Origin of the sequence: Janthinobacterium sp. UMAB-56 (genome assembly GCF_900095265.1) — a bacterium.
Taxonomy (GTDB): Bacteria; Pseudomonadota; Gammaproteobacteria; order Burkholderiales; family Burkholderiaceae_D; genus Janthinobacterium.
In genome coordinates this window covers 215,800-263,458 of the sequence record NZ_LT607654.1, presented here as the reverse complement: position 1 = coordinate 263,458, position 47,659 = coordinate 215,800, and the positions used below count along the sequence as shown (strand labels likewise).

Annotated in this window: 41 protein-coding genes; 30 read left to right on the top strand and 11 right to left on the bottom strand. The window is 64.1% G+C overall.

Annotation, left to right across the window (positions count from 1 at the left end; genetic code table 11):
* Positions 1–50 precede the first annotated feature (50 nt).
* From hpaR to K0F85_RS09785, 7 genes are all read left to right on the top strand, one after another.
* Positions 51–506, top strand: coding sequence for a homoprotocatechuate degradation operon regulator HpaR (hpaR, locus tag K0F85_RS09815; protein ID WP_257572659.1), 456 nt, complete (start codon positions 51–53; stop codon positions 504–506).
* A gap of 342 nt (positions 507–848) precedes the next feature.
* Positions 849–2,015, top strand: a complete 1,167-nt coding sequence (locus K0F85_RS09810) for a porin (protein ID WP_219115853.1) — start codon at positions 849–851, stop codon at positions 2,013–2,015.
* 28 nt (positions 2,016–2,043) lie between these two features.
* Positions 2,044–2,568 carry a sorbitol dehydrogenase family protein gene (locus tag K0F85_RS09805; RefSeq protein WP_257572658.1) on the top strand — a complete coding sequence of 175 codons (525 nt, stop codon included), beginning with the start codon at positions 2,044–2,046 and terminating at the stop codon, positions 2,566–2,568.
* Positions 2,569–2,577: 9 nt separating this feature from the next.
* On the top strand, positions 2,578–4,185 hold the full coding sequence (locus K0F85_RS09800) for a GMC family oxidoreductase (RefSeq protein ID WP_219115852.1): 1,608 nt from the start codon (positions 2,578–2,580) through the stop codon (positions 4,183–4,185).
* Positions 4,182–5,573, top strand: a complete 1,392-nt coding sequence (locus tag K0F85_RS09795) for a cytochrome c (RefSeq protein WP_219115851.1) — start codon at positions 4,182–4,184, stop codon at positions 5,571–5,573. The genes K0F85_RS09800 and K0F85_RS09795 overlap by 4 nt, the downstream gene beginning before the upstream one ends.
* 112 nt (positions 5,574–5,685) lie before the next feature.
* Positions 5,686–6,138, top strand: coding sequence for an Rrf2 family transcriptional regulator (locus K0F85_RS09790; protein WP_219115850.1), 453 nt, complete (start codon positions 5,686–5,688; stop codon positions 6,136–6,138).
* The gene (locus K0F85_RS09785; protein ID WP_219115849.1) at positions 6,125–7,114 is read left to right on the top strand and encodes an NAD(P)/FAD-dependent oxidoreductase; all 990 of its coding nucleotides are present in this window, start codon (positions 6,125–6,127) and stop codon (positions 7,112–7,114) included. Before K0F85_RS09790 ends, K0F85_RS09785 begins: the two co-directional genes overlap by 14 nt.
* Here the strand turns inward: K0F85_RS09785 and K0F85_RS09780 are convergent.
* Positions 7,042–7,803, bottom strand: a complete 762-nt coding sequence (locus tag K0F85_RS09780; RefSeq protein ID WP_219115848.1) for an SDR family oxidoreductase — start codon at positions 7,801–7,803, stop codon at positions 7,042–7,044. The genes K0F85_RS09785 and K0F85_RS09780 overlap by 73 nt on opposite strands.
* Before the next feature lie 123 nt (positions 7,804–7,926).
* On the opposite strand from K0F85_RS09780, the gene K0F85_RS09775 reads away from it, so the two are divergent.
* Positions 7,927–8,850: a LysR family transcriptional regulator gene (locus K0F85_RS09775; protein WP_219115847.1), complete on the top strand. Its 924-nt coding sequence runs from the start codon at positions 7,927–7,929 to the stop codon at positions 8,848–8,850.
* A 16-nt stretch (positions 8,851–8,866) separates the two neighbouring features.
* Positions 8,867–9,619, top strand: a complete 753-nt coding sequence (locus K0F85_RS09770) for a DUF4303 domain-containing protein (protein ID WP_219115846.1) — start codon at positions 8,867–8,869, stop codon at positions 9,617–9,619.
* Positions 9,620–9,622: 3 nt separating this feature from the next.
* On the opposite strand, the gene K0F85_RS09765 is transcribed toward K0F85_RS09770, so the two are convergent.
* The 7 genes from K0F85_RS09765 to K0F85_RS09735 all read right to left on the bottom strand — a co-directional run bounded on the left by K0F85_RS09765 (position 9,623) and on the right by K0F85_RS09735 (position 16,947).
* Positions 9,623–10,744, bottom strand: coding sequence for a metallophosphoesterase (locus tag K0F85_RS09765; RefSeq protein WP_219115845.1), 1,122 nt, complete (start codon positions 10,742–10,744; stop codon positions 9,623–9,625).
* Between the two features lie 94 nt (positions 10,745–10,838).
* Complete coding sequence (locus tag K0F85_RS09760) at positions 10,839–12,353, bottom strand: response regulator (RefSeq protein ID WP_219115844.1); 1,515 nt, start codon at positions 12,351–12,353, stop codon at positions 10,839–10,841.
* A complete protein-coding gene (locus tag K0F85_RS09755; RefSeq protein ID WP_219115843.1) occupies positions 12,340–14,163 on the bottom strand; it encodes an ATP-binding protein in 1,824 nt (607 codons plus the stop codon). Before K0F85_RS09755 ends, K0F85_RS09760 begins: the two co-directional genes overlap by 14 nt.
* Positions 14,160–15,245, bottom strand: a complete 1,086-nt coding sequence (locus K0F85_RS09750; protein WP_257572657.1) for an ATP-binding SpoIIE family protein phosphatase — start codon at positions 15,243–15,245, stop codon at positions 14,160–14,162. The genes K0F85_RS09755 and K0F85_RS09750 overlap by 4 nt, the downstream gene beginning before the upstream one ends.
* Positions 15,242–15,640: an ATP-binding protein gene (locus K0F85_RS09745; protein ID WP_219115841.1), complete on the bottom strand. Its 399-nt coding sequence runs from the start codon at positions 15,638–15,640 to the stop codon at positions 15,242–15,244. The genes K0F85_RS09750 and K0F85_RS09745 overlap by 4 nt, the downstream gene beginning before the upstream one ends.
* Before the next feature lie 58 nt (positions 15,641–15,698).
* Positions 15,699–16,061, bottom strand: coding sequence for an STAS domain-containing protein (locus tag K0F85_RS09740; protein WP_219115840.1), 363 nt, complete (start codon positions 16,059–16,061; stop codon positions 15,699–15,701).
* 7 nt (positions 16,062–16,068) lie between these two features.
* Positions 16,069–16,947 (bottom strand): STAS domain-containing protein, encoded by an 879-nt coding sequence (locus K0F85_RS09735; RefSeq protein WP_219115839.1) that lies wholly within the window; start codon positions 16,945–16,947, stop codon positions 16,069–16,071.
* Positions 16,948–17,309: 362 nt separating this feature from the next.
* On the opposite strand from K0F85_RS09735, the gene hmpA reads away from it, so the two are divergent.
* From hmpA to K0F85_RS09720, 3 genes are all read left to right on the top strand, one after another.
* Entirely contained in the window at positions 17,310–18,491 is a 1,182-nt protein-coding gene (gene hmpA, locus K0F85_RS09730) for an NO-inducible flavohemoprotein (protein ID WP_219115838.1), read from the top strand.
* Positions 18,492–18,618: 127 nt separating this feature from the next.
* Positions 18,619–18,927, top strand: a complete 309-nt coding sequence (locus tag K0F85_RS09725; RefSeq protein ID WP_219115837.1) for a DUF485 domain-containing protein — start codon at positions 18,619–18,621, stop codon at positions 18,925–18,927.
* Between the two features lie 14 nt (positions 18,928–18,941).
* Positions 18,942–20,609, top strand: a complete 1,668-nt coding sequence (locus tag K0F85_RS09720; RefSeq protein ID WP_219115836.1) for a cation acetate symporter — start codon at positions 18,942–18,944, stop codon at positions 20,607–20,609.
* Positions 20,610–20,685: 76 nt separating this feature from the next.
* On the opposite strand, the gene K0F85_RS09715 is transcribed toward K0F85_RS09720, so the two are convergent.
* Positions 20,686–21,141, bottom strand: coding sequence for an Rrf2 family transcriptional regulator (locus K0F85_RS09715; RefSeq protein ID WP_219115835.1), 456 nt, complete (start codon positions 21,139–21,141; stop codon positions 20,686–20,688).
* 342 nt (positions 21,142–21,483) lie between these two features.
* Between K0F85_RS09715 and ppc the strand changes: the two genes are divergently transcribed.
* The 11 genes from ppc to K0F85_RS09660 all read left to right on the top strand — a co-directional run bounded on the left by ppc (position 21,484) and on the right by K0F85_RS09660 (position 37,626).
* Complete coding sequence (gene ppc / locus K0F85_RS09710) at positions 21,484–24,237, top strand: phosphoenolpyruvate carboxylase (protein WP_219115834.1); 2,754 nt, start codon at positions 21,484–21,486, stop codon at positions 24,235–24,237.
* Between the two features lie 32 nt (positions 24,238–24,269).
* Entirely contained in the window at positions 24,270–25,280 is a 1,011-nt protein-coding gene (gap, locus tag K0F85_RS09705) for a type I glyceraldehyde-3-phosphate dehydrogenase (RefSeq protein ID WP_219115833.1), read from the top strand.
* A gap of 88 nt (positions 25,281–25,368) precedes the next feature.
* A complete protein-coding gene (pyk, locus tag K0F85_RS09700) occupies positions 25,369–26,829 on the top strand; it encodes a pyruvate kinase (protein ID WP_219115832.1) in 1,461 nt (486 codons plus the stop codon).
* A 157-nt stretch (positions 26,830–26,986) separates the two neighbouring features.
* Positions 26,987–27,166 carry a hypothetical protein gene (locus K0F85_RS09695; RefSeq protein WP_219115831.1) on the top strand — a complete coding sequence of 60 codons (180 nt, stop codon included), beginning with the start codon at positions 26,987–26,989 and terminating at the stop codon, positions 27,164–27,166.
* A 135-nt stretch (positions 27,167–27,301) separates the two neighbouring features.
* A complete protein-coding gene (locus K0F85_RS09690) occupies positions 27,302–27,892 on the top strand; it encodes a sigma-70 family RNA polymerase sigma factor (RefSeq protein WP_219115830.1) in 591 nt (196 codons plus the stop codon).
* Positions 27,889–28,866 carry a FecR domain-containing protein gene (locus K0F85_RS09685; protein WP_219115829.1) on the top strand — a complete coding sequence of 326 codons (978 nt, stop codon included), beginning with the start codon at positions 27,889–27,891 and terminating at the stop codon, positions 28,864–28,866. The genes K0F85_RS09690 and K0F85_RS09685 overlap by 4 nt, the downstream gene beginning before the upstream one ends.
* A 127-nt stretch (positions 28,867–28,993) precedes the next feature.
* Positions 28,994–31,453 (top strand): TonB-dependent siderophore receptor, encoded by a 2,460-nt coding sequence (locus K0F85_RS09680; protein ID WP_257572656.1) that lies wholly within the window; start codon positions 28,994–28,996, stop codon positions 31,451–31,453.
* A 74-nt stretch (positions 31,454–31,527) separates the two neighbouring features.
* Positions 31,528–31,896, top strand: a complete 369-nt coding sequence (locus K0F85_RS09675; protein ID WP_219115827.1) for a hypothetical protein — start codon at positions 31,528–31,530, stop codon at positions 31,894–31,896.
* A gap of 44 nt (positions 31,897–31,940) precedes the next feature.
* The gene (locus tag K0F85_RS09670; RefSeq protein ID WP_219115826.1) at positions 31,941–32,549 is read left to right on the top strand and encodes a hypothetical protein; all 609 of its coding nucleotides are present in this window, start codon (positions 31,941–31,943) and stop codon (positions 32,547–32,549) included.
* A 357-nt stretch (positions 32,550–32,906) separates the two neighbouring features.
* Positions 32,907–36,617 carry a PAS domain S-box protein gene (locus K0F85_RS09665; RefSeq protein ID WP_219115825.1) on the top strand — a complete coding sequence of 1,237 codons (3,711 nt, stop codon included), beginning with the start codon at positions 32,907–32,909 and terminating at the stop codon, positions 36,615–36,617.
* Positions 36,618–36,630: 13 nt separating this feature from the next.
* Positions 36,631–37,626, top strand: a complete 996-nt coding sequence (locus tag K0F85_RS09660; RefSeq protein ID WP_219115824.1) for an HD domain-containing phosphohydrolase — start codon at positions 36,631–36,633, stop codon at positions 37,624–37,626.
* Between the two features lie 15 nt (positions 37,627–37,641).
* Here K0F85_RS09660 and K0F85_RS09655 read toward each other — a convergent pair whose 3' ends face one another.
* Together K0F85_RS09655 and K0F85_RS09650 are read right to left on the bottom strand one after the other, a co-directional pair.
* Positions 37,642–39,507: a triacylglycerol lipase gene (locus tag K0F85_RS09655; RefSeq protein WP_219115823.1), complete on the bottom strand. Its 1,866-nt coding sequence runs from the start codon at positions 39,505–39,507 to the stop codon at positions 37,642–37,644.
* A gap of 10 nt (positions 39,508–39,517) precedes the next feature.
* Positions 39,518–40,294: a YdiY family protein gene (locus K0F85_RS09650; protein WP_219115822.1), complete on the bottom strand. Its 777-nt coding sequence runs from the start codon at positions 40,292–40,294 to the stop codon at positions 39,518–39,520.
* Positions 40,295–40,562: 268 nt separating this feature from the next.
* On the opposite strand from K0F85_RS09650, the gene K0F85_RS09645 reads away from it, so the two are divergent.
* The 7 genes from K0F85_RS09645 to K0F85_RS09615 all read left to right on the top strand — a co-directional run bounded on the left by K0F85_RS09645 (position 40,563) and on the right by K0F85_RS09615 (position 47,534).
* Positions 40,563–41,249, top strand: a complete 687-nt coding sequence (locus K0F85_RS09645) for a winged helix-turn-helix domain-containing protein (RefSeq protein WP_219115821.1) — start codon at positions 40,563–40,565, stop codon at positions 41,247–41,249.
* Entirely contained in the window at positions 41,242–42,594 is a 1,353-nt protein-coding gene (locus K0F85_RS09640) for a cell wall metabolism sensor histidine kinase WalK (protein ID WP_219115820.1), read from the top strand. The genes K0F85_RS09645 and K0F85_RS09640 overlap by 8 nt, the downstream gene beginning before the upstream one ends.
* 167 nt (positions 42,595–42,761) lie before the next feature.
* Entirely contained in the window at positions 42,762–43,664 is a 903-nt protein-coding gene (locus K0F85_RS09635) for a DUF535 family protein (protein WP_219115819.1), read from the top strand.
* Positions 43,665–43,776: 112 nt separating this feature from the next.
* On the top strand, positions 43,777–44,751 hold the full coding sequence (gene hemB, locus K0F85_RS09630) for a porphobilinogen synthase (protein WP_219115818.1): 975 nt from the start codon (positions 43,777–43,779) through the stop codon (positions 44,749–44,751).
* 106 nt (positions 44,752–44,857) lie between these two features.
* Positions 44,858–46,201 carry an MBL fold metallo-hydrolase gene (locus K0F85_RS09625; RefSeq protein ID WP_219116052.1) on the top strand — a complete coding sequence of 448 codons (1,344 nt, stop codon included), beginning with the start codon at positions 44,858–44,860 and terminating at the stop codon, positions 46,199–46,201.
* A gap of 56 nt (positions 46,202–46,257) precedes the next feature.
* Positions 46,258–46,767, top strand: a complete 510-nt coding sequence (gene msrA / locus K0F85_RS09620; protein WP_219115817.1) for a peptide-methionine (S)-S-oxide reductase MsrA — start codon at positions 46,258–46,260, stop codon at positions 46,765–46,767.
* A 368-nt stretch (positions 46,768–47,135) separates the two neighbouring features.
* The gene (locus tag K0F85_RS09615) at positions 47,136–47,534 is read left to right on the top strand and encodes a DUF1842 domain-containing protein (protein WP_219115816.1); all 399 of its coding nucleotides are present in this window, start codon (positions 47,136–47,138) and stop codon (positions 47,532–47,534) included.
* Positions 47,535–47,659: the final 125 nt, after the last annotated feature.

The window sequence follows — 47,659 nt, the reverse complement described above, 5'->3', positions numbered from 1 at the left end:
GGGCGAGCCGTATAATGACGCTCATTTTCTGGCCATTCAGGGAGTTCCGCTTGCAGCTACCGATCCGTTATCCGAACATGCCGCAACTGCTGCTGAAGGCCCGCGACAGCCTGCTGCAGCATTTTCGTCCCATCCTCAATCACTTCGGCGTGACGGAGCAGCAGTGGCGCATCATGCGCGCACTGAATGAAAGCCCGACCCTGGAACCGCGCGAGCTGTGCGCGATATGCCAGATTTCCAGCCCCAGCATGAGCGGCATCCTGGCGCGCATGGAAGAAATCGGCTTGATCGGACGCAGCAAGTTTGAAGGCGACCAGCGCCGCCGCAAGGTGCATTTGTCGGAAGCGGGCGCCAGCCTGTTGCTGCAGATGGGCAAGTTAATCGATTTGCAATATGAGCACCTGGAAGCGGCTTACGGCAAGCAAGTGTTCGAAGACATGCGCCGCGCCCTGGAAGCCTTCATTGCGCTGGAAGCTCTGCCGGTGGCGCCCGCCATCCTGCGCTGACGCCCAGTCCCGTCCTCCCGGCTTTCCCTGCCTGAGCATCGACCAGGCACGTGTTTTTCAACACGTGCCGCCGCTGCTTTTCCCATGCCTGTTCCGCACATTTCCCCATCCTGCCGGGCTAGCGCCTGCGCGCCTCTCGGTTTTGCTATAAGACTACAGCTTACAGCTAATCGCTTACATGTTAGTGAATAAGCGTATAATTTGCCCTACTTGATCCAAATCAAGAAGAACAGCGGACCCCCATTCGTCGGATGGGGCGGCAACGCGGCGCTACAGCCTGTATTGCGCCATCGCGGCGGCGATACTTGCCGGACGTGCAATAAAACAGGAAAGTCAGGAAAAATGAACACACCATGCATGCGCGCAGCGGCGCTAGCCATCTCCACGCTCATCGGCGCAAACGTTTGCGCCCAAGGCAATGTCACCATTTACGGCGTGCTCGATGCGGCTAGCGCCTACGCGAGCAACCAGGGCGGCAAGTCGAACACGTATATGCGCAGCGGCAATTTGTCCGCCAGCAAGATCGGTTTCCAGGGCGTGGAAGACCTGGGCGGCGACTTGCAGGCGCTGTTTTTGCTGGAAAACGGCTTTGAAAGCGATACGGGCGCGCAAAGTTCCGCCAGCAGCCTGTTCAACCGCCAGGCTTACGTGGGCTTGCAATCGAACGCCTACGGCAGCCTGACGGCCGGCCGCCAGTACACGCCTTACTACCTGCTGGTGGGCTCGCTGGCGTCGAGCAATGTCTTGACGGGTGCTACCGGTGCCCACCCGGGCGATATCGACGGCCTCGATACCACCGTGCGCATCAGCAATTCCCTGACTTACAGCATGCCCGCATGGCGCGGCCTGCAGGCGAGCGCGCAATATGGCTTCGGTGAAGCGGCCGACGGCGATGCCGTGGGCAGCAGCTTCAGCGCCGCCGTCAAGTACAGCGCAGCGCCAGCCGAATTCGCGCTCGGCTATCTGAAACTGAAAAATGGCGGAAATGGCGCCGGCTGGAGCGACAACGCCTCGGCCAGCTTCGGCATTTCCGCCATCAACCAGGGCTACGCCTCGGCCGAAAGCATCGAATTCATCGCCGCCAGCGCGCGCTACACCATGGGCAAGTGGATGGTGGGCGCCAATGCCAGCAATGTGCAATACCAGGCGGGGAGGCGCTCGACCTTCCGCGACACGGCCATCTTCAACACGGCCGGCGTGATTGCCCGTTACCAGTTGACGCCGCAGTGGTTTCTGGCCGGCGGCTACAGCGATACTTTCGCCAGCCACGCCAACGGCGTGTCGGACCGCGCGCGCTACCGCCAGCTGTCGTTCGAGCAGAATTACGCGCTGTCGAAGCGCACCGCGCTCTACCTGATCGAAGCGCGCCAGCTGGCGCGCGGCCAAACCTTGGGCCAGGACGGCGCCATCGTCGACGCCGTCGCCTCGGTCGGCGATGCGCAAAATGGCACGCCATCGTCGAACGGCGGCCAGACGGTGGTGATGGTCGGTCTCAAACATTCTTTCTGAACGGTTGCTGAACTCACGGGAGCTTCAATTGGATACTACACATCACAAAGAGGGAAGCAGCCCTCTGAATCCCGGCCGCCGCATGGTACTGGCCGGCTTGCTGTCCGCTTCGGTCGCGGCGCTGATACCCTGGGCGCTGGCCGAGCCGGTCGCCAATGCGGAGCAGGGCGCCTTTCTGGGCGTGTCGGCCATGCTGGTGGGGCGTCCGGTGCTCGACCCCGTGCTGGCCACTCGCCTGTATGACGCGCTGGTGGCGCAGGACGCCGCCTTTCCCGCCAAGGTGCGCGCGCTGCTGGCCTTGATCAATGCGCAGGGTTTGCAGGCGGCCGGCTTGCAGGAAGCGCTCGACGCGCTCGACCCTGCCCGTTCGCCGCTGGCGGCTTTGCCGCGTCAGATCGCCAGCGCCTGGTACCTGGGCATCGTCGGCACGGGCGAGGCGGCCGTCTGCGTCGCCTACGAGCAGGCGTTGAACGCGGCCGTCGTGGCCGACGTGCTGAAACCTCCCACGTATTCCTACGGCGCCTACGGCAGCTGGGCCAGAAAACCAATTTAAGGAGCCATCATGGCTGAAGAACTCTCCGCCGATTACCTCGTGATCGGCTCCGGCATCATCGGCTCGCTGGCCGCGCGCAAGCTGGCGCTGGCGGGCGCCTCGGTGCTGATCCTGGAAGCGGGCCCGCGCGTCTCGCGCGGCGAAATCGTCGCCCGTTTCCGCAACACGACGCGCCGCAGCGACTGGATGTCGCCGTATCCCTCGGTGGCCACGGCGCCGCACCCGATCTACCAGCCGAAGGACAACGGCTACCTGGTGCAGGCCGGCCCGTACCCATACCCGGCCGAATACATCCGCCAGTTCGGCGGCACTTCCTGGCACTGGGCCGCGCAAGCCTGGCGCAATGTGCCGAACGATTTCCGCATCCATACGCTATACGGCGTGGGCGTCGACTGGCCCATCAGCTATGCGGACCTGGAGCCGTACTACCAGGAAGCGGAAGACATCATGGGCGTCTCCGGTGCCGACAACACGGGTTCGCCGCGCAAGCAGCCCTTGCCGATGGAGCCGGTGACGGAGCCGTATGCCATGCGCCGCATCCGCGAGCGCCTCGACCCGGCGTTCAAGGTGGTCGGCAACACGGTGGCGCGCAACAGCGTCAGTTACGATGGTCGTCCTGCCTGCTGTGGCAATAACAGCTGCCAGCCGATCTGCCCCATCGACGCGCAATACCATGGCGGCATCGCCGCGCTGCAAGCGGAAGAAGCTGGCGTGAAAATCGTCGTCAATGCCAATGTCTACAAGCTGGAACACGACGCGCAGGGCCGCATCACGGCGGCCCTGTACTACGACGTGGACAAGAACAGCCACCGCGTTACGGCCAAGACCTTCATCCTGGCGGCCAACGGCATTGAAAGCCCCCGCTTGCTGCTCGTTTCCGCCTCGGAAAAATATCCGAACGGCCTGGCCAACAGCAGCGACATGGTGGGTCGCAACCTGATGGACCACCCGAGCACCTCGATCACTTTCGACGCCGATGAAGACCTGTGGCTGGGTCGGGGCCCGCAAAGTCCGAATTCCATCAATACCATGCGCGATGGCGACTTCCGCAGCCAGCATTCACCGTACCGCCTGGATTTCACGAACATCTCGCGCGTGGATGGTGCCACCAAAGAGTTGATAGGCAAGGGTGTCTTTGGCGCGCAATTCGAACAGCAGCTGCGTTTCCGTTCGGCGCGCGAAATGAGCCTGAAAAATGTGCTGGAAGTGCTGCCGAACCCGGAAAACCGCATTGCCCTCAGCAGCGAGAAGGATGCCATGGGCATCCCCAAGCCGCAGGCGCACTACGCGATCGACGACTACACCAAACGTGGCCACGAGCGTTCCAAGCAGGATTTCGAACAAATCGCCAGGCTGATGGGCGGCACCAATCTGCGCCACAGCAAGGAAGGCGTGTTCGCCAACAACCAGCACATCTGCGGCACCCTGTCGATGGGTTCCGATCCGGCCAAGGCCGTATGCGACCAGTGGGGCCGCACGTTTGATCATGCCAACCTGTTCCTGTGCAGCACCGGCGTGCTGCCTACGTCCGGCACCTGTAACTCGACGGAAAACGGCCTGGCCGTGGCTCTGCGCACCGTCAAGCACATTCTCGACGAACAGGGAGCGAAAGCATGATGGCGGCCTTCAGACTGGCGGCGGGCGCCGCCTTGCTGTCACTTTTCAGCCTGCCGGTGCTGGCGGCGGCCCCCCCGGGCGCCGACGTGCAATCCATCGAGCGTGGCCGCTACCTGGCCACGGCAGGTGACTGCATCGCTTGCCACAGCGTGCCTGGCGGTAAACCGATGGCAGGCGGCCTGGCCCTGGCCACGCCGCTCGGGCCCATCGTCGCCACCAACATCACACCGTCGAAAACGCATGGCATCGGCAACTACACCTTGCAGCAGTTTTCCGACGCGCTGCGACGCGGCGTGCGGGCCGATGGCGCGCACCTGTACCCTGCCATGCCCTATACGGCCTATGCCAAGGTGACGGATGACGACACGGCTGCCTTGTACGCCTACTTCATGCATGACGTGGCGGCGGTGGACGCGGCGCCGGCAACACGGACCGACTTGCCATTCCCCTTCAATATCCGCCTGTCGATGGCGGGCTGGAATGTGCTCTTCCTCGACACAAAGCCGTTCGTTGCCGATGCGTCGAAAAGCATGGAGTGGAATCGCGGCGCTTACCTGGCGCAAGGACTGGCCCACTGCGGCACCTGCCATACGCCGCGTAATGCGCTGATGGCCGAGCAGTTGTCGAAAGCGCTGGGCGGCGCGGACCTGGGCACCTGGCATGCGCCGAACATCAGCTCGGACAGTAACAGCGGCATCGGCAGCTGGAGCCAGCAGGCGCTGGCAGTCTACCTGCGCACGGGCCGGGCAGCGCACCGGGGCCAGGCCGCCGGTCCCATGGCCGAAGTCATCGACCATAGCTTGAAGCACTTGAGCGATGCGGACTTGAACGCCATCGCGCATTACCTGAAAAGCGTGCCGGCCGTGCGCGATGCGGCTGACACGAAACCGGTGACGCAATGGGGCCAGGCGGGCGACGACTTGCGTGCCATACGCGGCGTGCCACTGCCGCAAAACCTGAACACGATGTCGGGCGCGCAGCTGTACGATGCGCAATGCGCCAGCTGCCACCAGGCCAGGGGCGAGGGCAGTTTCGATGGCAGCTTGCCGCCGCTGTTCCATAACTCGGCGACGGGCCGCAGCAACAGCAACAACCTGGTGATGGCCATGCTCGATGGCGTGGCGCGGCAGGACGGTGGCAGTGGCCAGCTGATGCCCGCCTTCCGCCACACGCTGACGGACGAGCAGATCGTCACCCTCGGTAATTACGTGCAGACGATGTACGGCAATCCCGCAATCAAGGTGACGGCGCAACAGGTGGCGACCCTGCGCAACGGCGGCGCGCCGTCAAACCTGATCGGCCTGGCCCGCGCCGGCATCATCGTCGGCGTGCTGTTGCTGCTGGCCTTGCTGGTGTGGTGGCGGGGACGCCGGCGCAAGGCGATGTAAGCATAATCCCATGGCAAAGACTGGGGCAGACTCGAAAGGGTCTGCCCCTTTTTTATGCCTGATGATTGCAACTCGTTTGCATATGCGACAAATATGTACTATCATTAGTTACATGAGACGCGACAGCAAACTATCATCGATCCTCCATGTGCTGCTGCACATGGCCCACGCGGGACGCCCGATGACGTCCGAGGAACTTTCCGGCTACCTTGACACCAACCCCGTGCTGGTGCGGCGCGTGATGGCCGGCTTGCGCGAACGCGGTTATGTGGCCTCGATCAAGGGCCATGGCGGCGGCTGGCGCATCGTCTGTGACCTGCACCGCGTGACCCTGCAAGACATTTACGTGGCCGTGGGTTCGCCCACCATCTTCGCCATGGGCAACCGCGTCGACCAGCCGGGCTGCCTGGTCGAGCAAGTGGTGAACCAGTCGCTGGCCGGCGCCTTCGACGAAGCCGAGGCACTGCTGATCCAGCGCTTTGGCGCTGTCACCCTGGCCGACCTGGCCGACCGTTTCAGCCAGCAATACGACCTACACCGAGGAGCACACCATGCACATTCCTGAATTGCCTTTCGCCCCGTTCGACGTCATCATCGTCGGCGGCAGCTACGCCGGCCTGTCCGCCGCCACGCAACTGGCGCGCGCCCGCCGCCGCGTGCTAGTGATCGATGGCGGCCAGCGTCGCAACCGTTATGCCAGCCATTCCCACGGTTTCCTGACCCAAGACGGCAGCGGGACGGCCGCCATCGCGGCCGAGGGCAAGGCGCAGTTGATGGCGTATGCCACCGTCACCTGGCTGGACGGGACGGCCGTGCAGGCAGCCGCCAGCAGCGATGGCGATGGCTTTGCCGTGACCCTGGCGGACGGCAGCGTCATGCACGCTCGTCGCCTGGTGCTGGCCACCGGCGTAATTGATGCATTGCCTCCCGTCGTAGGCCTGGCCGAACGCTGGGGCAGCAGCGTCTTTCATTGCCCGTATTGCCACGGCTATGAATTGCAGCAGGGCGCCATCGGCGTGCTGGCCACCGGACCCCTGTCCATGCACCATGCCCTGATGCTGCCCGACTGGGGCACGGTCACTTTTTTCCTGAATGGCGCATTCGAGCCCGATGCGGCGCAGCTGGCGCAACTGGCCGCGCGCGGCGTGACGGTGGTGCGCACACCCGTGGCGCAGATCGACGGCGTGGCCGACGTGGTCATGGCGGATGGCAGCCGTCATGCGATGGCCGGCCTGTTCGTGGCGACCAGCACCCGCCAGGCCAGTGGCCTGGCCGGCGAATTGGGTTGCGTGCTGGAAGAGGGCGCCATGGGCCCGTTTGTGCGCACCGACGAGCAAAAGGCCAGCAGCGTGCCAGGCGTCTTTTGCTGCGGGGATGCGGGGCGCATGGCCGGCAGCGTGGCGTTCGCGGTGGCCGATGGCGCCATGGCCGGCGTGGCAGCGCACCGCTCGCTGATGTTCGGACTGGATCAGGCGGCAAAACCGCCATCGATCTTCAGCCCCGCGCCCGTGACGAACGCCGCTTCTGCACTGGCCAGGTAGGCTACCATGCCGGCGATTTCATCTGCCGTGCCGTGGCGGGGCAGGGCCATCAGGCCGTGCATCAGGTCGGCGAAGTCGCCCGTCGGCGGGTTCATGTCGGTGGCGACGGGGCCCGGCTCCACATTGTTGATGGTAATGCCGCGCGGGCCCAGGTCGCGCGACAGGCCTTGTGTCAGGCCGCTCAGCGCCGATTTGCTCATGGCGTAGGCGGCCGCGCCGCCGAAGGGCATGCGGTGTGCATTCGTGCTGCCGATATTGATGATGCGCCCGCCCGTTTGCATGTGCGCCACGGCCGCCTTGATGGCGACGAACACGGCGCGCACGTTGACGGCCACGGTCTTGTCGAAATCTTCCAGCGAAAAATCATCGATGGCGCCGGGCAGGAACACGCCCGCATTGTTGACGAGGATATCGACGCGGCCAAACTGCGCCGCCACCTTGTCGATGGCCGCCGTCAGGGCGCTGGCGTCGGCCGCATCGGCCTGCACGCCCAGCGCCTTGCCGCCGCCAGCCTCCACCGTGGCGGCCAGCGCTTGCGCTTCGGCGGCGGAACTTTGATAGGTGAAGATGACGTTGGCGCCTTGCTGCGCCAGGCGGCGCACGATAGCGGCGCCGATGCCGCGCGAGCCGCCGGTAACGAAGGCGATCTTGTTTTGCAGAGGCTGGGAGGAGGTGGTATGGGTTTGCATGATGGGCTTTCTAAGTGGGGAATCGAGAAGCTCAGTATCTGCCTTTCATTACGGTCGCGCTAGCCATGAATCGCTACAATCACTTTCAACCATAAGTATCGAATGAACGGGTAGAATAGGCGCATGGATGCCCTCAATCACTTGCAATCCTTCGTGCTGTCTGCCGAATTGGGCAGCTTTTCCGCGGCTGCGCGCCGCCTGGGGCTGACGCCTGCGGCCGTCAGCAAGAACGTGGCGCGCCTGGAAGCGAGCCTGGGATTGCGCTTGTTCCAGCGCAGCACGCGCCGCCTGACGCTGACGGAAGGGGGCGAGCGCTTCCTGCAGCAGATAGCCGGCGCCCTGTCGACCTTGCAGGAAGCGATCGCCGGCGTGGCGGAAGAGGGCGGTCAGCCGGCCGGCATATTAAAAATCAGCATGGCACCGTCGTTCGGGCGCAGCTACGTGGTGCCGCTGCTGGGCGAGTTCATCGCGCGCTATCCTGGCGTCATCCCCGACTGCCATTTCGACAACCGGCAAGTGGACTTGATCGGCGAGGGCTTCGACGTGGCCATCGGCGGCGTCATCGAACTGACGCCGGGCGTGGTGGCGCGCGAACTGGGCCACGCCCACGTCGTCGCCACGGCGTCGCCCGCCTTCATGCGTGGCAAGAGCATGCCCGTGCACCCTTCGGACCTGGCGCACTTTGACGGCGTGGCGCGCCGCTCGGCCGGCAGCGGGAGATTGCGCAGCTGGATACTGCGCGACGGGCAGGGCGGAGAAGGCGTGGCCGAATCCCGCCCGCGCGCCATCTTCGACGACCCGGACGCGATGGCGCAGGCGGCCGTCATGGGAGTCGGCGTAGCGCTGCTGCCCATGCCGCACGCGCTGGCCCACTTGCGCAGCGGCGCCTTGATCCGCTTGCTGCCCGGCTGGCGTGCCGATTCCGGTCCCCTGTCAGTGTATTATCCCAGCAAAAAGATGCTGCCCGCGAAGACGCGCGTCTTCGTCGATTTTTTGCTGGAGCAGTTCCGCCAGCGCGATTTCGCCGGACAGATACGGCCCGATTAACCAATGAAAATTTTCCATGCATAGCAATTACAGCCTGTTTTACACCTTGGATGGCGATCTGCCCGTACGTTTCCGGGAAGCGCGCGTATTCGGCACCACCGTCTGGACGGCCAGCGGCGCGGTCGAGACATGGGGCGAGGAGACGCGCACGCAGTATGCGAGCGAAGCCGAAGCGCACGCCGCATATCTGGCCCATTGCCGCGCCGCCCTGGCCGATGGCCATACCTTGGCGCGCCAGAGCGTCATCGACCCGGCCGTCTTCGATTTCGCGCTGCTGCAAACCCTGGTGGCGCACGCCGCGCGCCTGGCATTTGGGGCCGTGCGCCGTGCCCATCCTCTCCAGCACATCGACGCGTTTGCGCTGGTGAGCGACGACAGCGCGATGACCATCGGGCCCATGGCGAACAGCCGCGAAGCGCTGGCCGCCTCGGAATATGGCGAAGAGATGCTGTGGAACCCGGCCGAATGGGCGTTTGACGAGGGTGGCGCGTATTTCGACAGCGCCTACCGTTTGCTGCTGCAGGCGCACCGCGACTTGCCGTTCGAGGTCGCTTTCGCCACCTTCCGTAGCGGCGTGTTCGACGCCTGCATCGAGGCGCTGGCGCAGCTCGACGCCGAAGGCTGTTTTGGCACGGGCGTGCAGCGCGACGAGAGCGTATTGCTGTTCGAGGTCAGCGACAGCGAGCCAGTGGAAGGCGCCATGGCGCGCCTGAATCCACCGGCGGTGGTGGCGCGTTTCGAGGCATGGATGGCCAGCTGGGCGGAGTGAATCTTACGCCGCCACCAACCTGAGTCGCGTAATCTCGGCCGGGGCGCCGATGCGCTTCGGCGGGCCCCAGTAACCGGTGCCGCGGCTGACGTAAATCCACAGGCGGCCGCGCCGGTGGAGTCCCGCCACATACGGCTGCTGCAGCGGCACGAACAGATTCCATGGCCAGAACTGCCCCCCGTGCGTATGGCCCGACAATTGCAGGTCGTAGCCGGCCGCTTCTGCCTCGGGCGCGCTGCGCGGCTGGTGCGCCAGCAGGATGCGGGCGATATCGGCAGGTGCGCCGGCGATGGCCGCCTGCGGGTCGCTTTTCTGGGCCGGATCGAAGGCTTGCGCGTTGAAGTCGGTGACGCCGGCCAGGGCGAGGTGCGCGCCATCGTGCTCGAGCACCGTGTGCTCGTTCATCAGCACGCGCAAGCCCAGGCGGCGAAATTCCGCCACCCACGGTGCAGCGCCCGAATAGTATTCGTGGTTGCCCGTGACGAGGAAGATGCCGTGGCGCGCGCGCAGCTCGCCCAGTGGCGCCGTGTGGCTGCCCAGTTGCGCCACCGTGCCATCGACCACGTCACCCGTGATGGCGATGATATCGGCCTGTAGGCCATTGGCGCGCGCGACGATGGCTTCCACGTAGGCGCGCTTGATGGTGGCACCCACGTGGATGTCGCTCAATTGCACGATGGTTAATCCTTGTAAGGCGGCGGGCAGGCCGGCAATCGGCACCTTCACCTCGCGCACGCGCGCCACGCGGCGGGCGTTGATGAAGCCGACGACGGTGGCCAGCAGCGCCAGGAGCAGAACGGCCACGGCGGACGCCTGCGCGTGCGGGCGGGCGGCGGGGATCAGCATCAGCAGCTCACGCAGCACGGTCAGAACGAACAGCGAGGAAAAAAAGCCCATGCACAGCGAACCGGCCCAGCTCAAGCGGTCGGCCAGGCGCGCGTCGTTGGTGACGGCGCGGGCGAAGATGGTCATCGGCATCAGCATGGTCGACGCCAGCAAGACCAGGCCGCCCAGCAGCCAGCCGGCCAGGCCGACGGGCAGCGATGGCAGCAGCAGCCAGCCCAGCAGGGCGTGCAGGGCGCCCAGTATCATGGTGATGCGCAGCAGCGGCGCGCGGCTTGTCATGTCATGGTTCCAGTGTTGAGGTGCCCGCTACTGTGAAGCCGGGCTTCGGCCGATTATAGCCGAGGCCTTTATCCGCAGTGAGCTGCGGCTCCGCTCATAGCGCGATATGCAGTCCCAGCATGGCCAGCTTGCCGAAATCGACGGGCTTGGCGAAATGCTCGTTGAAACCGGCCTGCAGGGCCGCCTGGCGGTCGTGTTCCTGGCCATAGCCGGTCAGCGCGACGAGCAGGAATTGCTGCGGTATCGGCAACTGGCGCATTTTGACGGCCACGTCGTAGCCGCTGATGTCAGGCAGGCCGATGTCGAGGAAGACGATGTCGGGCTTGAATTCCAGCGTGCGCTCGATCGCTTGCATCCCCGTGTACGCCGTGCGCACCGTGTGGCCGTACATTTCCAGCAGCTCGGCCAGGGTATCGGCCGCATCGCAGTTGTCGTCGACGACGAGGATGCGCTGGCTGCCGCCACTGGCCGCCTGCGGCGCCGGCGCGACCGGCAGCGGTACGTTGGCGTCGAGCGGCAGGATGACCTCGAAGGTACTGCCCAGGCCTACGCCGGGGCTGCTCACGCTGACCTTGCCGCCGTGCAAGCTTACCAGCTTGCGCACCAGCGACAGGCCGATGCCCAGGCCGTCCTGCACCCGGTCGGGCGAATGGCCGCTCTGCTCGAACAGGTCGAAGATGCTGTCGATGCTGGCGGCGGCGATGCCGATGCCATTGTCGCTCAGGCGGATGCGCACATTGTCTCCCTCGCGCGCGGCGGCAATGACGATGCGCCCGCCCGGCGCCGTGAACTTGGCCGCGTTGAGCAGCAGGTTGGCGACGATCTGCGACAGGCGCACGGCATCGCCGCAGACCCATAGTTCTTCCTTGGGCAGATGCACGTCCAGCGCATGGCCGCGCGCTTCGACGCTGTGCGAGCTCGTTTCCAGCGCGCTGCGGACGACGCTGGCCAGGCTCACGCTTTCCCATTGCAGCGAGATCTTGCCCTGCGAAATGCGCGATACGTCGAGCAGATCGTCCACCAGGCGCACCAGGTGGTCCGTATGGCGGGCGATGGTGCGGCGCGCATTGTCCTGCACGGCCGGCACGACGGGATCGAGTTTGCACAGCAGGGCCAGCGCCGTGCGGATGGGGCCCAGCGGATTACGCAGTTCATGCGCCAGGGTGGCCAGGAACTCATCCTTGCGGCGGTCCACGTCGCGCAGCGCGCGCTCGACCCGCCCCAGGCGCAGCAGCGCTTTGACGTTGGCGATCAATTCGTCGGCCTCGATCGGCTCGACCAGATAGTTGTCGGCGCCGCCGTCCAGGGCGCGGATCTTGTCGGCCGTGCCGATGCAGGAAGCCGACGTTTGCAGCACCAGGATGGTGTTCGTTTCGGCGCCGCCCTTCAATTGACGGCACACTTCCAGGCCGTTGATGTCAGGCAGCTTGACGTCGAGGAGGATCAGGTTGGGGCGCTCCTGGCGGGCGCGCAGCAGCGCGTCGCCCCCGTTCGAGGCTTCGATGACCTTGAATCCGGCGCGTTTCAGGATGCGCGACTTGGCATAGCGTGCGCCATCGCTGTCATCGACGTTGAGGATCAGGGCATCGCTGTTGTTATCCGGTAGCATGCACATTGTCCCAGGTGGTGGTGCCTTGCGGCGGAACCGGCTCTTGCCGGTGGTGTTGGTTGCCGATCAGCGCGCGCAGGGTCGCCAGCAATTGCTGGCGCGGCAGCGGCTTGACGTAGTAGGCGTCGGCGCCCAGGGCCAGGCCTTTGCGCACATCGTCGATCTCGGTGGCGACGATGACGGGCACCTGGCGCCGCAGCGGGTCGTTTTTCAGCTCGGCCAGCCAGTGCCAGGCCGTTTCGCCGTGCAGCAGGATGTCGAGGATGACGGCGGCGGGGCGCTGCTGTTCCCAGCGCTCCTGCGCCTCGCGTACGCTGCGCGCGGGGATGACGCGAAATTCGCTGCCGGCCAAAAATTTTTCATATAGCAGGCGGATGGGTGGATTGTCTTCCACCACCAGCACGGGTATGCGCTGGTCGTTGCCATTGTCGTTGGCCGGCGCACATGGCGGCAGGCTGCCTTCGGGCGCATGGTAGCTGGTGGGCAGGACCACGGAAAACAGTGAACCTTGGCCCGGCGTGCTTTCCACGGACACCGTGCCATTGAGCAGGGTGGCCAGGTTGCGGCACAGCGGCAGGCCCAGGCCAGTGCCCTTGACCTTGCGCTGCATGTGGTTTTCCACCTGGCTGAATTCCTCGAAGATCAGCTGCACGTCTTCGGCGGCGATGCCCAGGCCCGTGTCGGAGACGGAAAAACGAATGGCCTCCTGCTCAGGCAAGGGCGTGGCGCTGACGATGATGGCGCCCGCTTCCGTGAACTTCAGGGCGTTGGCGATGAAGTTGCGCAGGATTTGCGACAGCTTGCCTTCATCCGTGTGTATCTGCAGCGCCGGTGCGGGGTCGATGAAGGTGAGCGTGAGCTTGTCGGACACCAGCAGCGGGCGCAGCATGCCGCGCAGTGCGCTGAACAGGTCGGCCACCTGGAAGCTGTTGGCATGCACGTCGACCTTGCCCGCCTCGATCTTGGCCAGGTCCAGCAAGTCGTTCACCAGGTCGCTCAGGCTGACGGCGCTTTGCAGGATGAACAGCACCTGCTTTTCCTGCTCTTCGGACAGCTCGCCGTCGATGCGGTCGAGCAGCAGCTTGGACAGGGCGCGGATGGAGCTGAGCGGTGTGCGGAATTCGTGGCTCATGTTCGACAGGAAACGCGATTTCATCTGGTCGGCGCGGCGCAGGTGGTCGGCTTTTTCATCCAGTTCCGCGAACAGCGCCACCACGCCCCGGTTGGTGTCTTCCAGTTCGCGCGTCAGCTGCAGCAGGTCGTCCTGGCGCGTTTTCAGCTCGGCCAGGGTGCTCAGGAGTTCGCGGTTCTGCTGCTGCACTTCGGACAGCGTGATATCCGATGGCAGCGCCTGCAGGCTGCCGGACAGCGCGCCAATCATGCTCCCGTCGAGCAGGGGCGCGTCGCGCGGAAACAGCTTGTGCAAGGTGATGAGCGTGCCTTCGCCCGGCACACTGTGGATATGGCAGCGGTCCATCAGGCGCCGTGCGCCCAGGATGCCCAGTCCCATTCCCGTAGGCGAGCGGTAGGTGCCTGCCAGTATCTGTTCGAGCTGCGCGATACCGGGGCCCTGGTCCTCGATGCGGATGCTGAGGACCTGCGGCGCCGTCAGGCCATCGATGGCGAAATGCACCTTGCCGCTGCCGGCGTAGTTGTAGACGTTGCGCGCCAGTTCCGACACGGCCGTGGCGATGCGCACCTGGTCTTGCACGCCGAAGCCGCACAAGGCAGCGATTTGCCGCGCGCGCTGGCGTGCGCCCACCACATCGAGTTCGCTGCCGATATGGGCCGTCAATATGCGTTGTGTCATGCCGCACCTGTCCCTTCGGCTGTCACCGCTTGATGTTCCTCATGTTCGCGCAGCACCACCACCGTGACGTCGTCGCGCCCGCGCGCAAAGTCGCGGTACAGCACGGCGGCGACCAGGCTGGGATGGCAATGCGCCAGGCCCGGATACCGTTCCAGGTCCCAGCGCGTGTGCAGCCCGTCGCTATGCATGATCAAGGTCGTGCCAGGCTGCCATGGATAGCAAAATTCCTGCACTTTGCGCAGATTGCTGCCGACGATGCCGTTATGCGACAGCAAATGCCGGCGCTGTTGTACGTCGAAGGCGCAGCCGGCGATATTGCCCACGCCGGCATAGCGCAATTCGCGGCGCGCGCTGTCGATATGCGCCACCGCCATGGCCGCGCCGCGCGTGGCGCGCAGCGCGCCGTGGGCCAGTTCGATGAAGGGGCCGGGCAGGGGCGCCAAGCCGGGCGTGTCGTGTTCCAGCAGCGCGCTGGCGGTTTCCGAGGCGCGCGCCGCCAGCGGGCCGTGGCCCAGCCCATCGGCCACCAACAGGCTCAGTTCATGGCCTTCGCACACGACGTTCCAGGCGTCGCCGGATACCTGTTCCGAGGCCAGCGGTAGGCATACGGCGCCGATCTGCCAGTTCGGACTGGCCGGAATGGCACTGCTGGCGTCGGGGCCCCACACCACCATCATCAGTACCGTGCCGTTGCCGGGTGCCGTGTACAGGTCGAATTCCTGGCTCAAACGGCGTATCGCGCCCAGTCCCACGCCATAGGTGCCGGTGGTGGAATGGCCATCCTGCATGTGCTGGCGCACATTGGCCATGCCGGGACCGCTGTCGATGGCCAGCACTTCGATGCCGCTGGTGCCGCCGCGCAGCACCTTGCGCAGCAGGATTTCGCCGCGCTGCGCATGCTTGACGATGTTGGTGGCTGCTTCGCTGATGATGATGGCCAGCTGGCCCGTGCGTACGTCGTCGAAGCCGATGCGGCGCGCCAGTTCGTTGCCGGCGCGGCGGGCCGCAGCGATCTCGCTCGGTTCGCCGATGGGAAAACTTCTTTGCCTGAGGATGTCAGGCTGCGGTTCCTGGTGGTTCAAAACAGCTTCCATTTCGCGATGGTGACGGTGGTGCCCGTGCCGGGCGCCGTGTCGATGTGAAAGGTGTCGGCCAGGCGCCTGGCGCCACCCAGCCCCAATCCCAGCCCGCCGCCGCTGGTATAGCCATCGGTCAAGGCCAGGGCAATATCCTCGATGCCCGGTCCCGCATCGATAAAGCGCAGTTCCAGTCCCTGGCGCTCACCGTCGCAGACGCGCGCGATGCGCGCTTCGCCGCCGCCGCCGTAGCGCAGCGTGTTGCGCGCCAGTTCGCTCGCCGCCGTGATGATCTTGGTCTGCTCGATCAGGCCAAAACCCATGGCGACCATGCTGTCGCGCACCTGCTTGCGCAGCCGCACGACGTCTTCATCGCTGTGCAGGGGCAGGGTCTGCTGCATGTGCTGCGCTGCGGCCTGCTCCCGCAGCGGTGTCTGCGCGCCTAGCACGGCGCCCCCGTCATGCGCATGCGCCGTCCCGTTCCAGCAGCTTGATGCCCCGCTCCACGTTCAGCGCCGTGCTCACGCCTTCCAGTGTCAGGCCCAGTTCCACCAGGGTGATGGCGACGGCTGGCTGCATGCCTACCACCACGGTGCGCGCGTCGAGGATTTTCGCCATCGCTGCCGTGTTGCTGATCATGCGGCCGATGAAGGAGTCGACGATGTCGAGCGCGGAAATATCGATCAGCACGCCCGTCGCGCGGTCCGTCACGATGCGCGAGGTCAGGTCGTCCTGCAAGGTCATCGCCAGGCGGTCATGCATGTCCACCTGGATCGTCACCAGCAGCAGCCGGCCCATGCGTAAAATGGGGATTCTCTCCATGCGCGCCTCAGTGTTGCTGTTGCTGGTAAGTGATGCTGGAACCCGTGCGTTTCAGGGCCACGACGAAGGCGTCGGCCAGGGTGGCCTTGGTCATCACGTCTTCCAGGTTGACGCCCAGGTGCACGATGGTTTGCGCGATCTGCGGGCGGATGCCGCTGATGATGCAGTCGGCGCCCATCAGGCGCGCGGCGGCGATGGTTTTCAGCAGGTGCTGCGCCACCAGGGTGTCGACTGTCGGCACGCCCGTGATGTCGATGATGGCGATCAGGGCGCCCGTGTCGACGATCTTTTGCAGCAGGCTTTCCATCACCACCTGCGTGCGGGCACTGTCGAGCGTGCCGATCAGGGGCAGGGCCAGCACGTTTTGCCACAGCTGCACCACGGGCGTGGACAGCTCCAGCAATTCTTGCTGCTGGCGCAAGATCACCTGTTCGCGCGCCTTCTGGTAGATGGCGATGGTCAGCAGGCCCAGCTCGTCGAACAATTTGCTGGTACTGACGATGGCGTCGCCCAGCTCCTGCTGCTGCGCCGTGATTTCCTTGCGCAGGTAGGCGAACAGCGGTTCCTTGAGGGAAAACATGAAGCTGGCAGTGTCGATCGGCGAATAGCCCTGGCGCACGCGTGATTGCGATATTTCCGCCAGCAACTGGCGCGCGTCGTCCCAGGCGCCGCCTTCGATGTCAAACGCGTCGCCGCTTTCCAGTGCGCCCGCCAGCAGGGGCAAAAATTGCGATGCCTGCTGGCGCAGCTCATTTTCCGCGATCTTGTCGCGCCGCACCAGGCGGGCAATCAGGCCGGTCATCCAGCCGTCCAGCAGTGCCGTGTGGTGTTCGTTGATGATGCCGGCCAGTTGCTGCGCCTGGCCCGTGCCCGTCTTGTTTTTCATGCTCATCCTTGGCTGAGTGGAGGGTGCGGCGCGCCCGCAAACGGGTCCGCGCTGTGATGAATAAATTATAGGCAGGCACGGCCGTACCTTGTGTTCTGTGCCGCACATAGTGGCGCATGTCGATCCAGATTCCCGAGGAAAGCACGGATGTTTTAAAGATGCATTTAATTTGCATGTTTAGGCGAGTCCCGCTACACTGGCAACACGCAACAAGAGAAACACGCCGTGCCTGTCGATAAATTCGATAGCAAGCCTGCGGCGTGGCATAGCTGGGGCGCCAGCAAGAAAACGAGATGCACGGCATCGCCGGCGCCTGCCTGGATTTTTCTGGCCGCTGGAATACATAGACACAGGAGTTTTACATGCTGACCCAAGAACAACGCACCATCATCACGGCCACCGTCCCCATCCTTGAGCGGGGCGGTGAAGCGCTGACGCGCCACTTCTATCTGAATCTGTTCCGCGACCATCCCGAAGTGCTGCCGTACTTTAACCAGGCGCACCAGCACAGCGGCGACCAGCAGCGCGCGCTGGCGAATGGCGTGCTGATGTATGCCAAGAACATCGACAAGCTTGCCGCGCTGGGCGACCTGGTGGCCACCATCGTCAACAAGCACGTGGCCCTGCAGATCCGCGCCGAGCACTATCGGCTGGTGGGCGCCAGCCTGCTGCAAGCCATCCGCGAAGTGCTGGGGGCCGAGGTGGCAAGCGACGCCGTCATCGACGCCTGGGGCGCGGCCTATGGCCAGCTGGCCGACATCCTGGCAGGCGAAGAAGGGCGCATCTATAAGGCGCAGGCCGCCGCACCTGGCGGCTGGAGCGGTGCGCGCGATTTTCTCGTGCGCAGCAAGACGCTGGAAAGCGAGGAGATCACGTCCTTTCTGCTGGCGCCCGCCGATGAACAGCCTGTGCTCGACTTCGCACCAGGTCAATATATCGGCGTGCTGGCCAGCGTCGATGGCGTGCCCATGCGCCGCCAGTATTCCTTGTCCGCCGCCAGCAATGGCCAGACTTACCGCATCAGCATCAAGCGTGAGCAGGGCGGCAAGGTGTCCAATTTCTTCCACGACCATGTGCAGGCGGGCGACACGGTGCAGCTGACGCCGCCTTCGGGCGACTTCGTGCTGACGGATAGCGACAAGCCGCTGGTACTGATCAGCGGCGGCGTGGGCATCACGCCCACCCTGGCCATGCTGACGGCGGCCCTGCGCGGCAAGCGTCCCGTGCATTTCATCCACGCGGCGCGCAAGCAGGGCGTGCATGCGTTTCGCGCGCAGATCGACGCATTGGCCGCGCAGCACCCGCAGTTGCAGCGCTATTACTGCTACGCCGAACATGCTGGCGAACAAGACGCGCCCGATGCTGTCGGCTTGCTCGATAAAGAAAGGCTGGGGCAGTGGCTGCCGGCCTCGCGCGACGTCGATGCCTACTTCCTGGGGCCGCAGCCGTTCATGCGGGCCGTCAAGCGATACTTGCGCGAGCTGGGCGTGCCGGAACAGCAGACGCACCATGAATTCTTCGGCCCGGCAGCCGCGTTGAACTGACCTTGCCTGCCTTGTGTTGCTGCTGCGAGAAAAAACCGCTGCCGTAAGGGGCGGGTAAGTCTCGCGCTGTACTGTGAATCCAAGCTCGCACAAAAGAGCACGCGTTTACATAACAGGAGGCAACATCATGCATGACGATCTGGTTCAAAAAATCAAGAGTGACCCCAACTACCACAAGCTCGTCAGGGTGCGCTCGCGCTTTGGCTGGGCGCTGACGGGCCTGATGATGCTGGTGTATTACGGCTACATCCTGCTCATCGCCTTCGACAAGGAATTCCTTGCCACTAAAACGGGCACCGGCGTGATGACCTGGGGCATGCCGATCGGCCTGTTCGTCATCGTGTTTACCGTGGTGATCACCGGCATCTATGTGCGCCGCGCCAACAAGCAATTCGACGACTTGACGCAAGCCATTCAAGCGCGGGTGCAGGCATGAGTCGCAGCGCATCGATGCAACGCAAATTTTCCTGCCTGGCAGCCTTGGCCATGCTGGCGGGCGCCAGCAACAGCGTGCTGGCGGCCGGCGCCGACCTTGGCCAGGCAGTCAAGCAGCCCACCAACTGGACGGCGATCACCATGTTCGCCGTCTTCGTCATCTTCACCCTGTTTGTCACCAAGTGGGCGGCCAAGAAGACCAAGTCGGCCTCCGATTTCTACACGGCCGGCGGCGGCATCACGGGCTTCCAGAATGGCCTGGCCATTGCGGGCGACTATATGTCGGCCGCTTCCTTCCTCGGCATTTCCGCCGCCGTCTTCCTGAACGGCTACGATGGCCTGATCTACGCCATCGGCTTTCTCGTCGGCTGGCCCGTCATCACCTTCCTGATGGCAGAGCGCTTGCGCAACCTGGGGCGCTACACCTTTGCCGACGTGGCCGCCTACCGCTTCAAGCAGGCGCCGATCCGCATCTTCTCGGCTTCCGGCACCCTGGTCGTGGTGGCTTTTTACCTGATCGCGCAGATGGTGGGCGCGGGCCAGCTGATCAAGCTGCTGTTCGGCCTGGAATACTGGATCGCCGTCGTCCTGGTCGGTACCTTGATGATGATCTACGTGCTGTTTGGCGGCATGACGGCCACCACCTGGGTGCAAATCATCAAGGCAGTGATGCTGCTGGGCGGCGCTACCTTCATGGCGCTCGCCGTGCTGGCGCAATTCAACTTCAGCCCGGAAGCACTGTTCGCCAAGGCGGTGGACGTGCATGCCACCAAGGAAGCCATCATGGGCCCCGGTTCCTTCATCAAGGACCCGATCTCGGCCATCTCCTTCGGCATGGCGCTGATGTTCGGCACGGCCGGCCTGCCGCACATCCTGATGCGTTTCTTCACGGTACCAAGCGCCAAGGAAGCGCGTAAATCCGTGTTCTGGGCCACCACCTGGATCGCCTACTTCTACATCCTGACCTTCATCATCGGCTTTGGCGCCATCGTGCTGGTGAGCACCAATCCCGAGTTCAAGGATGCGGCAGGCAAGTTGCTTGGCGGTAACAACATGGCAGCCGTGCACCTGGCCAAGGCCGTCGGCGGCAATGTCTTCCTCGGCTTCATGTCGGCTGTCGCGTTTGCCACCATCCTGGCCGTCGTGGCCGGTTTGACCCTGTCGGGCGCCTCGGCCGTGTCGCACGATCTGTATGCCACCGTCATCAAGAAGGGCAAGGCGACGGGCGCCAATGAATTGAAAGTGTCGCGCGTGACGACGATCATTCTGGGCATGATCGCCGTGGTGCTGGGCATCGCTTTCGAGAAGCAGAACATCGCCTTCATGGTCTCACTGGCCTTCGCCATCGCCGCCTCGGCCAACTTCCCCGTGCTGTTCATGTCGGTGCTGTGGAAAGACTGCACCACGCGGGGCGCCACCATCGGCGGCTTCCTGGGCTTGACGACGGCCGTCGCGCTGACGGTGGTGTCGAAGTCCGTGTGGGTCGACGTGCTCGGTCATCCGGCAGCGCTATTCCCTTACGCCTCGCCGGCGCTGTTCTCGATGACGGCAGGCTTTGTCGGCATCTGGCTGTTCTCGGTGCTCGACAAGAGCCCGCGCGCGCGCATCGACCGCGCCGGTTACGAAGCGCAGGAAATGCGTTCGGAGACGGGCATCGGCGCCTCCGGTGCCAGCGCGCATTGATGGTGTAGTGGGTTACTGAAGAAAACAATGCCCGGCTTGCCGGGCATTGTTGTTTTTAGCGCACAGTGGGAGGCGCCTACTTGGCCAGATGCAGGGGAATCACGCCTGCCGCCAGCGCAGGCGCGTGGCCTGCGGGTTCAAGGATGGCTGCCAGGGTCACCGTGTCGAGCACGGCAAGGAAGGCAGCCGTGGCCTGGCCCAGCTTGGCCTTCAACAGGCAATCCGGCGTCAGCGGACAGGTATTGTTTTCCTGGCTAAAGCACTCGGCCATGAAGAAATCATTCTCCGTCTCGCGCACCACGGCGCCGATATTGATCTCGGCCGGCTCGCGCGCCAGGCGCAGGCCGCCATTCCTCCCGCGCACCGTTTCCACGATGCCAGACAGGCCCAGTTGGTGTACCACCTTCATCAAATGATTCTTTGAAATTGAATGCAGGTCGGCGATGTCCTGTATGGTCACGAGGCGGTCGCGGTGCACGCCCAGATACATCAGGGTGCGCAGGGTATAGTCGGTATAGGCAGTCAGTCGCATGGGGTTCGCTTATAAAGATGTGGATTACATCCTTGTTTCATCCGCCAGCATACAGGAGCGCGTCTGGCCCTGTGGGTTGCGGCGTCACTTTTCAGCCTTGAAAGACAAAAGTTGATTGCCTTTCGCTTAAATGCGTAGTAAATTTTCATATTGTTGCCCTGGCAAACAGCTTGCAAGCCCTTGTTGCCCTTTGGATAGGTTTTTTATGGATGCAAATCAAGAAAATGGTGAGACAATAAGGTAAATTTACTACAAATTGGACGATGGGCGTTTCCCGGGCCGGGGAGCGCGTACTACGCAATCTGTGCGGTGCCGGCGTGGCCGCCCCAGGAAATGAATACCATGCAAATGAATGAAGTGAAAGACGAGCTGCTGAGCAGCGATATCCGCCAGTTGGGCCGTCTGCTGGGCGACGCCATCCGCAACCATCTGGGCGACCCCGCCTTCGAGCGCATCGAACATGTGCGCCAGCTGGCCATCCGTTTCCGCCGCGACAATGATGTTGCGGCGCGCGCGCAGCTGTCGGACGCGCTGCAAGCGCTGTCCCAGGAAGAAACCACGCAATTGACGCGCGCCTTCAGCTATTTCTCGCTGCTGGCCAATATTGCGGAAGACCAACACCACATCCGCCGCACGCGCGCCCATTTGATCGCCGGTTCGCCGCCGCGCCAGGGTAGCCTCAGCCATGCTGTCGGCAATGTGTTCGACGCGGGCAAGGCCGATGCGCTGGCATCGTTCTTTGAAGATGCCTTCGTCAGCCCCGTCTTCACGGCGCATCCGACGGAAGTGCAGCGCAAGAGTATCCAGAATTGCCAGATGGCCATCGCCCGCCTGTTGAGCGAGCGCGACCGCGTGCAAATGACGCCGGAAGAAGCCGAGCAAAACGAAGAGGCGCTGGGTCGCGGCATCGTCACCCTGTGGCAGACGCGTTTGCTGCGCACCAGCAAGCTGTCTGTCATGGATGAAGTGGCCAATGGCCTGTCATTCTACGACCACACGATCTTGCGCGAATTGCCGAAACTGTATTCCTCGCTGGAAACGATGTTGGCCCAGCGCGACGCCCGCTGGGAAGATGCCGAATTGCCCAATTTCATGAAGGTCGGCAGCTGGATAGGCGGCGACCGCGACGGCAACCCGTTTGTGACGGCCGACATCTTGCGCAGCACCCTGCAAACGCAGGCCGACAAGGTACTCGACTTTTACCTCGGCGAATTGCGCAAGCTCGCTTCGCAACTGTCGCTGGCGCAAATACTGAACGCCTGCAGCGAACCCTTGCGCGCACTGGCGGAACGTTCGGCCGATGCGTCGCCGCACCGCGTCGACGAACCGTACCGCCGCGCCCTGCATGGCATCCATGCGCGCCTGGAGGCCACGCGCGTCGCCTTGTGCGGCAAGGGCAAGCAAGCCGATGGCGTGCAACCCTACGCTGCGGCCTTTGAATTGCTGGCCGACCTGGACGTGGTCCAGCATTCGCTGGTCAGCAATGGCTTGCGCGCGCTGGCACGTGGCCGGCTGCGCCAGTTGCGCCGCGCCGTCAAGGTCTTCGGTTTCTCGCTGGCGCCGCTCGATTTGCGCCAGAATTCCGACGTGCACGAGCGCGTCGTGGGCGAACTGTTTGCGGGCGCGCAGCCGGGCCTGGTCTACCTGGACCTCGATGAAGAGCAGCGCATCGCCGTGCTGCTGGCCGAGCTGGAGTCGCCACGCCTGCTGACGTCGCCGTATGCGCAGTATTCCGAGGAAACGACGTCCGAACTCGACATTTTCCGCGCCGTGCGCGAAGCCCACGTCAAATATGGCCGCGAATCGGTGCCCAACTGCATCATTTCGAAGGCGGCCAGCGTCTCGGACTTGCTGGAAGTGGCCTTGCTGCTGAAAGAAGTGGGCTTGCTGCGCCAGGACAGCCGCGAAGTGGATGTCAACATCATTCCCCTGTTCGAAACGATCGACGACTTGCGCGCCGGGCCCGCCATCATGGCGCGCGCCTTCGGCTTGCCGTTCTACCGGGGCTTGCTGGCGTCGCGCGCGGACCAGCAGGAAGTCATGCTCGGCTATTCGGACAGCAACAAGGATGGCGGCTTCCTCACGTCCGGCTGGGAACTCTACAAAGCCGAGATCGAGCTGGTGACGGTCTTCAAGGAATACCAGATCAAGCTGCGCTTGTTCCACGGGCGTGGCGGTTCGGTCGGCCGCGGCGGCGGCCCCAGCTACGAAGCCATCCTGGCCCAGCCAGCGGGCGCCGTGCAGGGACAGATCCGTTTGACGGAGCAGGGCGAAGTCATCACGGCCAAGTATGCGAATCCGGAAGTGGGGCGCCGCAACCTGGAAGTGCTGGTGGCCGCCACCATCCAGTCGACCTTGCTGCCGCAGGCTCAGCTGCAACCGAAGGCCTCGGCCGGCGCGGGCCATCTTGCCGCCATGGAAGAGCTGTCGGGCACGGCACTGAACGCTTACCGCGACCTCGTGTATGGCACGGACGGCTTTGAACAGTATTTCTGGGAATCGACGGTGATCGCGGAAATTGCCGCGCTCAATATCGGCAGCCGTCCCGCCTCGCGCAAGAAATCCACGTCCATCGAGGACTTGCGCGCCATTCCCTGGGTCTTGAGCTGGGCCCAATGCCGCTTGATGCTGCCGGGCTGGTTCGGCTTCGGTTCCGCCGTGCAAGCTTACCTGGCCGCCCATCCGGCGGACGGCGCGGACGTGCTGCGCGGCATGTACACGGACTGGCCCTTCTTCACGTCCCTGCTGTCGAACATGGATATGGTGCTGGCCAAGAGCGACATCGCCATCGCCGGCAAGTATGCGGAACTGGTCAAGGACAAGGCCTTGCGCGACGCCATTTTTACGCGCATCCGCACCGAGTACGCGGCCACGCTCGATGCCTTGAAACTGATCACGGGCCAGCAAGAGTTGCAGCAAGCCAACCCGTTGATGCAGCGTTCGATACGTAACCGTTTCCCGTATATCGATCCGCTCAATCACGTGCAGGTGGAGTTGTTGAAACGCTTCCGCGAAGGCAAACAAGATGCAGCGGCCCGCACGGGCATCCATTTATCGATCAACGGTATCGCTGCGGGCTTGCGTAACAGTGGTTAAATGAGTTGCTTAAACAATATCAAGGAGACAGCATGACCATCAAAGTTGCCATCAATGGCTATGGCCGCATCGGCCGCAATGTCTTGCGTGCGTTTTACGAAGGCGGCAAGCAGCAGGATATCGACATCGTCGCCATCAACGACCTCGGCGATGCCAATTCGAACGCGCATTTGACGCGCTACGACACGGTGCACGGCAAGTTTCCCGGCGTCGTCACCATCGATGGCGATAATATGATAGTCAATGGCGACCGCATCCGCGTCTTCGCGCAGCGCGATCCGGCTTTGATACCCTGGGGCGAACTCGGTGTCGACGTGGTGCTCGAATGCACGGGTTTCTTCACCACCAAGGAAAAAGCCTCGGCCCACCTGAAGGGCGGGGCAAAAAAAGTCATCATCTCCGCACCTGGCGGCAAGGACGTGGACGCCACCATCGTGTTTGGCGTGAACCAGCATGTGCTGAAAGCGTCGGATATCGTGATTTCCAATGCCTCATGCACGACGAATTGCCTCGCGCCATTAGTGAAACCGCTCAACGACGCCATCGGCATCGAATCGGGCCTGATGACGACGGTGCATTCCTACACGAATGATCAGGTATTGAGCGACGTGATGCATGAAGACTTGCGTCGCGCCCGTTCGGCCACCATGAGCATGATCCCGACCAAGACGGGCGCGGCTGCGGCCGTTGGCCTGGTGCTGCCTGAACTCAATGGCAAGCTGGACGGCTTCGCCATCCGCGTGCCGACCATCAACGTTTCGCTGGTCGACCTGTCCTTCATCGCCAAGCGCGACACTACTGTGGAAGAAGTCAATGCCCTGATGAAGGCCGCGTCGGAAGGCGCCCTGAAAGGCATACTGACTTACCAGACCGAACTGCTGGTCTCGGTCGACTTCAACCACAACCCCGCTTCGTCGAATTTTGACTCGACCCTGACCAAGGTGTCGGGCCGATTGGTGAAAGTATCGTCGTGGTATGACAACGAATGGGGTTTCTCGAACCGCATGCTCGACACCACGGTTGCCTTGATGGCGGCCAAGTAAGAAAGAACCGCCGCTGATCCAGCGCACCAGGACGGCCGGCCCACAAGGCTGGCCCTTGTAGTAACTTATTCATAGAAAGCAGCACAACATGACCATGCAAGTACAGCAACGCGCCACCAAGATCGTTTCCACCATCGGCCCCGCCTCGAACGATGTCGAGACCCTGGTCCGCATGTTCAAGGCCGGCGTCGATGTCGTGCGCCTGAACTTTTCGCATGGCAAGGCGCAAGACCATATCGACCGCGCCCGCATGGTGCGTGAAGCGGCGGCCCTGTGTGGCCGCGAAGTGGCCATCATGGCTGACTTGCAAGGTCCGAAGATCCGCGTCGGCAAGTTTGAAGAAGGCAAGATTTTCCTGGAAAACGGTGCTTCCTTCATTCTCGACGCGAAGTGGGGCGAGAACGGCGAGCTGGGTAACATCGAGCGATGCGGCCTCGACTACAAGGAATTGCCGCGCGACTTGCGCACGGCAGACGTGCTGCTGCTCAACGATGGCCTCATCGTCCTGACGGTGGATAAAGTCGTCGGCAGCGAAATTCACACGACCGTGAAAATCGGCGGCGAATTGTCGAACAACAAGGGCATCAACCGCCAGGGCGGCGGCTTGTCGGCGCCGGCCCTGACGGCGAAAGACATGGAAGACGTCAAGACGGCGATGAGCTTCCAGGCCGATTACGTGGCCGTGTCCTTCCCGAAAAACGCCACCGATATGGTCATGGCGCGCCAGCTGGCCAATATTGCCGGCGAAGCGTGGGACCACAAGCCGATGATGATCGCCAAGATCGAACGGGCGGAAGCCATTCCTGCGCTGCAAGAAATCCTCGATGCCTCCGACGGCATCATGGTGGCGCGTGGCGACCTGGCCGTGGAAGTGGGCAATGCGGCCGTGCCGGCCTTGCAAAAGCGCATGATCAAGATGGCGCGCGCGTCAAACAAACTGGCGATCACGGCCACGCAGATGATGGAATCGATGATCGTCAACGCCGTGCCGACGCGCGCCGAAGTGTCCGACGTGGCCAATGCCGTGCTCGATGGAACGGACGCCGTCATGACGTCGGCGGAAACGGCCTCGGGCCGCTATCCGATCGAAACGGTGGAAGCCATGGCCGCCATCTGCCTGGACGCGGAAAAATGGGATACCTGCAAGCTGGACGCCGATTTCCTCAATGCCACGTTCTCGCGCATCGACCAGTCGATCGCCTACGGCGCCCTGTTTACGGCCCACCACCTGCGGGTGAAGGCGATTGCCACCCTGACGGAATCGGGTTCCACGGCACTGTGGATGAGCCGCTGCAACATCGACATCCCCATCGTCGCGCTGACCCCCAGCGTGGGCACGCGCCGCAAGCTGGCCCTGTACCGCAACGTCAGCACCCTGGAACTGACCTCCGGCACGGACCGCGACAAGGTCTTGCAGCAGGCGGAAGACTTGCTGGTGGAGCATAAGGTCGTCACCAAGGGCGATACCGTCGTGCTGACCTGGGGCGAGCCCATGGGCAAGGTGGGCGGTACGAATGCACTGAAAATCATGAAGATCGGCCAGCACTGACCGTATCACTGGCCGACAGCCGCTCACAGTCTTAAGAATGGCTGAAAAAGTGGCGCTTGGTCGGCCACCGCAATGGCAGATGCCCAATCTGCCGTTGCGGTGGCCACGTTTCCGTGTCAGCATGGTTTCCCTGCCTTGCTAGGCGCACCCGGAGCGCATGATGACTACCTACCTGCCGGCCCTGATCTGGTCTCTGTCGGCCTTCGTTTGCCTCTACCTTGCCAAGCGCCGTTCCTTGAAAACGACTGCAGTCAGGGCCATCCTCGTGGTTTTTTTGGGTCCGCTTGCCATTCCCTTCGTGCTGGCCGCAAAGCCTGCGAAACGCACGCTGGCCTGAACCGTCGCCTTCATTGGACTGCCGGCGTGCCGTATTCATGATGGGCGCGCGACAGGCTTGCCACGCAGGCTGAAGCAACAATTTCCGGGTGCGGGCAGGTGCCGGCATTGACGCGGGCGCGCAGAGTTTGCGATAATGAGAATTATTCTCAGTTGGGTGGTGCTGTCGCCCCGCTATCGCCAACCCTCCACCTTGTCGCTTGCTGCGCAGGAGTCCATCGTGAACATTGCGCAGTCCAGCGAATCGATCGCAGTCATTTACAGTAATCACCATGGCTGGCTGATGCGCTGGCTGCGCGCCAAGCTGCAGTGCGCCGACCATGCGGCCGACCTGGCGCACGATACTTTCGTGCGTCTGCTGACGGCGCCGCCAGAGGGCCGGCACACCGTACGCGAACCGCGCGCCTACCTGACCACCGTGGCGCAGCGCTTGCTGATCGACCATTACCGGCGCGTATCGCTGGAGCAGGCGTGGTTGGAAACCCTGGCGCAGCAGCCCGATCTGCTGATGCAGTCGCCGGAAGAACGTTTGCTGGTCTTGGAGGCCTTGCAGCGCATCGATGCCATGCTCGACGGCTTGCCGCCGCTGGTGCGCAGCGCCTTCCTGCTGGCCCATGTCGATGGCCTGGCTTACGGGGACATCGCCCGGCGCCTGGCCGTAAGCGAGCGCAGCATCAAGCGCTACATGGTGCAGGCGTTTGAACGCTGCATCTTGCTGGTCCTGTGAACGCCGCTATCGACCCGCGCGCCGCGCGCGCGGCGGCGCAATGGCTGGTGCGTCTTCATGCAGGCCCCTTGAACCCCGACGAGCAGCGTGCGTTCCAGGCCTGGCGCGCCAGCGATCCCGCGCACGACACGGCGTGGAAGCGGGCCGAGCTGGTGTGCAGCACCCTGGCCAGCGTGCCGCCCGCGCTGCGCCAGGCGGCGGACGGGGCGCCGCAGTCGCCACAGCGGCGTGCCGTGCTCTACGGCCTGGCCGGGTTGATCGCGGCCGGGCCCGCCCTGTGGCTGGCCAGCCAGTCGCGACCTTGGCAAGGCTGGCAAGCATGGCGCGCGGCCATCCGCACGGCCAGGGGTGAAATCCGCCACATGACATTGCCCGACGGCACGCAACTGGTGCTCAATACGGATACGGCCATCGATGTGCATTACGGTGCGGCATTGCGGCTGCTTGAGTTGCATGCCGGCGAGATCCATGTCGCCACGGGGCGCGACGCAGCTGTGCCGGCGCGTCCCTTCCTCGTGCGCAGTTGCAATGGTGCCGTGCGCGCGCTGGGCACGCACTTTAGCGTGCGCCAGGGCGGCAGCGTACTGGCGCCGCGCACGCAGGTGGGCGTGAGCGAGGGCGCCGTCGAAATTCGGCCAGCGCAGGCGCCCGGCGCCTTGTGCAGGGTCAATGCGGGTCGGCAGGGCAGTTTCGATGATCGTGTCGTTTCCCCCTTGACGCCGCTGGGGCCGCACGCTGCCGGCTGGTTGCAGGGTGTGCTGGTCGCCGAGCGCATGCCGCTGGCCGAAGTGCTCGAACAGGTGGCGCGCTACCGCTACGGCATCATCCGCTGCGATCCGGCCTTGGCCGCCATGCCCGTGGACGGCATTTTCCAGCTGAAGGACCCGGACAATATCCTGCTCTTGCTGCAGCGCACCTTGCCGATCCGGCTGGCGCGCCGCACGCGCTACTGGATCAGTGTCGAGGCGGCCTGACGCCATTATTTTCCACTGGCCTGTCCCTTTTTCCGGATTGCTTCGTCATATCAAGTAGAGAACGAACAATCCGACGATCGAAAGGGTCCACATGGCTACGCAGCACCGCAACTTTACGACAGTACGCATGACGCTCCATCCCACCACCGGCGCCGTGCGCGCCGCGCTGGTATTGCTGCTCGCCATGGGCACCGCCAGCACCGGCTTGGCGCAGGTGGCGTTGGCGGCCGAGGCCAGCCCGGCTGCCACGGCGCACGACTACAACATTCCTGCCGGCAGCCTGCGCCATGCGCTATCCACGTTTGCCATCGCCGCCGGGATCAACCTGTCCACCCAGGGCGTGGCGCTCGACAACATGGCGACGCCTGGCTTGCAGGGGCGCCATGGCGTTGCCGCCGGCCTGCAAAAACTGCTGCAGGGCAGCGGCCTGGAAGTTGCGGACGGCGGCAGCGGCAATTATCTGTTGCGCAAGATCGATGACGGCAGGGCCGATGGCGGCCTGGTCAGCATGCCCGCCGTGCTCGTCAGCGCCGAGGCGGACGGCGCCACGGAAGGCACGGGACTCTATACCTCGGGCAATATGACGACGGCCACGGGCTTGAACTTGTCGCAGCGCCACACGCCGCAAACGGTGAGTGTGATTTCGCGCCAGCAAATGGAAGATTTCGACCTGAGCACCTTGCAGGACGTGGCGCGCGCCACGCCCGGCCTGTATGGCAAGACGCAGGGCGTGTCCGACCAGGAAACCACGTATTTTGCCCGGGGCTTTGCCTTGAGCCACGTGAATGTCGATGGCTTGCCGCTCGATGTCACGGGTTTTAATGAGCGCAACGTTTCCGCCGACATGCTGATGTATGACCGCGTGGAAGTGGTGCGCGGCGCCACCGGGCTGATGGAAGGGGCGGGCGCGCCGTCTGGCAGCATCAACATGATACGCAAGCGCCCCACGGCAACGCCCCTGCTGAATGCTTCCTTGCACCTGGGCAGCTGGAAGGAGCGGCAAGGGACGCTCGACGCCAGCAATGCCCTGAACGCCTCGGGCAGCGTGCGCGGGCGGGTGGCGGCCAGCTGGCGCGACAGCGACAGCTTTGTCGATGTCGTCAACAACAGCAACGGCACCGTGTATGCGATCGTCGAAGCGGACTTGACGCCGTCCACCACGGCCGGCATCGGTTTTTCGCGCCAGCACAGCCGCACCGAGGGCGTCTTCGTCGGCTTGCCGACCTTGCCCGACGGCAGTCACATGGACTTGCCACGCTCGACTTTCCTGAATAACGCCGATTCTTTCCAGAAGCGCGACAACAACGTCGTCTTCGCCGACCTGGAAACGCGGCTCGACAAGGGTTGGCGCAGCCGTTTCGCCATCACGCATATCGATGCCTCGTCAGCGACGCGCAACACGACGAATAGCCGCATCGAGGGCGAAACGTCTCTGCTGAGGCAGTCGGAAACGGGCTGGAAGTACAACACGCAACAAGTGGTGGCCGACTGGCGCTTGAGCGGCCCCGTCACCTGGTTCGGCCGCCAGCACGATGTCATCGTGGGCGCCAGCTACCGCCATGATGATTCGGACGCGGCACAGAGCTGGGACGGCGCGCAAACACGCGTGATCGACATCCGTCACTGGAATCCGCGCGCCTACTCCATGCGCGGCGCGCCGTTCGAGCCGTATAACTGGGGCCGCAAGACGGACGAGAAGGGTGTGTATGCGGCGGGCAACTTCAGCCTGGCCGATCCGCTGCGCCTGGTGGTGGGCGGGCGCTTCGGCTGGTATGCGCAGGACGTTACGGGCTGGTATGCCACCAACCCGACGTGGCGTCGCGACCTGACGGAAAACGCGAAGTTTACGCCGTACGCTGGCCTGGTCTATGATCTGGATCAGCATCATTCCATGTATGCGAGCGGCACGCAAATCTTTCAGCCGCAAAGCGTGCTCGATGTGCGCGGCAATACCTTGCCGCCTTTGAGTGGCAGCAACCTGGAAGTGGGCGTCAAGGGCGAATATTTCGGCGGCAGGCTCAATGCCAGCGGCGCACTGTTCCGCATCCGGCAAAACAACCGCGCCATGACCGATGAGCTCAATTGCCCCACGGGCGGCGCCATCTACTGCGCCCGTGCGGCCGGGCAGGTGCAAAGCGAAGGCATCGACTTGCAGTTGGCAGGTTCGCCATTGCCGGGCTGGCAGATCGCTGGCGGCTACACCTATGTGCTGGCTAAGTACACGAAAGATAGTGTGGCCGACAACATCGGCCAGCGCATCGCCACGGATGAACCGAAGCAATTGTTCAAGCTGTACACGAATGTGCAACTGAGCGGCAGCCTGGCCAGATGGAATCTGGGCGCCTCGGTCTACGCGCAGGACAAGATCTACCGGCGCGACACGGCTTACCTGACCCAGCAGGGCGGCTACGCCATCGTCGGCCTGACGTCCGGCTACCGTTTCAGCGAACAGCTGCAACTGCGCGTGAATGTCGACAATGTGCTCGACCGCCGCTACTACCAGGCGCTCGGCTATTCCTGGTCTGGCGGGCTGGAACGCTATGGCGTGCCGCGCAGCGTGCTCGTTACACTGAACTACAAGATGTAAAGGCTTTGCTTGCAGAGCGCGTCCCTCGCGGCGCCTCTGCTACACTGCCGCCGTCTCCATTTTTTACCGTTACCATGTCCGCCACACCAGTCCTCACGCCCCTGAAAAGCGCTTTCCAGCAATCGCGCGCCGAGAATAACATCGAGCTGATCCTGCCCGAACTGCTGGCCGCCCAATTGCACGTCGTCATCGGCGGACAAAGCGAGCAGATCGACCTGTTCCTCGTGCCGTCGCCCAATCCCGAGCGCCGCTGCGTGACGGTGGCGCAGGAGCCAGCTTTCCTGGCCGGCATCGCCTTTCCCCATATTCCCGTCACGGGCGCGCAGCTGCTCGCGTCGATTCCAGCCGAGATCGAAATCGTCCTCCTGCATGGCGATGGCGCCAATTACCTGACGCGCGAGCAACTGGCGTGGTTCCGCAGCATGCTGGCGGCAAACGCTTGAGTGCGCCGCCGGCGCCCAGGCTGAAAGGGGCACGCGCGGAGTGGATGCGCTTTGCGCCAGCCGAGGATGCCGCAGCCGAGGCCGCGCTGATGGAAAACTTGCACCCCGTGTTGTGGCGCAGCGTGCTGCCGGCCGGCTGTGCCCTGATCCTTGCCTTTATCGGGCAAGCCGTCTGGCGCGACGTGTCGTATGCGGGCGAGGCAGTGTTGTTCGGTCCGCTGGCGCTGGCCGCCTGGTTTGCGGGCCTGGTATTTTATCCCGGACGCGCTCTGCTCTTCCATGTGGAACTGAACGATGCAGGACTGTTGCTGCGGCGCCAGGCGCGGCGCTTGCCGGGCTGGGATAAAAGCGTGCAGCTGGAGTTGGCGCAGCTGCAGCGCCTGGAAGTGGTCACGTATGCAGGCGCGCTGCAGGTCTACCGGGCGGCGCCACCGCTGGCGCGCGTGGAGCTGCTGCTCTACACCAACCTCGAGGACTGCCCGCTGATCCGCGTGGTGGGCCTGGACTTGCCCGTGCCGCAGCGCTGGTCGCTGCACCAGATCAAAGACGAACTCAGTCGCCGCTGCACACTTGCAGGTATCCCTGTCAGCGAGTCGGCCGGAGCGCCCAGCCAGCAATCCGCAGCCATCCGCGCGCGTTGGCCGCACGTGTAGGCGGGGCTGGTCATTGTCGCATCGACGCCGCAATAGCTGGTATTTTTGATAATTAGATTGCAGAAGTCCTATGAATATTTTCGTAAAGCAACTATACTCAATCTTCTTAAAAAAAATCATCGTCACGCTGGCGGCCAGTTATCCGCGCCAGAGTTCGCACGCATACCGCTTTTTCTGTCTGAAATAGCATCTTTCCCCCGCGCGGCAGGCGCGGGCGTGATGACCGAGCCTTGCCCTGGTCGACTGCTACCGTTGTCATTTTCGCTGTGTTGCCGCTTTGCTAAAAAGCCGGGCGCAGGCGCGGTGCGCTGTCATGTTTTGCGACGTCACGTTTCACTTTATGTAGTTCACGACAAAATGCTGAGTTCCATCTTTGCCGTCTCGACCGATTCCATGCCCTACATCTATGGCACGCACAACGTCGGGCTGGTGCTGTTTTCCATCGGCATCGCCGTCTTTGCCTCGTTCATGGCCCTGCAGATCGCCGGCATGGCGCGCACCAGCGAGCGCGGCTTCCAGCGCCAGACGGCCATCATCACGGGTGCCATCGCGCTCGGCGGCGGCATCTGGTCGATGCACTTCATTGGCATGCTGGCCTTCGACATCTGCACGCGCGTCTCCTTCGACCCCAGCCTGACCCTGCTGTCCATGCTGCCCGGCGTGGCCGCTTCGTGGGTGGCGCTGCATTTGCTGGCGCGTCCGAGCATCAACTGGCGCCAACTGGTGGTGGGCGGCGTGCTCGTCGGTGTTGGCATCGGTTCCATGCATTACAGCGGCATGGCCGCCATGCAGACCTCGCTAACCCTGCAGTACCAGCCGTGGCTGTTCGCGCTGTCGCTGCTGGTGGCTGTCGTCATGGCCATGCTGGCGCTGTGGATACGCTTCGGCCTGAGCGCCTTGTGCCAGCGCCTCAGTCCGCTGACCGCGCTGCTGGTCAGCAGTGTCGTCATGGGTCTGGCCATTTCCGGCATGCATTACACGGGCATGCTGGCGGCGCGTTTTTCCGGCACACCCACGGCAGGCGACAACACGATTACGGTACAGGCGTCGTTCGTGGCCCTGGCCGTGGCCCTGATTACCGTCACCCTGACCGTCTTCGTGGTCGCCGCGAACGGCTTGCTGCGCTACCGCCAATTGCTGCGCCATGCCAGCGCCAGCGAATCGCGCCTGCGCGCCATCGTTGATACGGCGGCCGATGGCTTGATCACCATCGATGGCCAGGGCAAGGTGCGCTCCTTCAATCCCGCCGCAGAAAGCCTGTTTGGCTGGAGCGAAGCCGAGATCGTGGGGCGCGACGCCAGCGTGCTGCTGCAGCGGTCCGATGCGGCCGCGTACGAGGGCTATCTGCGCGACTACCTGGAAACGGGCGCCTCGCGCATCCTCGACAGCGGACGCGAAATCGATGGCTGCAACAAGGATGGCGCCGTGCTGCCCATGCGCGTGGCGATCGGCAAGATCGACACCCCGGGCCAGCCGCTGTTCGTAGCTTTTGTCACGGACATGCGCTCTTCGCGCAGCATGGAGCAGGCGCTGAAGGACAGCGAGCGCCAGTACCGCACCCTGATCCGCAATATCCCCGGCGTATCCTTCCACTGCAGCTTCGCGCCTGAATGGAAGATGATTTTCATCAGCGACGCCGTCTTCAACCTGACAGGCTGGATGCCGCAGGACTTCACCGAGGGCAGGGTCAGGCTGTTCGACCTCGTCCACCCGGATGACCGCCAGCGCGTCAACGACACCTGCGTGCAGGCGGCAGGCGAGAAGCGCGACTTCGAGAACGTCTACCGCATGCTGCACCGCGACGGGCGCGAGCGCTGGGTGCGCGAAAGCAGCGGCCCCGTACTCGATAACGACGGCGTGGTGCGCTGGATCGACGGTGTCATCCTCGACATCACGGAAAGTGAATTGCGCAACGCCGAATATGAGGGCAAGGTGACGGCCATCTCGCGCGCGACGGCGGTCATCGAGTTCGACTTGCAGGGGCGCATCCTGGCAGCCAACCAGAACTTCCTCGACCTGGTCGGCTACCAGCTCGACGATGTGCTGGGCCTGCACCACAGCATCTTCTGCGAACCGGGCTACGTGACCTCGCCGGATTACATCGCGTTCTGGCAGCAGCTGGCGCAGGGTCAATTCAACACGGGCGAGTACAAGCGCATCGACAAGGCGGGTCGGGAAATATGGATACAGGCCTCGTACAACCCGATCCTCAACACGGACGGCAAGCCGTTCAAGGTAGTCAAGCTGGCCACCGACGTCAGCGAGCGGCGCGCCATGCAGGAAAACCTGCGCGCGGCAAAAGACCGCGCCGAGCTGGCCGCCGAATCGAAGACCAGCTTCCTGGCCAACATGAGCCACGAGATCCGCACGCCGATGAACGCCATCATCGGCTTTACGGAAGTGCTGCTGGGGACCGCCCTTGACAGCCTGCAGCGCCGCCACCTGGGCACGGTGCGCCAGTCGGCGCGTTCCCTGCTCGAACTGCTCAACGACATACTCGACACGGCCAAGCTGGAAAAAGGCGCCACCGAACTGGAACTGGTAGACTTTTCGCTGCCCGACCTGGTCGACCACGTGGCCGCGTCCCTGCGCATCACGGCGCAGGCGCGCGACCTGGTGCTGCACGTGGATGTCGACCCTGGCATGGGCCAGTTCTTCCTGGGCGACGCGCGCCGGGTACAGCAGGTGCTGACGAATTTGATCGGTAACGCCGTCAAGTTCACGGAAGTGGGCCATGTACGCGTGGCCGTCGGCATGCAGGACTCGCAGGTGCATATCGCCGTGCACGACACGGGCATCGGCATCCCCGCCGACCGCCTGGATAAAATCTTCGCCCCATTTACGCAAGCCGATTCCTCGATGAGCCGCCGCTTTGGCGGCACCGGCCTGGGCACGACGATTTCACTGCAGCTGGTCGAGCTGATGGGTGGCACGATCACGGTGGAAAGCACCCTGGGCGTGGGCAGCGTGTTCCACGTGCTGCTGCCGCTGGCGCCGGGCAAGGCCGTGGCGCGCCGCAGCGAGCAGCCCGTGGTGGCCTTGCCACCGCTGCGTATCCTGGCGGCGGACGACGTGCCGCAGAACGTGGAGCTGCTCTTGATCAGCCTCGGCGCGGCCGGTCACCAGGTGATCGCCGCCAGCGATGGCGAGAGCGCCGTGCGCGAGTACAGCAAGGGCAGCTTCGACATCGTCCTGATGGACGTGCAGATGCCGCGCATGGATGGCCTGGAAGCGACGCGCCTGATCCGCGTGTTCGAGCGCGAGCAGGGCTTGAAACCGACGCCTATCATCGCCCTGACGGCCAGCGTGCTGGAACAGGACCGGCGCGCCGCACAGGCGGCCGGCATGAACGGTTTTGCTTCGAAGCCGCTGGAAATGCACAAGCTGACGGCGGAAATCGCCCGCCTGCTCGATATCGCCGTGGCCATGCCGCCGCCGGCGTCCGGCGCGCTGGCGCGGGCTGCCGCTGGCCAGGTGGACTGGCAGCGCGGCATCGCCCTGTGGGGCGGACGCGAAGCCTTGCAGCGCGCCATCGTGCGCTTCGTGCAAGCCAATGGCGATTGCGCCGCCATGCTGGCGGTGGAACTGGAACGCGGCGGCAGCAGCGTGGCGGGTCACCTGCTGCACCGTATCAAGGGCGCGGCGGGCAACCTGTGCCTGGTGCAGGTCGAAAGCCTGCTGGGACGCATCGAGCAAGCGATTGCGGGCCAACTGCCGGCGACCGAATTGCTGGTGCAACTGGCTGCCGCCTTCATGGCGCTGGCCGGCGAGCTGGAGGCGGGTGCCGAGGCTCCGCCGGCGCCGCCGGGCGAGGCCCTCGCCAGCGCGCCCCTCGATGCATCCGCTGCGGGCGCCTTGCTGCGGCAAGCCATCGCCAGCCTGGAAGGCGGACAGCTCGACGACGCCTTGATGGCGCAGATCACCGCCATGCTGGTGCCGCACGGCCAGCAACAGCGCCTGCAGGCGCTGGCCAGTGCCATCGACGACTTTGAATTTGCGCGCGCCGTGGGCGTGCTGCGCCAGTTGCTGGCGTGGCTGGAAGCGCCAACGCCTGCCGACCTTTCCTGATATTGGGCTACAGATGACCTTACACGAAGACAAACCGATCCTGCTGCTGGTCGATGACGAAGCGACGAATCTGCAGGTGCTGCGCCAGATACTGCAGGACGACTACCGCCTGCTGTATGCCAAGGATGGCGACAAGGCGCTGGAACTGGCGCGCAACAACCCCGTCGAACTGATCCTGCTCGACATCATGATGCCCGCCATGACGGGCTACGACGTGTGCCGGCAGCTGAAAGCCATGCCGTCCACCGCATCCATCCCCGTCATTTTCGTCACCGCCCTGTGCGACGTGAAAGACGAAGCGGACGGTTTTGACGCCGGCGCCGTCGACTACATCACGAAACCCGTCAGTCCGCCCATCGTGCGGGCCCGCGTGCGTACGCATTTGTCGCTGGTCGACGCCGAGGAATTGCGCCGCTCGCGCCTGCAGGTGATCCAGACCCTGGGCCAGGCGGCCGAATACAAGGATAACGAAACGGGCATGCACGTCATCCGCATGAGCTATTACGCGCGCCAGCTGGCGCTGGCGGCCGGCTACAGCGCGGGCAGGGCGGAAGACCTGCTCAACGCGGCCCCCATGCACGACGTGGGCAAGATCGGCATCCCAGACGCCATCCTGCAAAAGCCGGGCAAGCTCGATGCGGACGAATGGAACGTCATGCGCAGCCACGCGGAAATCGGCGCGGCCATCATCGGCGAGCATGCGGGCGGCCTGCTGAAAATGGCGCGCACCATCGCCCTCACGCATCACGAGAAATGGGATGGCAGCGGCTATCCGCAAGGCTTGAAGGGCGAGGAAATCCCCCACGAAGGGCGCATCGTCGCCATCGCCGACGTCTTCGACGCCCTCACCAGCGAACGCCCCTACAAGCCCGCCTGGACGGTGTCGGACGCGATCGCCACCATGCAGCGCGACAGCGGCACGCACTTCGATCCGGTGCTGCTGGCGCTGTTCGTGGAACACTTGCCGGCCATGCTGGAAATTAAGGAGCAGTGGCGCGAGCCGGTGTAGGGAAACGGCAATCGCCTAGTCAGGCAACCGCAAAATCCGCCGTATCTCCAGGATTGCCTGCGGGCTTTCCTGCACGCTGTGCCACGAGGGGATGACTTTTTCCGACAGCGCGCCATCGAGGTGGGCGCTGGCGTAGGGGACCACGCCATCGCTCGATTCCGCCAGCGGCAGCTGCGGCGTGTCGTTGCCCATGATGGAGTAGTAGCGCACTTTCGGGCTGATGGGCAGGTCCGCCACCAGGCGCACGAACGGGTCCTTGTCGCTGAGGTTATCGATGCTGTTGGGGATGCGCAGCGGCTCGCTGCTGCCCGTATCGAGCTGCGCCAGGCTGCCGGCCGCATCCGACAGCTGGTCGAGCATGGTGATCGGCAAGGTGACGAGGTTGGCGATCCAGCGCGCTATCTTGTGGTTGGCGAACGAGGTGCCACGGTGCGGCGCAGCGATGAAGATGGCGCGATTGACCTGCGGCATGGCCGTGAAGTTGAGGTAGGGCGCCAGTCCTGCGCGCACTTTTTCGGCCTTCTTTCCCTTCAAATTGTATCCTTCCGTGATGGCGTCGAGCAGGGTGTTGCTGGCGTCCGAGACCATCAGGCGCGCCAGCACGCCGCCCATGCTGTGGCCGATCAATACCATGTCGTTTGCCGCGTTCGCCTTGGCAGTAGGGTCGAACTGGGCCAGGGTGGCGGCCAGCGCCTGGCGGATGGCGACGTTGTTGGCCGCCAGCGGCGCATTGCTCGGGTAGTACACTTGCCAGATCTGGTAGCGTCGGCGCAGCTGTTCGTCGCCCATCAGTTCATTTGCCACGTTGATCCACGCTTCCGGACTGCTGGCCAGGCCGTGCAGCATGACGATGGTGCGCTTGTTCGGGTCATAGGGTTGCATCAGGTGCACCTGCGGGCGCGAAATGCCGTCGGCGCGGCCGAACAGGGTGCGCAGCGCCTGCACGCCGAAGCCGGAACGCGCCAGCCACAAGCCATAGCCGGCCGTGAAATTGGCTGCCACGGGCAATTCCTGTCCCGCCATGCGCGTCGATTCGCTGCGCGTCGGGTCGACCAGCATCACCATCAGTTGCTGCGTTGCCAATACCTCCTGCAGGCTGTTGCCGTCGAAGCGGATCAACGCCGTGACGACGGGGAAGCGGGTTTCCTGGTACGGCACATACTCGCCTTTCGGCGCCGGCGGCTTGGGCATGACGGCCACCAGGTCGGCGCCGAAGCCGTCGCGCCGGTACACATTGCGCAGGCCGGAAAACGACAGCGAGGTCGCCGGCAGCAGTTCCTCGGGCACGGTGCCGTCTGCGGGCAGGCGCAGGGCCGACAATTCGCTGTCGATCTGCCAGCCGGCGACGCGGATCACATTGCCGTCGGGACGGTATTCGCTGCGGTGGCGAAACAGGTTGCCGACGGCCTTTTGCACGGCGTAGTTGTAGTAGTCGCGAATCTGCGTCTGCCGCTCCTCGAAGGCGCGCTGGCCTGGCGTGCGCGTCGTATAGAACAGGTAGGCATAGGCGTAGCGGGCCGATTCCAGCCAGGCGGCAAGCCGCTCGGCGCTGGCGTGGCCACCCTGTTTTTCTTCCGTCAGGGCGCTTGCCAGCCATAGCTCGGACAGGGTCGCCAGGCGTTGCTCGTCGCTGAGCAGCTCGGAGCGGGCCAGGTCGGCGCGGCAGTTGCCCGTATTGCCTACGCAGGCAGTGATGTCGCTGCCGACGATGCGCAGCACCTCGCTGGCCGCGGCACTGAGTTTGCCGGTGGTGAGGATGTCGCCGCGCCGCTGCTGCAGGTAGTCGGCGGGCGAGATCGCGCTGACGGTGACGGCGGCGCAGCCACTCAGCAGCAGCGCAGCGCACAGCAGGGCGCTTACGCGCAGGTGCCGCGTCAGCATAGTGGGCGCCTTAGAAGGAATAAACCAGGGTCAGCGAGGTTTGCGTATCCGTGTTCTTCTTGTCATCGGGCACGCGCGTATCGTTGCGGGCGCTGAAGGCGGCCTTCATTTGCATGGTGCCGTTAATCTTGGTGCTGAGGGCTGTTTCGGCGATCGAGTGGGTGTTCGAGGTGCCCCGTTCGACGCTGACCGTCTGCGTAAACATGGCCGACTGGCTGATCTTCCACTTCATGGCGGCGGCGCCGCGCACCGTCAGGCCGTGTTCCGATTCGCCCGTGTCGTTGGTGCCGCTGAAATAGCCAGGACCGATTTCCACGTCGACGCTCTTGTCGCTGGACTGGTACCAGCGCGTGCCATGACCGACGGCCAGGGTCGAGTACTTGGTATAGGCGCCGAACTTGTCGTTCACGTGCGAGGCCAGCACGAACAGCTTCTCATTGTCCGCCATCAGCTTGTAAGCGGCCTTGGCGGAGGCGGAAAAGCGCTCGGCCGAGCGCTCGCGCACCTTCTCGCCATCGTCGTTGGTCGTTTCGTCTTCCTTGAAGTAGCCGCTGAAGATGTACTGGTTGCTCCAGTCATCGAGTTCCTGGCGCGCATCGATCTTGCCAGTGACGGAGGTGCCGACCGTGTTGCCCGAGGTGGTGATGGCGCCCAGTTCGGCGGAAGTGCTCCAGCTGCCGATGGGGATTTCATCGAACAACAGGCTTTGCTTGGTATCTTTGGCGGCGGCGCCGCCGCAGGTGATGGCCAAGGCCAGCGCCAGTGCGAGAGTAGGGGTCGATTTCATGGCTGTATTTGTCTGTGGCGCGCGCCAGGCGTGCCTGCTGTTCGTTAATGGCGGTGGTGATGGCAGTGTTGGCTATGCAGGCCGCGGCAAGCCGGGAGGCGCCGATAAAACCTGCGCGCATGCGCGCGCGGGCGCGGCCAAAACATTGTCGAGGCTGTATTGTACCCGACCCTGTCATCGTTTGCCGCACGCGGCAGGGCTGGCAAGTGGCGCGCGCCTGGCGTATGCTGCGCCTATTTGGTGTCCCGATTTTTACAAGGAATCTCCCGTGCGCTGCCTGGTCATCGAAGACGAAGCTGAAACTTCCCGCTATATCTGTGCCGGCCTGCGCGAGGCGGGCCACGACGTCACCGCCTGCGACAATGGCATCGACGGCATGCGCCTGGCCTGCGGCGAAGACTGGGATGCGCTGGTGCTCGACCGCCTGCTGCCCGGCGAAATCGATGGCCTGGCCATCGTCGCGCGCCTGCGCGGCATGGGCCGCAACACGCCCGTGCTGGTGCTGTCGGCCCTGTCCAGCGTCGACGAGCGCGTGCGCGGCCTGCGCAGCGGTGGCGACGATTATCTGTCCAAACCCTTCGCCATCGCCGAACTGCTGGCGCGCATCGAGGCGCTGCTGCGCCGCGCCGCGCCCGTGCCCGAAGCGACGCAACTGCAGGTGGCCGACCTGGTGCTCGACATGCGTACCATGCGCGTGACGCGCGCCAACCGGCAGATCGCCCTGCAACCGCGCGAATTTCGCCTGCTCGAATACCTGATGCGCCACCAGGGCCAGTCCGTCACGCGCGCCATGCTGCTCGAAGCCGTGTGGGATTATCATTTTGACCCGCAGACGAACGTCATCGACGTGCAGGTGAGCCGTTTGCGCACCAAGGTGGACAAGGAATTTGCGCCACCGCTGATTCACACGGTGCGCGGCGTCGGCTACACCCTGGACGTGATCGATAGTGCGTAACTGGCACCGCTCGATCGCGGCCCGCCTGGCGCTCGGCTATGGCGTGCTGGTAGTCGTGTCGATCTGCATCGTCTGCGCGGTGTTCTACTTCGGCACCATCGGCGTGCTGGACCGCAGCGTGGACCGCAAGCTGACCCTGCTCTCGGAGCGCCTCGCCACGCTGTACGAACAGGGCGGCGACAGCCGCACGACGGCGGAAATCGCCCATTTGCTCACCGACCGCACCGACAGCGACACGGAGATCTTTTTGCTGGTCGATGCCGATGGCCGCCGCGTGGCCGGTAATCTGTCGTCCTGGCCCGATGCGGGCAGCCCCGTGGGCCGGCTGCTGCACCGCGACGTCACGCGCGAAGGACGCAGGGTGCCCGCGCGCATGCTGATCCGCGACCTGGCGGGGGGCGCGCGGCTGTTCGTGGGACGCGACATGGAAGAGGGCAAGTCGATCCGCAGCCTGGTGCTGCGCTCGCTGGCCTATGGTGGCGGGGTGGCCATTCTGCTGGTGGTGGCGGGCGCCTGGCTGTTCCGCCGCCAGCTCGAAGCGCGCATCGGCCAGATCCGTCGCACGGCGGGGGAAATCGAGGCGGGCGACCTGAGCCGGCGCATCCCCGTCGCCAGCGAGGATGAATTCGGCTTGCTGAGCCGCGACATCAACCGCATGCTCGACCGCATCGAACATCTGATGGAAGGCGTGCGCCACGTCTCGAACGCCATCGCGCACGACTTGCGCACGCCACTGGGACGCATCCGCAACAAGCTCGATGGCGTCTTGCGCCAGCAGCCGGGCGTGGCCGGCTACGCGAACGCGGCGCAGGCGGCCATCGACGACATCGACGACCTGACGCGCGTGTTCGACAAGCTGCTGCAGATCGCGGCGGCCGAATCGGGCATGCGTCCCGAGAATTTCGACGACATCGACCTGCAACAGATCGGCGCCGACATCGTGGAAATGTACGAAGCCACGGCCGACGAGCAGGGCGTGCTGCTGGTGCAGATGTATGGCGAGGGCGTGCCGGCGCGCGGCGACCGCAACTTGCTGGGCAGCGCCCTGGCCAGCCTGGTCGACAATGCCATCAAGTACGCTGGGCCGGACGCTACGGTGGAAGTGTCGGCCGGCAGCGATGAGCTGGGCAGCTGGCTGGCCGTGCGCGACAACGGCCCCGGCGTGCCAAGGGAAGAACTGCCGAAGCTGACGCAGCGTTTTTACCGGCTCGACAAGAGCCGCCACCTGCCCGGCAATGGCCTGGGCCTTTCCATCGTGGCGGCCATCGCCGCCCTGCATGGCGGCAGCCTGGAGATCGAGGATGCGGCGCCGGGCCTGCGCCTGCGATTGCGGCTGCTGCGCTAGTGTGGCCAAGCGGCACATTACCAACTTGTAACCCCCTTCGTTTTCGCCTCCCCCTATCATCCGCACTACCCGGTGTAGAGCGGCTGCCTGCGCGCAGCCGCCGGTGCCGGGCTGCCTGCGGCCGTTGCCGCGTCCCCTTCATCCAGACCCGTCGTAGAGCCGTTCGCATGCATACTTTTACCGCCACCGACGACAGCGACGCGCCGCAGCAGGCGCCGCTGCGCCAGCACGGCCACCGCCTCAAGGCCGCCCTGGGCGCCATCGTCTTTCCCGTGCAGCGCGCGCGCTGGCAAGCGTTCATCGCCGGCATGCCGGGCCTGGCGGCGCTGGCGCAAGCCCATCCCAGCCTGCTGTATAAAATCTACCGGCCCTACGCGAGCCGCCGCTTCGGCTGCGCGGCGCGCGCGGAGCTGCTGCGTGGCCATTACCGCTTCCTGTGGCAGGCGGGCGCGCGGCCACTGGTGGAATACGCGGCGCGGCGCGCGCTGGTGCTGGCCACCATCGAAGGCAAGGATGGCGCCAGCTACCGCTTGCAGTTGACAGCCATCCACGACAGCCACCGCGAAGGGGAACTGTGCCTGCGCCTGACGCGCGACGGCGTCTCGCTGTATCTGGCCAGTTTCCTGTTCCGGCCGCAGCCAGGCGGCAGCGCCATCCAGCTGGGTGCCTTGCAGGGCTTGCGCTCGCCCGCCGGCGCGCAGGCGGTGAAGGAAGCCACGCGGGCGCTGCACGGCTGCCGGCCGAAAAACCTGATGGTGGCCGCCTTGCGCGACCTGGGCGACTTTTTCGGCTGCGGCCATCTGGACCTGGTCAGTAATGCCAACCGCATCGCGCTGAACTGGCGCCGGCGCCGTCACATCTCTTGCGACTACGACCTGGCGTGGCAAGAACTGCATGCGCTGCCCACCAGCGACGGCAATTATCGCTTGCCATGCGGGCCTTGCCAGATGCCGGAGCTGGAGCTGGTAGCGTCGAAAAAACGCGCCGATGCGCGCCGTCGCGGCGCCATGCTGCTGCAGCTGGCGGCGGACATGCGCTGGCAAGTGGCGGGCCTGCTGCTCGCGCAATGAAAGTTGAGGGTAGCGTTTCTTGACCTGCGCGGCTTTTTTGCCAGGCGGCCCGGCGCAAGCGGCGTGATCGGCGTATACTTGTCGGCGTTCTCAACCCGAAGCCAGTCACCCCATGCCAGCACACTACCCAACTTCGCGCATGCGCCGCCTGCGCGCGACTCCGCAGTTGCGCGAGCTGTTCCGCGAAACCGAGATCAATCCGCGCGACCTGGTCCTGCCGATCTTCGTCGACGAAGGCAGCAGCGATTTCATCGACATCAAGTCCATGCCCGGCGTGCGCCGCATTCCCGAAGCGAAGCTGGCACAGGAAGTGGAGCGCTACGCGCGCGCCGGCCTGCGCTCCGTCATGACCTTCGGCATTTCGCATCACAAGGATAGCCACGGTACGGACACCCTGAATCCGGACGGTCTGGTGGCGCGCATGTCGCGCATCATCAAGGACGCGGTGCCGGAAATGGTGGTCATGTCGGACACCTGCTTCTGCGAATACACGGACCACGGCCATTGCGGTATTTTGCATGGCGACACGGTCGACAACGACAGCACGGTGCTGAACCTGGGCAAGCAGGCCGTCATTGCGGCCCAGGCAGGCGCCGACATCATCGCCCCATCGGCCGCCATGGATGGCCAGGTGGCGGCGATCCGCAACGCGCTTGATGCGGCCGGTTTCCACGACACGCCCGTGATGGCGTATTCCACCAAGTTCGCCTCCGGCCTGTATGGCCCGTTCCGCGACGCGGCCGGCAGCACGCTGAAGGGCGACCGCAAGACCTACCAGATGGACCCGATGAACCGTCGCGAAGCGATCCGCGAATCGCTGATCGATGAAGCCGAAGGCGCCGACGCGCTGATGGTGAAGCCGGCCGGCGCCTACCTGGACATCATCCGCGACTTGCGCGAAGTGACGCGCCTGCCAATCGGCGCCTACCAGGTCAGTGGCGAGTACGCGATGATCAAGTTCGCCGCGCAGGCGGGCGCCATCGACGAGCGCCGCGTGGTGCAGGAAACCCTCGGTGCCATCAAGCGCGCGGGCGCCGACATGATCTTTACGTACTTTGCGATGGATGTGCTGAATAATCCGTATTAAACACTGCCGTCAAGTTGGTGCTTATTTTCACCCTAAAAGCAAGAGCTGGGGTCAGGCCCGCCGGGTCTGACCCCGGAATTTGCCGTTGGGTTTTATTTATTTCCCCATGCCCCTGAAAATCTCCCGCATCCTGCACGCCGGCTATGTCTTCGAATGCGAAGGCACGACCATCGCCTTCGACCCTATCGTCGAAAACCCGTTCAGCCGCAACTGCCACGCCTTTCCTGCCGTGCGTTTCGACCTCGACGCCGTGCGCCGGCTGCGCTGGGATGCCGTCTTCATCTCGCACTTCCACGACGACCACTGTTCGCTCGACAGCCTCGATGTGCTCGACCGTGCCACGCCCATCTACCTGTACTGCGTCTTCGACGAGCTGTTCGCGATGCTACGTGCGCTGGGTTTTACCGCCGTCGAGCGGCTGTACGTCGACGTGCCCGTGCGGGTGGGCGCCATCGAGGTGATCCCGCGCCGGGCGCTGGACGACGATGTCGATTCGCTGTTCCAGGTGCGCGCCGCCGGCCTGAATGTGCTCAACGTCGTCGATTCCTGGATCGGCCCTGAAACGTTGGCGCAACTGGCCGCGTTCGCACCCTGGGACATGGTCTTGTGGCCATTCCAGACCATGCGCGAGATCGCCGTTATCGCGCCATCGCAAGCGCAGCCTGGCCCGGTCGAGCTTCCCGACGACTGGGTGCCGCAGCTGCGCGCGCTGGCGCCCCGATACCTGGTGCCCAGTTCCTGCCAGTTCGTGCAGGAAGACTGGTCCTGGTACAACCATGCGATGTTCCCGATTAGCTACCGCCAGTTTGCGCAGGAGATCGGCGCCGCGCTGCCTGAGGCGCACATCTTCCGCCTCGATCCCTCGACGGCCGTGCTGCTCGACGCTGACGGTTTGAAGACGGCCGCGCCGCTGCCGTGGGTCATCCCGGTGGGTCCGCAAGACGTGGATTTCGACTACCGCCCCGAGGCGCCGCCGCCCGCCACGTCTGACATCGCACGGCGTTTCGCCGCCTTGAATAGGACCGATGAAGCGCTGGTGCTCGATTTTTGCCGGAACGGTTTGCTTGAGCGCTACCGCGACATGGAACTGCCCGAGGAGAGCTATTTCCAGGCCCCGCGTTTGTGGCGGCTGTCGCTGTACGGCCATGAGGGCGGCGTCACCATCCTGCATTACCGCACGCATGGCGATTTGATCGACCTGGTGCCGGACACGGGCGAGGCGCCGGGCTGGACCACCGAGCTGCCGCTGGTGAAGTGCCATGCGGCGCTGGTGCTGGGCGAATCGCTGACGTCGATGTACATGCGCATCAACGATGGGCCTTTCGATGCGGCTACGCAGGCCGAACTGAGGGACGCGGACATCGTCGACGACCCCTTGATCCGTTGCCTGTTCAACGACGCCATCGGCGCTTACCAGGCGGCGCAGCTGAAACGCTTGCTGGCGCGCTGAAGAAAATCGCGCGACAGAGTAAGATGACTGCTTCTGACTAGAACGGGAAAGACACCATGGCACAAGACAAGGAAACCGCGATCCTGGCGGGCGGCTGCTTCTGGGGCGTACAAGACTTGCTGCGCCGTTATCCGGGCGTGATCGCCACGCGCGTGGGCTACAGTGGCGGCGACGTGGCCAACGCCACTTACCGCAACCACGGCACGCATGCGGAAGCGATCGAAATCCTCTTCGATCCGGAAACCATCAGCTACCGCAAGATCCTGGAATTGTTCTTCCAGATCCACGACCCCAGCACGCCGGATCGCCAGGGCAATGACCGGGGCACGAGCTACCGTTCGGCCATTTTTTACACGAGCGAAGAACAACGGCTGGTGGCCGAAGAGACCATCCGCGACGTCGATGCCTCCGGCCTGTGGCCCGGCAAGGTGGTGACGGAAGTGGCGCCGGCCGGCCCGTTCTGGGAAGCGGAACCCGAGCACCAGGATTATCTGCAACGCTTGCCGCACGGCTATACCTGCCACTACATCAGGCCGGACTGGGTCTTGCCGCAGCGCGGGCAGTAAGCAGGCAGAGGGCTGACGGCCATGGAGATTGCCCACGCCATGGGCGTGCAGCCGTCGAGCGTCATCGCCTGGCGAAGCGCGCGTATGAATGGCTGGACATCTCCAGCCAGCGTCAATGGTTTGCGCTAGGTCTAAGCCCGCATGCTGCATAAATGCTAGCTACCCCTGAATACTGGGCGCTGCACAAAATGAATGCAATTCAAGGCAATAATGTGAGCATATTATTACGAAAATAAGGACTATGCTGTCGGCAGAGTGTTGATGCGCCAAGAAATGATGGCCATCTGCATGGCTGATAGCCAGTGCCTGTCGCTGCGTGCGATCTCTGCTTTTCCTGGCTCAGGAAACATTTCCCGAAGGAGTACATTGTGTCCTCATCTGAACTGAATGCGGTAGAACACGTCTATCTGATCGCCGGCAATCTCGGCCTGCCCGGCGCGCCCATCCTGAATCTGGCCCTGTTTTACAACCCCGACGACGGCAGCGTCAGCGGCGAAGCCCTGATCACGCAATCGATCGCGCCACCGCATGGTCGCGTGGTGATCCGTCCTGTCAGCGGCCCCGTGCATGGCTTGGGCATCGGTGGCGCCACGCGCGTCTTTAGCCTCAGCGGCGAATACGTCGTGTCCGTGCCGCCACCTGCCATCGGCAGCTACCTGGCCAAGTTTGAAGCGACTTTTGTCACCGACAATCACTGGAGCGGCCACGGGTCCTTCAGCTATGGCAACCAGAAGATCGACAACGTACCCATCAAGCAACGCGGCTAGGCACGCTGGCTAGTTTTCAGGCCGAGGCTTGTCCTCAAGATGGGGACAACCCTCGGCGTAGTCGACTGCTTGCTGTGTTGCAAGCCGGAGCATCCGGCAACTCTCACCGAATACAAGCACCAAGG

Coding starts and splice junctions, on each gene's coding strand:
- K0F85_RS09810 (WP_219115853.1), top strand. CDS start 849: ATGAACACACCATGCATGCGCGCAGCGGCGCTAGCCATCTCCACGCTC.
- K0F85_RS09800 (WP_219115852.1), top strand. CDS start 2,578: ATGGCTGAAGAACTCTCCGCCGATTACCTCGTGATCGGCTCCGGCATC.
- K0F85_RS09795 (WP_219115851.1), top strand. CDS start 4,182: ATGATGGCGGCCTTCAGACTGGCGGCGGGCGCCGCCTTGCTGTCACTT.
- K0F85_RS09790 (WP_219115850.1), top strand. CDS start 5,686: ATGAGACGCGACAGCAAACTATCATCGATCCTCCATGTGCTGCTGCAC.
- K0F85_RS09785 (WP_219115849.1), top strand. CDS start 6,125: ATGCACATTCCTGAATTGCCTTTCGCCCCGTTCGACGTCATCATCGTC.
- K0F85_RS09780 (WP_219115848.1), bottom strand. CDS start 7,803: ATGCAAACCCATACCACCTCCTCCCAGCCTCTGCAAAACAAGATCGCC.
- K0F85_RS09775 (WP_219115847.1), top strand. CDS start 7,927: ATGGATGCCCTCAATCACTTGCAATCCTTCGTGCTGTCTGCCGAATTG.
- K0F85_RS09770 (WP_219115846.1), top strand. CDS start 8,867: ATGCATAGCAATTACAGCCTGTTTTACACCTTGGATGGCGATCTGCCC.
- K0F85_RS09765 (WP_219115845.1), bottom strand. CDS start 10,744: ATGACAAGCCGCGCGCCGCTGCTGCGCATCACCATGATACTGGGCGCC.
- K0F85_RS09760 (WP_219115844.1), bottom strand. CDS start 12,353: ATGCTACCGGATAACAACAGCGATGCCCTGATCCTCAACGTCGATGAC.
- K0F85_RS09755 (WP_219115843.1), bottom strand. CDS start 14,163: ATGACACAACGCATATTGACGGCCCATATCGGCAGCGAACTCGATGTG.
- K0F85_RS09745 (WP_219115841.1), bottom strand. CDS start 15,640: ATGCAGCAGACCCTGCCCCTGCACAGCGATGAAGACGTCGTGCGGCTG.
- K0F85_RS09740 (WP_219115840.1), bottom strand. CDS start 16,061: ATGGAGAGAATCCCCATTTTACGCATGGGCCGGCTGCTGCTGGTGACG.
- K0F85_RS09735 (WP_219115839.1), bottom strand. CDS start 16,947: ATGAAAAACAAGACGGGCACGGGCCAGGCGCAGCAACTGGCCGGCATC.
- hmpA (WP_219115838.1), top strand. CDS start 17,310: ATGCTGACCCAAGAACAACGCACCATCATCACGGCCACCGTCCCCATC.
- K0F85_RS09725 (WP_219115837.1), top strand. CDS start 18,619: ATGCATGACGATCTGGTTCAAAAAATCAAGAGTGACCCCAACTACCAC.
- K0F85_RS09720 (WP_219115836.1), top strand. CDS start 18,942: ATGCAACGCAAATTTTCCTGCCTGGCAGCCTTGGCCATGCTGGCGGGC.
- K0F85_RS09715 (WP_219115835.1), bottom strand. CDS start 21,141: ATGCGACTGACTGCCTATACCGACTATACCCTGCGCACCCTGATGTAT.
- ppc (WP_219115834.1), top strand. CDS start 21,484: ATGCAAATGAATGAAGTGAAAGACGAGCTGCTGAGCAGCGATATCCGC.
- gap (WP_219115833.1), top strand. CDS start 24,270: ATGACCATCAAAGTTGCCATCAATGGCTATGGCCGCATCGGCCGCAAT.
- pyk (WP_219115832.1), top strand. CDS start 25,369: ATGACCATGCAAGTACAGCAACGCGCCACCAAGATCGTTTCCACCATC.
- K0F85_RS09695 (WP_219115831.1), top strand. CDS start 26,987: ATGATGACTACCTACCTGCCGGCCCTGATCTGGTCTCTGTCGGCCTTC.
- K0F85_RS09690 (WP_219115830.1), top strand. CDS start 27,302: ATGAGAATTATTCTCAGTTGGGTGGTGCTGTCGCCCCGCTATCGCCAA.
- K0F85_RS09680 (WP_257572656.1), top strand. CDS start 28,994: ATGACGCTCCATCCCACCACCGGCGCCGTGCGCGCCGCGCTGGTATTG.
- K0F85_RS09675 (WP_219115827.1), top strand. CDS start 31,528: ATGTCCGCCACACCAGTCCTCACGCCCCTGAAAAGCGCTTTCCAGCAA.
- K0F85_RS09670 (WP_219115826.1), top strand. CDS start 31,941: ATGCGCTTTGCGCCAGCCGAGGATGCCGCAGCCGAGGCCGCGCTGATG.
- K0F85_RS09665 (WP_219115825.1), top strand. CDS start 32,907: ATGCTGAGTTCCATCTTTGCCGTCTCGACCGATTCCATGCCCTACATC.
- K0F85_RS09660 (WP_219115824.1), top strand. CDS start 36,631: ATGACCTTACACGAAGACAAACCGATCCTGCTGCTGGTCGATGACGAA.
- K0F85_RS09655 (WP_219115823.1), bottom strand. CDS start 39,507: ATGCTGACGCGGCACCTGCGCGTAAGCGCCCTGCTGTGCGCTGCGCTG.
- K0F85_RS09650 (WP_219115822.1), bottom strand. CDS start 40,294: ATGAAATCGACCCCTACTCTCGCACTGGCGCTGGCCTTGGCCATCACC.
- K0F85_RS09635 (WP_219115819.1), top strand. CDS start 42,762: ATGCATACTTTTACCGCCACCGACGACAGCGACGCGCCGCAGCAGGCG.
- hemB (WP_219115818.1), top strand. CDS start 43,777: ATGCCAGCACACTACCCAACTTCGCGCATGCGCCGCCTGCGCGCGACT.
- K0F85_RS09625 (WP_219116052.1), top strand. CDS start 44,858: ATGCCCCTGAAAATCTCCCGCATCCTGCACGCCGGCTATGTCTTCGAA.
- msrA (WP_219115817.1), top strand. CDS start 46,258: ATGGCACAAGACAAGGAAACCGCGATCCTGGCGGGCGGCTGCTTCTGG.